The following is a 57,671-nucleotide window of genomic DNA, read 5'->3' as shown; positions in this document are numbered from 1 at the left end:
CCGCCGGCCGATCTGCTGGTTGATCCCGACGGGCTTGCCGGCCTTGTCGTCGATGAAATTGACTTCGGGAAGCCGATAGAGGGTCGGCGTGTCGTCCTGCATCCTGAATTCGGTCTTGATCGACGAGCCGATAACCTGCTCGGGCGGGACGCCGTAGACTTTTTCCGCCCATGGCCGCATGAACTCTATACCTCCGCCTGAAACGATGAAGGTCTTGAAACCGTTGGCGCGGAAATAGGCGAGAAGCTCGACCATCGGCTGGTAGACGAGTTCGGTGTAGGGCCGCTTGAACTTGGGGTCACGTGCCGAAGCGAGCCAATCGGTCACGATCTTTTGGAAATCGCTGCTGGTCATTCCGGCATGCGTGGTCATGATGAGCTCGACGAGGCCCTTTTCCCCCGAGGCCGCGAGCGCCTTCATGTCGCCTTCGAGCGCGGCCTTGAACGGCTGCGTCTCCTTCCATTCCGGATGCTGTGGAGCGAGCACCTTGACCCGGTCCAGGGCAAAGGCGAGCTGGACATAGATGGGATGCTCGACCCACAAGGTGCCGTCGTTGTCGAAAACGGCCACGCGTTCCGGCTCCGGGATGAAGTCGGGCGATCCTTGCCCGGTTACCTTCTCGACGAAAGAAACGATGGCTGCCTTCGAGGCCGTGTCATTCCATGAGGGCAGTGGATCGCTCTGGGCGTACGCCGAAGCAACAAAGAGAAGAACCGCAGCAACAGCCAGCGTTCCGTCGCGGGCCGATTTGATGAAATCTTGAAACGCGAACATTGGATGGCCTCCAAATTGCTGGTGCGAAAGTCAGATAGCCCAAGCTTGGAAGACGGCGGCTCTGGCAGATCCAGGCCGCCGTGCGAAAATCAGTTGCCGGTCGGCATAGGAATGCTCACACCTTCCTTTGCCAAGGATTCTCGGATCCATTGAAAACGGCTGTAATCCGATAGCGTGATGGGACCGTTGTAGGTCAGGCTCTGGGGCTTGCGAGGTGGGTACTCCACGTAGGTGGCCATGATCTTCTTCAATTCTTCGCCCATGACGACGCCCATCCAGGTCCGCTCCGTGAAGTTGTTCATGAAAATGTCGTAGCGTTCCTGCGGGTCCTGCCACAGATCGAATACCTGGGGCACCGTGGCGACATACTTCTCCTCACCCTTCCAGCCGAGGTTGGTGTCGACCGCCAGCCCACCCGTCGTGGCGCCGTTATCCCCGCGGATATTAAACGCGAACTTGTAGTTGTTGACTCGTATCGCACCGGGCGAGAGCTCGTTTTCGGTAAAGTAGAACCATGACTTACGTTCGGATTTACCGGTTCCGAGTAGGATCGGCGACATGTCGTAGCTATCGAAGATGATCGGCTTATCTTCGCGATCCTTGTCGGGCAGCGGAACCGCGCCGACTGCGGCGAATGTCGCCATCAGATCGAGACCGCCGACGATGTCGTGGTTCTTGGCGCGGGGTTTGATCTTTCCCGGCCAGACTGCAATCGCAGGAACACGGTTGCCGCCCTCACGCAGGGTGCCTTTGGTGCCCCGGAACGGGGTGTATCCGGCGTCGGGATAGACGTCCTGCCACGCCCCGTTATCGGTGGTGTAGAAAACCAGCGTGTTGCGGTCCATTCCCGTTTCACGCAATTTGTCCATGATTCGGCCGATGCGGGTGTCGAGCTCCACGATGGAATCCGCATATTTCGACTTTGACATCGACTTATGCTCGAACTCCGGGGCCGGCATGTTCGGTTGATGGACCTTCATGAAGTTCACATTGATGAAGAACGGTTCATCCGGCGTTTTGGATGCCTCGTCAAGGAAGCCCAATGCAGCCTTTTCGACGTAGCTGTCAAAGAATGGAATGCCGACAACGCCTTCCTTGCCGTCGATCACCGGTGTGTCGACATATTGACCATTGACCTTGAATTCTTCGGTCACCGGTCCTCCTGCCTTGCCGGACAACGCCCCCTTGGTCACCTTCTGGAACATCTCGCGCAGCTTCGGATCCATGTCCGGAAACCAGGTGGGGTCGGCATAGGTATAGGCATTCAAATGGTAGAGGCCGGCGTACCGCATCTCGTCATAGCCTTGCGCAATCGGCAGGGCGTAATCCGCTTCGCCGAGATGCCATTTGCCGGTGAAGTAGGTGTGATAGCCACCACGTTTCAGCACGGATGCTAGCGTCCATTCGGCCGCGGGCAAGCCACCTCCCTGGCCTTGAAAGGCAACTGTCGTCATGCCGCTGCGGTTGGGTATTCGCCCCGTCTGCATGGCCGCACGGCCGGGTGTGCAGCTCGGCTGGGCGTAGAAGGAGAAGAAGGTCATGCCGTCTTCAGCCAGTTTGTCGATGTTCGGGGTCGGCATCCCACGACCTTCACCCCCGCCATAGGGGCCGAGATCGCCGTAGCCGGTATCATCCGAAACGATGAACAGGATGTTGGGTTTTCGTTGGGAGTCCTGCGCTTGCAGGGGCGAGGCCGCACACCAGAGAATGGTGGAAGAAGCCAGTGCTCCGATGCAGCGGATAAGGATTCTGCCGTTCATTTCAAATCCCTCCGTTGACGTTCTTGAACGACGGAGCCGCTCGCGGCACAGGCTGCGATTGCATGCGTCGATTCAACTAGACTGCTTTGAAAATGAAGAACCTGCTGGAGCTGCCTCCGGCAGGGTTGCGAAGCCGGCCACATCTCTGCCCCGGCCCGCTGAAGTTTAGCGAATGCTGCCTTCGCCCGATATTGTACTTTAGGGAATCTCCTCATGTGGTGGCAATCGACAGTAGTAATGCGCAGATGACGCCGCAGCGAGAAGCTGTTATTATCGCCCGGCTTTGGGGGAAAAGCGGATGGGCTTGGGCGGATGGTCAGGTCGATTGTGCTGCACTGCCTTTTTGTTGGCGGTTGTCGCAATAAGTCTGTCCAGTCGCCATGCCTCAGCCTCCCACACCTCGATTGCCAACCGGGTTCCCCGGGTCCTCGTTCTTTATCCTTATGATGAGAGGATCGCGGCGACGACTGCTGCCGGAGAGGCGCTGCGGAGCCGACTGCTGGAGGCGACAAACGGCAAGATCGACCTGTTTTCAGAGTTCCTGGATCTTTCGCGGTTTCCGGAAGGCGACCATGTCGCGCGCATGGCACGATATCTCGGCGAGAAATACGCGCCGCGCCGCCCGGATGTGGTCGTCGCCCTCGGCAAGGAATCGGCGAGCTTCGTAACCGCGAACCGCGGCACGATCGCGCCTGGCGCAAAGATCGTCGCCGCAGGTTTCGGCACAGCCACCGCCGAGAAGATCGATTTGCCGGATGACGTGATCGGAGCCTTCACGACATTCGACATTCTGAAGACGGCCGAGATGGCCCGCAGCCTGCAACCCGATGCCCGCCACCTCTACATTCTCGGCGGTTCGTCCGACTTCGACCGCGGATGGCTGGCGACGGCCCGCGCGGCTCTCGAGCAGTTCTCGAAATCCTACGAGACGGCCTATCTGGAAGATCTGACGATCGACGAGTTCGTTGAGCGGGCATCCCGTGTGCCGTCCGACAGCATCATTTTGGCATTGACGGTCTTCAAGGATCGGGCAGGGCGCAACTTCATTCCGCGCGACGCGATCGGGCAGATCGCAGCGACCGCCAGCGCGCCCGTCTACGGACCCTACCAGACCTACATCGACCACGGTGTCGTCGGCGGCAACACCGTCACATTCGAAGCGCTGGGCCGGACCGTCGGCGACCTCGTCATCGATGCGATTGCCGGTAAGCAGGTTTCGGATCTCGAAGCGCCGCAGACCTATGTCGCCGATGCCCGGCAACTCCAGCGCTGGGGGCTTGCCGAAAAGGATCTGCCGCCGGGCACGATCCAGATGCATAAGGAGAGGAGCCTCTGGGAGGAGCACTGGGTCGTGGTGGTGGCGGGAGGTGGCCTCGTGCTGGCGCAGGCCAGCATCATCTCGGTGCTCCTGCTCGAGCGGCGGCGCCGTCTCCGCGCCGAGCGCAGCTCGCGTTTGCACCTGCTTGAAGCCGTCCATCTCAACCAGTCCGCGACAGCCGGAGCATTGTCCTCGTCGATCGCTCACGAACTGAACCAGCCCCTATCGGCCATCAGAAACAATGCCGAGGCGGCCTCGGTGCTGCTTCGAAGCGAGAAGCCGGACCACGAACTGATCCAGCAGATTCTCCTCGACATCCAGGAAGACGATCAGCGCGCAGGCGATATCATCAGCCGGATGAGAGGAATGCTCAAGAAACGAAGCGAGATCGATTGGCAGGAGTTCGACCTCAACGATGTCACGTCGAGCGCAATCCATATCATTCACGGCGAGGCGGAACGCCGCGGAATCAAGCTGACATCAACCCAGCCGCCCGGCGAGTTGCCGGTACGTGCCGACAAAGTTCATGTGCAGCAGGTTATCCTCAATCTGGCAACCAATGCTATGGACGCCATGCTGGACGCCGTCCCGGCCGGGAGAACGCTTACGTTTACAACGGGACTGGCGAACGAGAAGGCGGAGCTGCTGGTCTCCGACACCGGAGACGGCATTCCCGAGGAGAGGCTGATCCGCATCTTCGAACCGTTCTATACCACCAAGCAGGCGGGCACGGGGCTGGGTCTGTCCATAGCCCGCTCCATTCTCGAGACCTATGGCGGCACCATCTGCGCCGACAACCGCCCCGAAGGAGGCGCGGTCTTTCGCGTGGCCCTGCCTCTCGCCCACAGGGAGGGGCAATCGAGATGAAACCGGTTGTCCATATCGTCGATGACGACAAATCCTACCGGACGGCGACCGCAAGGCTGCTTTCCGCACATGGTCTCAGGGTCGAAACCTATGAATCCGGGGACCAATTTCTTGCCCTCCTTTCCACTTGCGAACCGGGATGCGTTCTCCTCGACCTCAAGATGCCCGGCCAGTCCGGGCTGCAAATCCAACGCCGATTGTGCGAGCAGGCACCGCTATTGCCGGTCGTGTTCCTCACGGGGGAGGGAGACATAAAGGCAAGCGTCGAGGCGATGAAGGCGGGTGCCAAGGATTTTCTGGAGAAGAATTCGACGGCGGCGGCATTGATGGAGGCGATCAATCGCGCCCTCATCCAATGCGAACGACAGCAGGCCCGTCACGATCGTCTTCAAGCCCAGCGGGCATTAGTCGCGAGTCTCAGCCCGCGCGAAGGGGAAGTGTTCCGGCTCGTTATACGTGGCCATCTCAACAAGCAGATCGCTTATGCGCTCGGCATCTCGGAGCGGACGGTGAAGGTGCATCGCCATCAGGTCATGGAAAAGCTCGACGTACGCTCGCTGGCCGAGGTGGTTTCGATCGCTGCATATATTGGTCTCATCGACCAGGATACAACGGCGCCTTCCCCTTAGGACAATATCAATCGACGTCCCGCCGGCCTAATTTGATCGGGAACCATTATCTCTCATATCGTCAAAAGAGGTGTATGAGGTGGAGAACCCTCGCCGCACGGTCGCCGTCGTCGATGATGACGCAAGCCTAAGGCGCAGTCTCGGGCGACTGCTTAACGCTTACGGTTTTCAGGCCAACGAGTATGCATCGGCCGAGGCCTTTCTGAGTCGCGATCCCAAAACGACGATCGACTGCCTCGTCCTTGATATCGACCTCGGTGGCATGTCCGGCATCGATTTGCAACGCAGGCTGAAAGCCGAGGGAACAAACCTTCCCGTGATTTTCATCACGGCACTGGAAACCGGCTCCGCAAAAGCGCAGGCGGAAAAGGCGGGATGTGTTGCTTATCTGCAGAAGCAATTTTCCGGTGCTACATTGATTGCGGCCATCAACAAGGCGTTGGGATTGTGAACCGATAAGGGCGGAGGCCATGTACTCTCGAAGGGTGCAACGCACATTCGAGCCGCCGAGGGGCTGGATTCGTCGTCATCACATTCCATCGTGGTACTGCGACCAGATCAAAGCGGTTCACTCACTGGTGCCGTTGATGAACGCCTAGAAGGCGACCTCAGCGGCCATAAAACCTCTGTCGGGAACGCCCTTGAATGCCGCAAGGCCTTGAATCCTGGCTTTGCATTGCCAATCTGGCGAGGACCGACATGATGTAAGGGGAGTTCTACGGCAGGCATGAGTGAGGTTCAACGACGGGGACTCTTGGCGAGGCTCAATGCATACGAGCCGCTAACATTGATCGTGGTGGCATCGATCGCCGGTGGACTGTTCATGCTCCAGCGACTGACGAGCGAAGTCCTGGAGGGTGAGACATTCCGCTTTGACGAGGCAATCCTGCTGGCGTTGCGACGGCCGGGAGAACTTGCCGTGCCGATCGGTCCCGGCTGGCTGACGCATGCCGTCGACGATATCACTGCCCTCGGCGGCATCACCGTTCTCTCTCTGATGACGGTTCTCGTCACCGTCCATCTTCTGCTCGACCGGCGCTGGCCGATCGCGATCTTCGTCTTTTCCTCGGTACTAACAGGCTGGCTGGCAAGCACGCTCTTGAAGATCCTCGTCGCGCGGCCGCGCCCCGACATCGTGCCGCATCTGGTCGAAGTGAGCGATCTCAGCTTTCCCTCCGGACACGCGATGGTCTCGGCGGTGACCTATCTGACGCTTGGGGCGCTGCTGGCCCGGACACAGCGTTACCGGTCAACACGGATCTTCGTCATGGGCACCGGCGTCTTCCTCGCCGTCCTCATCGGCTTGAGCCGAATCTATCTCGGCGTCCATTATCCCACGGACGTCTTGGCCGGATGGTGCGCCGGTGCGCTCTGGGCGCTTGGCTGCTGGCTGATCTCGAAGCGGTTTATTCCGAGCCGTGCCCCAGATGATGTTGCAGAATCCGGAACACGCTAAGAAAAGATAGCAGTTCAGCCCGATACATGATCTCCGCCGGCATAACGGACAAGAACCATGACAACTCTGACAACGATCACTTCGACGATCACGGCCGCATTTCTCGGCTCTTTCGTCGAGGTCGTTGAAGCCTTCACCATCATCCTCGCCGTCGGCGTCACGCAGAGCTGGCGTCCAGCCTTCATCGGCACCGGTCTTGCGCTCGCCCTTCTCGCTCTTCTCATGCTGGCGCTTGGTCCGCTGCTCGGGCTCATTCCGATCGAGCTGATGCAGTTCGTCATCGGGACGCTGCTCGTTCTCTTCGGCCTGCGCTGGCTGCGCAAGGCGATCCTGCGGGCCTCGGGCTTCATCGCGCTGCACGACGAGGAGAAGGCCTTTGCGGCCGAGACCGACAGCCTCCGGCGCCAATCCGCCGAGCGCCGTGCCAATTTCCTGGCGGGCACCACAGCCTTCAAGGCGGTGTTGCTCGAGGGGATCGAAGTGGTGTTCATCGTCATCGCTACCGGCGCCGGACACGGCATGATCGGCTATGCCAGCCTTGGAGCGGCTGCGGCCTGCCTGCTGGTGCTGATCATCGGCATCTTCGTGCACAAGCCGCTCTCGGCGGTTCCGGAGAACAGCCTCAAATTCGTCGTCGGGCTGCTGCTCAGCGCCTTCGGCATATTCTGGGTCGGCGAGGGCCTCGGCGCCGACTGGCCGGGCGCTGATCTTTCGCTTCTGGCCATCCTTGCCGTGCTCGCAGTCTTTTCCTTCGCGGCTGTCCGGATGCTGCGCTACTATTTCAACGCCCATGCCGAGGTGGCCGCATGATGAATATTCTTAAGGTCGCGTTGAAGGAATTCTTCGGCATGTTCATCGACGACGGCGCGCTAGCGCTGGCGGCGCTGCTGCTGATCGCCGCCGTCGGCGTTCTGGTGAAATTCGCCCATGTCGACGCGCTGCTTGCCGCCGCTCTACTTCTCCTCGGCTGCCTGCTGATCCTCGCCGAGAGCGTGGCGCGCGCGGCGCGGCAGAAATTTCAGCGGAAATAGCCTCAGACCGCTATTGCGGCACCTTGAACAAGTGGCGGATGCGCGTCACCAGCGAGGTCATCGAACCGCCGTTCAGCGTGGCGCCTTCGGTCGCGAAGGAATGCTGGCCGGTCTCGATGCGGCGCGACAAAGTGGCGGCAAGCTCTTCGGCGATGCCGGGCCGGTCGTGCAGCAGCGGCGTTAGGCTTGCTTGGGCAATCTCGTAGACGACGACGAATGTCAGCGCCCGCAGGCTGGCGGCCTCGCCGACCCCGATCAGCAGCCCGCTTTCGCCGAAATAATCGCCCGGCGCCAGCCGGCCGAGTTCGACTTCCTGATGGCCTTCCCGCCGCGTGGCGACGAGGGCGCCGCTGCGCACAATCATCAGCGATGCAACCGTATCGCCCTGCTCGATGAGGATGGAATCCTTCTTGTAGGTCCGCCGGGTCATGGAGGCTGCGAGCGTTTCTTTCTCGTCCTCGGTCAGCGAGGAAAACAGCGAGATGGCGTCGAGAAGCTTGAGCGGCGTCGGCCGGTGCGGCTTCATCACCTCTTCCGACTGCAACTGGTCGGGTGGCGGGCCGGCCGCATCGATCGGCCGCGCCAAGGTGAGGCCTGCGGCCTTGATATGACGGTAGATGAGATCGAATATCTCGTTCTTCGCCGGCCCCGCCTGGCCGATATCCCTGACGCGGAAGGAGAGTTCCAGCTCCACTGCATCTGATGCCAGCGATTTGATCTGCACGCCGGGTTTCGGTTCGGTCAGGATCGAGCCGCTGCTCAAAAGTACCGTACGCATGACCTCGATGATCGCCGACGGCCCGATCGTCGGCACGACACGGACAGTCAGTGAGGCGCCGTGACTGCGGTCGGGGCTGCTGAGATTGGTCAGCCCGACCTTGGCCAGAAAGCTGTTGGGCAGGACGACGAGGTCGTTCGAGCCGTTCAGCAGATGGGTGGAGCGCCAGTTGGTTTCGACGACCCGGCCTTCGACGCCGTCATTCAGCACGATCCAGTCCCCGATCGTATAGGGCCGGCCGAGATTGAGCGCGATGCCGGAAAAGACGTCGCTCAAGGTGCTTTGCAGCGCAAGGCCGAGGATAATGGCAAAGACACCCGAGGTGGCGATCAGCGTGCCGACGGGGAAGCTGAAGACATAGGCGACCACCGAGAGGATCGCGCCGAGATAGATCAGGCCGATGACCAGATCCTGTACGAGGCGACCTTCTCTCGGTTGGCGTTCGAAGATCAGGAAGACGCGGACGAAGGCGATCAGCGCCCATGCGGCATTGATCCACCAGACCACCTTGGCAAGGGCGATGAAGACGCGTTCGAAGGTCGAAGCCGGCGCGGGCCCGACTTCGTAGGGCACGATGTCATGATAGAGCAGCAGGACGGTGAGCGCGGCGAAGAAAAACACCTGGCCAGCGAGCTTCCAGCTCGGGAAGGGCCGAAGCGCTATGCGCGTGACGATCGCACCGACGACGGCCAGCGTCCCGGCCTGGACGACAGGATCGGCAAGCACTCCGGACCATGTGAAATTATCAAGCATCGACTGTCCATTCGCCAGAGCATGATGCCGAAACGTGTGAGCGGTTTTCGGTCAACATCGTGCCTCCCTCTTGAATTCTAATGGTGGCTTCGCCGCATCCTGACTTCCAATCCGACCGCGAGGCAACCGTAAAATAGCGCCAGCGCCCAGAGCGTCAGAAACGGCGTGCGGACGTCGCTCAACGGTGCGCCCAGTTGCGATACCGATACGATTCCGTTGATGGCGGAACTGCTGGGAACCAGCAGCGCCAGATAATGCAGCGCCTTCGGCATCGCCTCGGTCGGCCAGGAAAAGCCCGCGAGAAACAGGAAGGGAATGCCGATCGCCGCGAACACCAGCTGGACGGTGAGGGGGCTTCGGAAGAGTGCGGCGACCACCATGCCGAGCGCGCTGACGGAAAGCACGAAGGGCAGCGAGACGGCGAAGATGGTAAGCGGTCCCCCGAGCCTTGGAATGTCGTAGAGATAAGGCAGGACGATCAGATAGAAGGGCAGCACCACTGCCTCCAGGATGAGGTAGGCGAGCAGTTTGCCGAGCACGGTTGCGAGAGCCCCGGCCGGCGAGTCGGCGAGCCGGTCGTTTCGCAGCGTTCCGAGCAGGCCGACGCCGATCAGGAGCATCTGCTGCAGGAGGAGAACGAAGGCGGCGGGGAGGAGATAGGTGGCATAACCCCCCTGAGGGTTGAAGAGCGGTACCGTCGTCAGTGGCATCGGGTCGGAGGCTGCAGCGGCGACGGCAGGGTCGACATGCATGGCTACCAGTCTTGCGGTCTCGACCTCGGCGCCGAAAGTCTTGGCGACGGCCGAGACTCCGCCGGAGATGCGCGAATAAATCAGAAAATAGCTGGCATCGGCATAGAGCGCCACGGGCGAGGGTCGTCCATGCAGCAGGTCGCGCTCGAAATACTTCGGGATGACCAGGATGCCGTAGAGCTGGCGGCTGAAGACCTCGCGCTCGGCGCTTGGCTCGTCGGGCAATTCGGCGCCGATGAATACATCGGCCGAGGCATCGACGCGGCGGGCGAACTGGCGACTGCTGTCGGTGCCGTCGAGATCGACGAGTGCGATTGGCACGTCGCGCAGGGCCTCGCCCCGGTAGGGCTGGGGATAGAGGGCGGCATAGATGCAGGCTGCCAGAATGAGCACGGAGAATGCCGGCCGCAACGACAGGATGCGCTGCAATTCGATGCGGCAGGTCATCAGCACGCCGTTCATCGGGTGGCCTCCCGCAATGCCAATGGCTCGCGTCTGTTCCTCGATCTTATCGCCTCCAGCCGGAGCACGGTGACGGATGCAAGCAGGACGACGAGGAAGAGCAGCACCAGGATCGGCTTCCACGATAGATCGAGCGGTGTGCCGCGGATCGTCTGGTCGATCCTTGCCATTAGGTACCATGTGCCGGGGATCATCTGGCCGTAATAATAGGCGAAGTCGTTCATGCCTATCCTCGGGAAACCGATGCCCATGAAGCCGAAGGCGGGCGCGGCGAGCAGCGAGCCGATGCTGATGGCGCTTGCCATCGGCCGCAGGAACAGCGCCAGCAGCACGCCGATGAACTGGCTTGCCAGGATGAACAGGGTGCCGGCCATCAGCAGCAGCCAGCGATTGCCGCGCAGCGGCATGTCGAGAAAGTCGAAGAGGACCAGATCGGCGATGCCGAGCACGGCGAGAAAGATTAGCGTATAAGGCAGGATCTTTCCCGCCAGCGCCGGCCCCAACCCGCCGCCCAGCCGCCGGAGGATACGCAGTCGGTGGCGGCTCTCGACGTCAAGGCCGAGCGAATAGGCCATCGTCGTGATGATCACCACCTGCAGCACGCTGGGCATAAGAGCAGCAAGAAGGAAATGCGCATAGTTGAGGGTGGGGTTGAAGAGCGGGTTCACCTGTACCGGAACGGGAGCGAGAGCGGCCTGTGCGGCGTCGACCGGCTCTCCCTGAGCCGTGCGCAACGACAATCTGATGCCTGCAGCCACTGTCGGCACGGCGGCGTTGACGCCACGCACCACCAGATTGCCGGTCGTCATCGTCTGGGTGTTGTAGAAGAACACCACCTCCGGCCGGCGGCCGGACAACACGTCGCGCTCGAGATTGCGCGGCAGCATCAGCAGGCCGTGAACCTCGCCGGAGAGGATGAGCTGCCGGCCTTCGGCGAGGTCGCTGACGGCAAGCGCGACAGACGTATCCTGGGTGGCATCGACCATGCGGATGATCTGGCGCGAAAGATCGGTGCCGTCCTGATCGAGCACGGCGATCGGCAGGCGGGTTGCCAGACCCGCGCTGAAAACAGCGGCCAGGAGCCCCATCAGTAGCAGCGGCAGGACCGTCGTCAGGAACAAGAGGAAGGGCCGGCGGCGAAACCAGTGGAACTCCCGTGTGAAGACGAGAATAAAACCCGGGTGCATGCGCCCGCGCGGCGTCATTTCAACGCTCCGACCAGGCGGCAATGACGCTCATGCCGGGCCGCAGTCCGTCCACGGCTTTTACCGGAACGGCGCGCACCTCGAATGTCCTGAGATCGAAATCGCCGGTCGCCCGCGTCGCTCGCCAGGTCGCGTACTGTCCCTGTGCATTGATCATGGTCACCTTGACCGGGATCTTATCGGGGCCGATTGCCGGCACGACGACATCGAAATTGTCCCCGACCTTCAGGCCCTTCAGCAGATCCTCGCGGAGGTTGAACGTGAACCAGGGGTTCTGGAGATCGATAATCGAAAAGAGCGGCGCACCGGCGCTGAAATTCTCACCGAGTTCGGCAACCCTCGTCGTGACTTGCCCGGAGATCGGCGCATGGATCGTCAGCTCGGAAACGTTGACCTGCTGCTGATCCAGCGAGGCGCGCGTCTGTTCCACCTTCGCGGCGGCAAGCGCCTTCTCTTCCTTGCTGGAGCCGGCGACCGCCAGGCGCACATTGGCCTCGGCGGATTCACGCTTGCGGATCGCTGCTTCAAGATTGCGGGCCGCCTGGTCCGCCTGAGCCTGGGTCGAGGCGCCGGTGGTGATCAGCCTGGCCTGACGCGCAGACTCTTCCTGGTAGAGGGTCACATCCGCCGCTGCCGCAGCAAGTTCGGCGTTGGCAGCATCGATCGTCTCGGGACGCGTGCTATTGACGCGGGCAAGATCGGCTTGCGAAACGGAAAGGGCGGCTTGCGACATATGAAGGGCGGCCGTTAGCTCAGGACTTTCAAGCTCGGCGATGACAGCGCCGGTCTCGACGTTATCCCCGACATCGACATTCAGCTTGGCGATGCGGCCGGAGACACGCGGGCTGATATCGACCCGATTGGCGGAGACCTCGCCTTGGACGATCAGTGGTGGCGGGCGTGTTGCAAACCAGAGCAGGACTCCGAGTGCTGCCAGAACCGCCAAGGCGATAACCGGCCGAAGAATTCTGGAAGCTGTCATGACCCACTTTCCCTTGCCGAATGACGTCGCCCGGATGCCTTTGGAAGACTGGTAGGTCAACATTGCCGGTCGCTAGAGAGATGTCAAATGACTGTTTCCATGTAACAACCGGCCTGTTTGGTGACAGTCTTGCAACCTTTACCCGCGGGAGAGCGTGGGCCTCGCCCTTACGTCTTTGTCTTGTTCGAACGGGTGACGTGCACTCTCCGCGCACAACGGAGTGGCACGAACTGCGAGATTTCTCGTTGTTTCTGGGCAAGCGGCTCAACCTGATGTTTGTGGCGTCCCCGTGCTTGCGGCGCCACAAGCGCTTAGGTGCTTACAGCGCCCCCCCGTGTTTTAAGACGGGCAAAGGACGCTGCAACACTTTCAACCCTCGCATCGTGCTTTCCGAAAACCGATGGGGCCGATGCGTTTAGGTGCGCGGCTTCAGATTTTCTGGGTCATAGATCGGCTTGTACCCGACGCTGACTACCTCCACCGGATAACTCTCGGCGAAATACTCGACATTCAACCTGCGTCCAACCTGGCAATACGACCAGGGAAGGTAGGCCAGGGCGATGTTTTTTCCGACCGTCGGTCCATAGGCCACCGAGGTCGTGTATGACCGACGGCCAAGCTCATCGACAAGAACCTCTCCCGTGGCGGGATCGACAACCGGCAGGTTTCCGACGGGATAACGCTTGACGCCCGACTTGTCGGTGTTGTCGGTCATCACCAGCGTGCAAAGCATGGCCGGCTGGTGCTCGCGTGCCTTGTATTCCAGATGTTTCGCCTTGCCGCGGAAATCGGCCTCCTTGACCTTCGGACGGGCGAGATCGGCTTCGATCAGGTTGTACTGGGTCAGGAGGTCGGCGTTCTGCAGGCGCAGGCTCTTTTCCATGCGGCGCGAATTCGCGTAGGTTTCGACGCCGAAGGCCATCACACCGGTCGAGCGTAGCCCATCCCAGACGGCGAGGCCGTCTTCGTACTTCATGTGCAGTTCCCAGCCCTGCTCGCCGACATACGAGATGCGGAAGGCGGTGACAGGCTTGCCTGCAATTTCGATCGGTTTGATTGCCGCAAAAGCGAAGTTTTCCTGATCGAGCCCGGCCGGATCGGCGACACTCTTCTTCAGCGTCTCTCGCGCGTTCGGACCCCAGATGCCGATCGTCACGAATTTTTCCGAGACGTCTGTAATGATCACGTCAAGGCCGCGGTCTTCGGCGACGCGCTTCATATAGTACAGGTCGCGCGGGCCGGCATCGGCGCCGTTGACGAGACGGCACCGGTCGGCCATGCGGAAGACGGTGAAGTCGGCGCGCACCATGCCTTCGTCGTCGAGGAAGTGGGTGTAAATGCCCTTGCCAATGTTTGCATCGCCGCCGACCTTGGCGGCGCACAGCCATTCCATCAGCTCGACATGGTCGGGACCCTCGATATCGACCATGTGGAAGTGGCTGAGATTGACGATGCCGCAATCCTCGCTCATCGCCAGATGCTCGGCATTCGACACGCGCCAGAAATGGCGGCTGTCCCATTCGTTCTCGCGAACCGGGACGCGGTCGGCGTATTTCTCCAGAAGGTGCTCGTTGGCGGCGTAGCCGTGCGCACGCTCCCAGCCGCCAAGTTCCATGAAGTAGCCGCCAAGCTCCTTTTCGCGCTCGTAGAAGGGCGAGCGCTTGGCGTTGCGGCCGGATGCATAGGGTTCGCGGGTGTGAACGGCCGGGAAATAGATCTTCTGGGCGGCTTCATAGCAGCGGCCCTCGATGAACTCTTCCGTCAACTGATGCGGATAGAAGCGGGCGTAGTCGATGCTGTTGTGATCGATTTCAGTCCGGCCATCGGTCATCCAGTCGGCGATCAGCTTGCCATAGCCTGGGCCGTCCTTGACCCAGATGGCAACGCAATACCAGAGACCGCGCACCTTCTGGCTCTCGCCGCAGGATGCGCCGCCGGCGGCGGAAACTTGCAGCAGGCCGTTGAAGGAGTGACCTTCGTTATAGCCGAGTTCGCCGAGGATCGGCGTCAGTTCCATGGCGCGCTCGAGCGGCTCGATGATCTGTTCCATCTCGAGATCACGCTGCGAGGGCGACAGGCGCGCTTCGTGTTTTTCGAGAAGATCGCGCGGGTGGCACATGCGCGGATTGGTGGCTTCGTAATAGCCCCACTCGAGCTGACCGCCCTCCGTCGTCGCCGGGTCGCCGGTATCGCGCATATAGGCGGAGTTGCCCTGGTCGCGCAGCAGCGGGAAGCCAATTTCCTTGCCGGTGCCTTCAAACTCGTTATACGGACCGAAGAAGGTGAGCGGATGGTCGACCGGCATGACCGGCAGGTCTTCGCCGACCATCTCCGCGATCAGGCGTCCCCAGAGGCCGGCACAGACGATGACGTGGTCGGCCATGATCGTGCCGCGATGGGTGACGACCCCCTTGATGCGACCGCCTTCGACGATCAGCGACTTCGCCGGCGTATTGCCGAACACCTGTAGCTTGCCAGCCTTTTCGGCGGCATCGACCAGCTTGCCGGCAACGGTCTGCGAGCGCGGGACCACGAGGCCGGCATCCGGATCGTAAAGGCCGCCCATCACCTGATCTTCCTCGATCAGCGGGAACTTCTCCTTGATCTCGGAAGGGCTGACATAGTGGGCGCGCGTGCCGAAAGCGCGTGCCGAGGATAGCTTGCGCTTGATTTCCTCCATCCAGGCATCATCGCCGGTACGCGCCACTTCGAGGCCGCCGATGCGGGCGTAATGGCCCATCTTCTCGTAGAAATCGATCGAATATTGCGTGGTCCAGACCGACAGATAGTCATGGCTCGTGGTGTAACAGAAGTCCGAGGCATGGGCTGTCGAACCGATATCGGTCGGTATGCCCGACTTATCGATGCCGACGATATCGTCCCATCCCCGCTCGACGAGATGATGCGCGATGGAGGCGCCGACGATACCGCCGAGCCCGATGATGACGACCTTTGCCTTATCCGGAAATGCTGCCACGTGCTGTTCCTTCTACTTATCGCACGAATAAAAATTACCTAGCCGCGCGTGACGTACGCTTCGCGCGCGCGCGATGCAGGAGCCATGTCAGCCGCGTAAGGAGTGTCACATTTGCCGAAGCTGCGGAACCCCCAGACCGCTCCGCATGGAAGCTGCGATGAGGGTATTATGCATAAGGCTCATGATCGTCATTGGTCCTACGCCGCCTAGTACCGGCGTAATTGCGCCAGTCCGGATCGAGGCGGCGAGGCAACCGCAAAACCGCGCCGGCACTGCTGCGATCCATCCCGCATCGAATGGTCAGGCAATGCGTGGCTAAGATCGGATATGGGCGAGCCCTCGCAGCTGGCCCCTCCGCTCGCAAACTCCGGGATCAAGGCGCTGAAATCGCCGCAAGCCGGTCGATGTCCACGAGCATGATGTCTTCGGAAACAGGCTCGCGATTGTGCAAGCGGAACCATTCTGCGGCTTCCCGCACGCGGTCACCATGGGGCGGCGGATATGCGCCGAGCCCGAGAACCCATTCCCGCACGGTTTCGCGTTCCATCCGCCCAGCCCGGTATCGATCGCAGACGGTTTTCGCGGATGCGACGAGATCATTGATGCTTTTCACGGGATACCCTCAATGCACGGAAGGTTCTTCATCTTCGAGAAACGACCGAATGCCGTCGCGGGCGACGACGGCCAGGAATTCGTCGAAGGCATCCCGGTCAGTCGCAAATGGCTCGTCCCAGCGGATCAGATCCTCCGCCTGCGTGACCACCTCCATCGTCCAGTCTTCATTGCTGCCCGATGTACGGAAAATATCGACGAGCACGGTGATCCCGTCGTCGGTGAATTCTCCCGCCAGTTCGGAGTGTTCGAGCTTCTCTTTCTTTGCCATCATTCAGCCGCCTGCACCGGGTGGTGCGTCGTTTTCGAGATATTCTTCATATTGAACCGTCTCGGTTTCATTCGTGTCGATAGAGGCATCCGCGCGTTTTGCCAGACGAACACCCGCACCCCCACCATTTTCCGGGATGAACATGACGCCTCCGGCTTCCAGGGCGTGCTTCATATCCTGAAGGGTTCGTTCGTAGGGAGAGCGCTTCCCCGCCTCGAAATTAGCAATCGTCGCTTTGGCGACCTTCGAGGCTGATGAGAGATCGTCCTGAGACCATGCCAAAAGGGCACGAGCAGCGCGGCATTGAGCGGAAGATAGACACAAAACGATAACCTTGCATCAAAAGCGTGATTCTGTCTCAGATAGATTATATAAAAGATGTAATCTCGAGGCAAGAGACGACGAGAAAACGCATGACGGAATAGGCGTTTTGGACCATGACGTTCGCCTTTCCGAAAATTGCGATCTCCCTGGAATAGTTTGCCTATTCCATTCTTTAGACCATTAAACTCGATGCTCATCTGGCGAAGGGGAAGATTGATTGACTGAATATCATTACAGTCTAATTTAGACTCTCATCATCATGCACCCCGGAGGCAGCAATGCGTGAGCCAGATATGCAAAAACTCGATGCGCTTGTCGGTCGTCTTGTTGGCGACGTCGGCGCCGCCATGTCAGGTGCCTTGGTCGTGCTTGGCGAGCAGGTCGGGATCTACAAGGCAATGGCCGACGGAACGCCGATGAGCGTCCAGGATCTAGCCGCGAAAACCGGAGTAAAGGAGCGCTACCTCAGGGAGTGGCTGAGCGCCCAGGCGGCTGCGGACTATGTCGCTTATGATGAAAAGACGGATCGTTTCAGCCTGACACCGGAGCAGGCGATGGTATTTGCCGAGGAAAACAGCCCCGCCTTTTTCGTCGGCGCCTTCGAGGTCGTCCAATCCATGTGGATGGACGAACCCAAGATCGCCGATGCCTTCCGCACCGGCAAGGGTCTCGGCTGGCATGAGCACAGCACCTGCCTCTTTCGGGGCACCGAGCGGTTCTTTCGCCCGGGCTATAACAGCCATCTCGTCAACGAATGGATACCGGCTCTTGCCGGGGTCGAGGCAAAGCTCAAGGCCGGTGCCAGTGTCGCCGACGTTGGCTGCGGTCATGGGGCCTCGACCGTTCTGATGGCGCAGGCCTATCCCGCTTCCCATTTTACCGGCTTCGACTATCACGGCCCGTCGATCGAAAGAGCAAAGGCTGCTGCCCAGGATGCCGGTGTCGCCGACCGCGTGACCTTCCAGCAGGGGTCGGCCGCGGAATTTCCGGGGCGCGGCTATGATATGGTTGCCATGTTCGACTGCCTTCACGACATGGGCGATCCGGTCGGCGCCGGCCGGCATGTCAAGGAAACGCTTGGGCCGAACGGGACGTGGCTGATCGTCGAGCCCTTTGCCAATGACCATCTCAAGGACAATCTCAACCCGGTCGGCCGCGTTTATTATGGCGCGTCGACGATGATCTGCACGCCGGCATCGCTCTCCCAGGAGGTGGGGCTCGGGCTCGGCGCACAGGCGGGAGAAATGAAGCTTCGCAAGGTCGCGCTCGACGCCGGCTTCACGCATTTCCGTCGCGCCACGGAAACGCCGTTCAACATGGTGTTCGAGGTGCGGGCCTGAAGGGTTTTAGGTTGTCAGGTGGCAAGCTATCTCAGCTTGCCGATGCTGGCATACATGCCCGTCGTGCGGAATTCGGTGGGGTTGGTGCCATAGACGCGGCGAAAGACCTTGGAGAAATAGTTGGGGTCTTCGAAGCCGCACATGATGGCGACTTCCTTGACCGGCAGGAAGTCTGCCTTGGTCAGAAGCTTGACGGCGCGCTGCAGGCGTTGCTGCAACACGAATTCGGCCGGCGGCATGCCCTCGCTCTCTGCAAAGCTGCGCGAGAAATGCGCGCGGCTGAGGCCGACGATGCCGGCAAGCTCGCTGACCGGCAGCGGTTTTTCGAGATTGGCATTGATATGGTCGATCACCGGCTGCATGACACTGAGCTCGGCGGCAAAGGCAGGCGAGCCGAAAACATCGTCGTAAAGTGCCATCGCCGCTTCATAGGCAATCGCCGAGGCAGCACCCGGCGACGTTGCGCCCTTGACGAGGCGCAGGCTGCAGTCGGCGAGATGATCGATGGTCGAAGGCTGCAGTTTCAGCACCGGGCCGGCGGTCGAAAGCACCATCTGGTGGATGCGCAGCGTTTCCTCGCCATTCATCGAAATCCAGAAGTATTCCCAGCGGTCGCCCTTCTCCAGCCAGTAGCGATGATTGTGCGGCACCAGAACGAGCAGCGTGTCGCCGCCCTGAAGGCGATAGTTGCGGTTTTGATAGCGCAGCTTGCCGCTGCCGCTGATCGTGTGCTGCAGCACGGTGAAGGGGGTCTGGCCGCGCCGGCGGCCATCCCAGTCATAGGTCTCGTTCTCGCGCACTTCGTATCCGGCGCTGGTCGGCATGGCGTGTAGCCGCTGGCGGCCCCGGGGCAGCGAAACCGTCCTCATCGACTGTCCGTTGGCGATCAAATCCTGCAGCACAAAATTACCCCTGAAAGCATAATCCTTCTCTGGTCGCCCTGCCGATTTCGGGCATAATCCCGCTCGACAAGAGGAAGAGACCACGGCCGACAGAGCGGCCGGGAGGAAAAAGGCAGATTTTACGGCGTTTTCAGCCACATGCGTCAGCATGCGGCCCGATCCTCCATGGCCTTCTTTTCCTTAGCATTCGATTGGGTTGAGGTGAAGATCATGAGTTTCAAAATCGCTATCATCGGTGCGGGCAGCGTCGGGTTCACCAAGAAGCTGTTCACCGATATATTGTGCGTTCCGGAGTTTCGCGACATCGAATTCGCGCTGACGGATATCAGCGAACATAATCTCGAGATGATCAAGGCGATCCTCGACCGCGTCGTCGAGGCGAACGGGCTGCCGACGAAAGTGACGGCGACGACCGACAGGCGCAAGGCACTGGAAGGCGCGCGCTACATCATCAGCTGCGTTCGGGTCGGCGGTCTCGAGGCCTATGCGGATGATATCCGTATTCCGCTGAAATACGGCATTGACCAGTGCGTCGGCGATACGATCTGCGCCGGCGGCATTCTCTACGGCCAGCGCAACATCCCCGTCATCCTCGACTTCTGCAAGGATATCCGCGAGGTGGCCGAGCCCGGCGCCAAATTCCTGAACTATGCCAACCCGATGGCGATGAACACCTGGGCGGCGATCGAATACGGCAAGGTCGACACCGTCGGTCTCTGCCACGGCGTCCAGCATGGCGCCGAACAGATCGCCGAGGTGCTCGGCGCGAAGTCTGTGAGCGAGCTCGACTACATCTGCTCCGGCATCAACCACCAGACCTGGTTCATCGATCTTCGCCTCAACGGCCGCAAGATAGGCAAGGACGAGCTGATCGCCGGCTTCGAGGCGCATCCCGTTTTTTCGCAGCAGGAGAAACTGCGCATCGACGTGCTGAAGCGTTTCGGCGTCTATTCCACCGAAAGCAACGGCCATCTCTCGGAATACCTGCCCTGGTACCGCAAGCGGCCGGATGAGATCACCCGCTGGATCGACATGTCCGACTGGATCCACGGCGAGACCGGCGGCTATCTCCGCCATTCCACCGAAACGCGCAACTGGTTCGAGACGGAATATCCGCAATTCCTCGAATCGGCCTCGAAGCCGATCGATCCTGCCAAGCGCTCGAACGAGCATGCCAGCCATATCCTTGAGGCACTGGAAACGAACCGGGTCTATCGCGGCCATTTCAACGTCAAGAATAACGGCGTCATCACCAATCTGCCGTCCGATGCGATCATCGAATCCCCCGGCTTCGTCGACCGCTTCGGCATCAATATGGTCTCCGGCGTCACCTTACCGGAAGCCTGCGCCGCCACCTGCATTTCCTCCATCAACGTCCAGCGCATGTCGGTGCATGCCGCCATATCAGGCGACATCGACCTTCTGAAGCTTGCCGTTTTGCACGATCCGCTGGTCGGCGCCGTCTCGACGCCGGAAGAGGTCTGGCAGATGGTCGACGAAATGGTCGTTGCCCAGGCCCGCTGGCTGCCGCAATATGCCGACGCCGTGCCGGCCGCCAAGGAACGGTTGTCGAAATCGAAGGTGCAGACCCGCGACTGGGCGGGGGCCGCACGCCGCAACGTTCGCTCGATCGAGGAGCTGCGCGCGGAAAAGGCGGCACTGAAACAGGCCGTCTAAGTTTTATGAAGGATGGGTTGCCATGGGTTTCCGGGAGGGAAGGCCATGGCGTCCGGCCCGCTTTCATGTCGTTCGAGGAAAAGGAGCCGCGTGATCGCGCTCCGGAACAAGAGGGAGAAACGATGATGAATTTCCGCAACGCAGGCATTTTGGCCGGACTGGCGCTCAGCGTCTCAGCCGCGGCGCTGAGTGCTTATGCCTCCGAGCCAACCGTCCCACCCGCCCCGGCGGACTTTCCCGCCGAAGGCAAGATCAACTATGTCGCGCGCGACTCCATCCTGGAGTTCAAGGCGCTGCCCGAATATCACGAGCCCGACTGGGTCACGAAGAATTTCGTCGCCACCGGCAAGCTGCCGCCAGTCAAGGACCGCCTGCCGAAGGAGCCGCTGGTCTTCAAGACAGGCAATATGCCCGACGGCATCGGCGTCTACGGCGATACGATGCGCCACGTGATCGGCGGCCGGCCGGAAGGCTGGAACTACGGCGCCGGCCAGACGCAGGGCTGGGGCGGTATCGATATCGGCCTCTCCGAATGCCTGACACGCACCGCGCCGCTGTTCCAGGTGCAGGCCTCAGACACCGAGCCGCTGCCGAACCTCGCCAAGAGCTGGGACTGGTCCGAAGACGGCCATAAGCTGACCATGCACCTGATCGAAGGCGCCAAATGGTCAGACGGCGCGCCGTTCAATGCCGACGACATCATGTTCTACTGGGACGACGAAGTCATCGACCCGAACGTCTCGCCGCTCGGCGGCGGCGCATCGCCGGAAGCCTTCGGCGCCGGGACGACGCTGAAGAAGGTCGACGATTACACCGTCGAATGGACCTTCAAGGAGGCCTTCCCGAAGCAATATCTCTACACGATGTCCTACCCGAATTTCTGCCCGGGTCCCTCGCACATCCTGAAGTCGAAGCATCCGAAATATTCGAAGAACACCTACGACCAGTTCAAGAACGCCTTCCCGCCCGAGTTCATGAACATGCCGGTCATGGGCGCCTGGGTACCGGTCGAATATCGCCCGGACGACATCATCGTCATGCGCCGCAACCCCTATTACTGGAAGGTCGACGAGAAGGGCGATCAGCTGCCTTATCTGAACGAGCTGCACTACAAGCTCTCGACCTGGGCCGACCGTGACGTCCAGGCCGTGGCAGGATCCGCCGACTTCTCGAACCTCGAGCAGCCGGAAAACTTCGTCGCTTCGCTGAAGCGTGCCGCAGAGAAGACGGCGCCCGCCCGCCTTGCCTTCGGCCCGCGTCTCATCGGCTACAATCTGCGCATGAACTTCTCTGCCAACGGCTGGGGCAACCCGGACGAGCGCGGTGAGGCGATCCGCGAGCTGAACCGCAACGAGGACTTCCGCAAGGCCGTCACCATGGCGCTCGACCGCAAGGCGATCGGCGACTCGCTGGTCAAGGGACCGTTCACCGCGATCTATCCCGGTGGGCTCTCCTCCGGCACCAGCTTCTACGATCGCAACTCGACGGTTTACTACCCGTACGATCTTGAGGGCGCAAAGGCCGAACTCGCCAAAGCCGGTCTCAAGGACACCGACGGCAACGGCATCGTAAACTTCCCGGCCGGGACGCTCGGTGGCAAGGATGTCGAAATCGTCATGCTGATCAACAATCAGTACACGACCGACAAGAGCCTTGCCGAAGGTGTGGTCGGCCAGATGGAGAAACTCGGGCTGAAGATCGTCATCAACGCGCTCGATGGTGCCAAGCGTGACGACGCCCATTATGCCGGCCGCTTCGACTGGCTGATTCAGCGCAACACGACTGAACTGTCGTCGGTGGTGCAGAACACCGAACAGCTTGCCCCGGTCGGCCCGCGCACAAGCTGGCACCATCGCGCCGGCAAGGATGACCAGCTCGATCTGATGCCCTTCGAAAAGGAGCTTGTCGACGTCGTCAACAAGTTCAGGACGAGCCAGAACAATGACGAGCGCGTCGATCTGATGAAGCAGTATCAGAAGATCTCGACGGAGCACGTCAACACCGTCGGCCTGACGGAATATCCCGGCGCACTGATCGTCAACAAGCGGTTCTCCAACGTGCCCCAGGGTACTCCGATCATGATGTTCAACTGGGCTGAAGATTCGGTGATCCGCGAACGCCTGTGGGTGGCTGCGGACAAGCAGGGCAAATACGAGCTGTTCCCCGAACAGCTGCCCGGCAAGCCCGGCGAAAAGGGCCCGATTAACTGATGCCTGTCATCAAGACACAAAGAGCTAAAGCGCGTCGCATGTGATGCGACGCTGGAGAGTTCCCTCCCAGCTGAAGTGAGATTCAGGCCGCGCGTGGCGCGCGGCCTGATATGACCAACAAGCCGGCCGCGCTGACAAGGAGCGACTGGCGGCAAGGAGAAGCGAACCGTTTGATGTTACGATTCCTGCTCGTGCGCATAGCCTCTGCGATCCCCATTCTCTTCATCCTGAGTGTGGTGACCTTCGCGATCATTCAGGCACCGCCCGGTGACTACGCCGATTATATAAGATCCCAGCTGATCAACCAGGGCGGTGCATCCTATGCCCAGGCCGAAGCGCAGGCGCAGCTCTACCGGGTCGAACATGGCCTCGATAAGCCGCTGGTCGTCCAATACGTCAACTGGATCGGCGGGATCGTGACGCGCGGCGATTTCGGTTACAGCATGTTTTACAACAAGCCGGTCGCCGATGTCGTCGGTGAACGCCTGCCGCGGACATTGCTTCTGGCGCTCGTCTGCCATCTCTTCGCCTCGGTGCTCGGCATCGGCTTCGGCATCTGGGCGGCGACGCGGCAGTACAGCTGGATCGACAGCCTGCTTTCGGGGATTTCCTTCCTCGGCATGACGGTGCCGCGCTTCCTGATGGCGCTGATTATCGTCTATCTCCTGGTTTTCCAGCTGAACGTCTCCGAAATCGGCAGCTTCTTCTCGCCGCAATATGGCGGGGCGCCCTGGTCATGGGCGAAATTTGTCGATCTGGTTCACCATGTCTGGCCGGTCGTGGCGATCGCCACCTTCGGTGGGCTCGCCTACAATATGCGCGTCATGCGCGGCAATCTGCTCGATACGCTGAATGCCCAATATGTCGAGACGGCAAAGGCCAAGGGGCTTTCCGGCGCAGCCGTGGTGATGCGCCATGCGGTGCCGAACGCGCTGCACCCGCTGGTGATGTATCAGGGCGTGGTGCTGCCCTACATGCTGACCGGCGAGATCGAAACCGCGATCATTTTCGCATTGCCGACCGTCGGTCCGGCGATCGTCGGCTCGATGGCGGTCGGCGACGTCTACGTCACCGCCACCTTCATGATGGTGCTATCGGCGACGCTGATCGTCGGCAACATCATCGCCGACATGCTGCTCGCCCTGCTCGATCCCCGTGTCCGCCAATATGGAGGAGCCTGAGATGCTGGCTTTCGACTCCGCGCCGCCTCCGCCGACGCCAGAACTTGCCATCAACAAGCCATCGCGTGGGCATGAAAGCTATATCGCCCTTGTCTGGCGCCGGCTGAGGCGCTCCTGGACCGGCATGGCAGGGCTGGTGCTTGTCGTGCTCTTGATTGTCATGGCGATCTTTGCCGATTTCTTTGCGCCGATGGACCCGAAGGCGACCGATGTCGGCTTCGCACCGCCGCAGGTAATGAGCTTCCACGACAAGGACGGCAATTTCGTCTTCCAGCCGCGTGTGTATGCGCTTTCCGATTCCGAAGAGCTCGACCCCGTCACCTTCCAGCCGATCGTTGGCATCGACTACGACAATCCGCGGCTGCTCGGCTTCTTCGTCAAGGGCGCTGAATATCGGCTTTTCGGCCTGATCCCGGCCAGCCGGCACTTCTTCGGCTCGACCGATGGCCAGCCGGTGCATTTCCTCGGCACCGACAAGTTCGGCCGCGATGTGTTGTCACGCGCCATCATCGGCTCGCGCATTTCGTTGACGATTGCCCTGACGGTGGTCTTCATCGTCACCATCATCGGCACGACCGTCGGAATGGTGTCGGGCTATTTCGGCGGCACATTCGATATCTGGTTGCAGCGTTTCGTCGAACTGGTGCTTGCCTTCCCACAATTGCCGCTCTATCTGGCGCTGACCTCGCTGATCCCGGTGACGGCGCCGACCAATGTCTTCCTTGCCTTCGTCATCGCCGTGATGTCGGCGCTCGGCTGGGCGCAGATGTCGCGCGAGGTGCGCGGCAAGACGCTTGCGCTTGCCCGCATCGATTATGTAAGGGCGGCAATGGCTGTCGGCGCCACCGACACGCGCATCATCATGCAGCACATCTTCCCGAACGTGATGAGCCACGTCATCGTCGCGGTGACGCTGCATATACCGAGCGTCGTGCTGCTGGAATCCTTCCTCGGTTTCCTCGGCTTTGCGGTCAAGCCGCCGCTGATTTCCTGGGGGCTGATGCTGCAGGATACGGCGACCTATTCGGTCATCGGCTCCTATCCCTGGATTCTCTCCCCCGTCGGCTTCGTGCTCGTCACCGTCTTCGCATTCAATGCGCTCGGCGACGGATTGCGCGACGCGGTCGATCCTTATTGAGGTGATTGATATGGCTCTTGCACTGGTCAATTCCTTCGCCCCGCCCGTCCGCCACGATCATGATGGCCGCTCGGACACGCCGATCATCGACGCCCGCAATGTGGCGGTGAATTTCAAGGTCGAAGACGGTATGGTCGAAGCCGTCAAGGATGTCTCCTTCCAGCTCTATCGTGGCGAGACCATCGCTATCGTCGGCGAATCCGGTTCGGGCAAATCGGTAACGGCACGAACGGTGATGGGATTGTTGTCGAAGCGCGCCGTTGTCTCGGAGAAATCGACGGTCGCCTATGACGGCAGCAACATCCTGAAATTTTCCGAGCGGGCGCGCCGCAAGCTGCGCGGTGACCGCATCTCGATGATCTTCCAGGAGCCGATGAGTTCGCTGAACCCGATCTATACGATCGGCAGCCAGATCGTCGAAGCGATCCGCGTTCATCGCCGGATAAGCAAAAGGGATGCGCAAAAGCGCGCGCTCGAACTGCTCGAACATGTGCAGATCCCCGATCCCGCCGCGCGGCTCATGCAATATCCCCATCAGCTTTCCGGCGGCCAGCGCCAGCGCGTGATGATCGCAATGGCGCTTGCCAACGATCCTGATGTGCTGATTGCCGACGAGCCGACGACGGCGCTCGACGTGACCGTGCAGGCGCAGATCCTGAACCTGATCCGCAACCTGCAGAAGGAACTGGGGATGGCCGTCATCCTCATCACCCACGACCTGACCGTGGTGCGGCAGTTCTCGGATTACGTCTATGTGATGCAGTACGGTGAAGTGCGCGAGCACAACACCACCGAAGCGCTGTTTGCCAATCCGCAGGACACCTATACCAAGCATCTGCTTGCCTCCGAGCCGCGTGGCCAGGCCAATCCGCTGCCGGAGGGATCGGATGTCATCCTCGATGCCAAGGGCGTGCGTGTCTCCTTCATGCTGCGTCACGGTACCTTTCTCAAGCCGGCGATGCGCGAGCTTGTCGCCGTCGACAGCCTCGACCTGACGCTTCGCCGTCACGAGACGCTCGGTCTCGTCGGCGAATCCGGCTCCGGCAAGACGACATTCGGCCAGGCGATCCTGCGGTTGAATACGCCCGATAGCGGCGAGATCCATTTCGACCATCAGCCGATCCACGGCCTCTCCCGGGCCGAGATGCGGCCACTGCGCGCCCGCATGCAGGTGGTGTTCCAGGACCCGTTTTCATCGCTCAACCCGCGCATGACGATCGGCCAGATCATCGAGGAAGGGCTCGTCGTCAACAGGCTGGGCGCGACCAAGGCCGAACGGCAGGACCGGGTGCGCGAAGCGCTGATTGCCGCCGGCATGCCGGGCAATATCCTGTCGCGCTTCCCGCATGAATTTTCCGGCGGCCAGCGCCAGCGCATCGCGATCGCCCGCGCCATCGCGCTGGAGCCGGAATTCATTCTGCTCGACGAGCCGACATCGGCGCTCGACCTTTCCGTCCAGGCGCAGATCATCGAACTCCTGCGCAAGCTGCAGGACGAGCGCGGCCTGAGTTACCTGTTCATTTCCCACGATCTTAAGGTCGTCAGGGCCCTTTGCCATCGCGTCATCGTCATGCAGCATGGCAAGATCGTCGAAGAAGGCCCTGTCAACGAAGTTCTATCCCATCCCAAGACCGCCTACACCGAACGGCTCGTCAAAGCCGCTTTCGAGGTAGCATGATTGCCGAATGCCGGAGGTTATAATGGCAAGAAATCCCAAAATCACTTTCATTGGAGCTGGCTCCACCGTCTTCATGAAGAACATCGTTGGCGATGTGCTTCAGCGTCCGGCTCTGTCGGGCGCGACGATCGCCTTGATGGATCTCAATGCGCAGCGGCTGGAAGAAAGCGCCGTCGTCGTCAACAAGCTGATTTCGACGCTCGGCGTGAAGGCGAAGGCCGAGACTTATTCCGACCAGCGCAAGGCGCTTTCGGGCGCCGATTTCGTCGTCGTCGCCTTCCAGATCGGCGGCTACGAGCCCTGCACGGTCACCGATTTCGAGGTGCCGAAGAAATACGGGCTGCGCCAGACGATCGCCGATACGCTCGGCGTCGGCGGCATCATGCGCGGGCTTCGCACCGTGCCGCACCTCTGGAAGGTCTGCGAGGACATGCTCGCCGTCTGCCCCGAGGCGATCATGCTGCAATATGTCAACCCGATGGCGATCAACACCTGGGCGATATCAGAGAAATATCCGACCATCCGCCAGGTCGGCCTTTGCCATTCGGTCCAGGGCACGGCGATGGAACTGGCCCATGACCTCGACATCCCCTACGAGGAAATCCGCTACCGGGCGGCCGGCATCAACCACATGGCCTTCTATCTCAAATTCGAGCATCGCCAGGCCGACGGTTCCTACCGAAACCTCTATCCCGACTTGCTGCGCGCCTATCGCGAGGGCAGGGCGCCGAAGCCCGGCTGGAACCCGCGCTGCCCGAACAAGGTGCGCTACGAGATGCTGACGCGGCTCGGCTATTTCGTCACCGAAAGCTCGGAGCATTTCGCCGAATACACGCCCTATTTCATCAAGGAGGGCCGCGACGACCTGATCGAGAAATTCGGCATCCCGCTCGATGAATATCCGAAACGCTGCATCGAGCAGATCGAGCGCTGGAAAGGGCAGGCGGAGGCCTATCGTTCAGCCGACAAGATTGAGGTCGCGCCGTCGAAGGAATATGCCTCCTCGATCATCAATTCGGTCTGGACGGGCGAGCCCTCGGTCATCTACGGCAATGTGCGCAACAATGGCTGCATCACATCGCTGCCGACCAATTGCGCCGCCGAAGTGCCCTGCCTCGTCGATGCCTCCGGCATCCAGCCGACCTTCATCGGCGACCTGCCGCCGCAGCTGACGGCGCTGATCCGCACCAATATCAACGTGCAGGAACTGACGGTGCAGGCACTGATGACGGAAAATCGCGAGCACATCTATCACGCCGCGATGATGGACCCGCATACGGCAGCCGAACTCGATCTCGACCAGATCTGGTCGCTGGTCGACGATCTGCTCGCCACCCACGGCGACTGGCTGCCCGAATGGGCACGCACGACCCGGAAAGTACAGGCCGCCTGACACCCCCTCTCCCGGGTGAGGCGTCAAGAAGCCCCGCGGTCGCAACAACCGCGGGGCTTTTTTTGCGACAGGAATGGACGGTCGCGTCGACAGCCTATCGCCATTTCATTAAACGCAACTGCCATAGCGATGATTGCGCCGCGAGGCCCAGTCGTCGATGCCAATCACTGAGGGCGGAATCGACGGCGGCAATCCTTGCCCGCGTATGACGCGGAGCAAGGTGTCGTTGCTGACGAGAAGGATGAGCCGCTGAGCAAAAACGCGCCGCCGGGCGTCCTCCAAGCGCGAGGGCCAGATGGTGGACGAGATGCTCGAGACGCCCGGTTCGTCTGGCGTAGGGAGGTAGCACATCGCCGAACCGCCCGGCGAATATCTGCCTGCCGCCGAGCACCGCATCACAGGTGAACCTCCGCGTGCGCACGAGAAGCCTGACCGCGCCTTCCCGACAGGGGGAGGTCTGCGACCTGGCGGCAATAGCAGCTTCGAACCGTTCGCGACATTTGTCCGCATGCCGAACATGACGCGGTAGCGCCGGAGGAAAGCAAGATGCAGGTCTCGTCGTCAATGTGGGTAATGCGTTCGGCGATGAATCCAGCCGGTACCAAATCAGAAAGGCGAAACTTAGTGCTCATCAGGCTGACTCCTTGGTGGAAACCAGCAAAGCAGCATCGTTACAACTGCATCAAAACCCCAATATTCGGCGCTGAAACACGCCGAAAAGACTTCCCAATCAATTGCGTGCTGCGTTTCCGCCCGTTATTCCGACGGCTCGGAGAAGCCGCGGTAAAAGCTCGTCGGCTGCAGCAGCGAACTGGCGATGTTGGCGATGATCGGCCCATCCGCCTCGCTCTTTGCCCTCGCTTCCTGCCACTCGCGATCGGCCACGAACTCGGCCCACTTCTGCTCGCGCTCCGCCAGCGACCGCCATTCGAGCAGGTAGGTCAGATCGTTGCTGGAAGAACCGATCATCGTCGTCCAGAAGCCGAGTGAGCGGATGCCGAGTCGCTCCCAGATCGCCAGCGTCGCGGTCTCGAAACGCTGCTGCAGTGCCGGCAGCCTCCCCGGCAGACATGTATAGATGCGCAATTCGTGGATCATCGGATGCTCCTCATGTTGGTCAGGCTAGATCGTGGATATCGTTCAGCGCTGGAAAAAGCGAGGGGCCGCTTATCCGCTTGTCGGACGCTTGTCCTTAATCCTGCGGCAGACTGCGAAATCGGTCACTGTGCCCGATGACTACCGCCATTTCTCCGTGAGAAATCCTGACGATCCTTGGACGGGGTCGGTCTGCGGCAGGGGGACTGACGAGATTTTCGCCAGCATTTCGCTTGAGGGAGCGGACGTCTGAATGTCGGCATGCTGTCCCTTAGGATAAGCGCCTACCACCTGGAAGTCCGACGTGCAGCCGAGATTTCGGTGCCCTGTTCCGGCTGGAAGTACCAGGCAGTCTCCCGCTACCACATCAAGCTCTTGACCTTCGGGACCGCCGATCAACAGCTTGGCGCTGCCAAGTGCAATTCCCAGGACTTCATGGGCACCGGAATGGTAGTGCTGATAATCGAAGACACCGTTTATCCAGATGCCTGTCCAACCGTTTGCAGCGAAACGACGGTCGAAATCAGTAGGTTCAGCGTCAGCAAAGAGCCCTCTGTAAAGCAATACAGGAAGATGCGGATTGTTCGGGACCCAGTCGCTCGGCTTGAAAAATATCGTCTCGATGTTCATGTTGAAATTCCCAAGCGAGTTGTCGATCGCGAGCCGACGGCCATCGAGCCGTCGACGTTGTCCCCCCAACCTCTTACGCAGCGTTTTCCATTGAACTCATCTGCGATGATGTTCTCCAAAGCTAAACTTTGGCAATCACCAGCGGTTCCTTGGCATGCCGCAGGTTCGAAGAGGGCGCATTCCGACTGATGCGCAAGGGCCCCCTATGCCGCGCCCTCATTGGTCTCTGATTGTCAATCTGATAAGTCACAACAAGATGCATTTGTCATGGGGCGGGAACGTGATCTGGTGAAATGCCTTCGTCTTGGTGTTAGCGTCGTCTATTGCACTTTCACCATACAGCCATGCTGCGGCAGGCAGTTTAGACATGCAGCTTCGACCACCACGTCGTCATTACCAAAGGGAGCGATGGCCAGGATAGCCTGAAAATCGACGACCGAGAGGTCCTGAAGAATTACTATGTCGACATCGATGAGATGCATGTTGTCAATGGGGTCGGGGTGGCTGTCGGAACCTCGTCGGTAGCTGATATGCGTGTGAGGGATCGCCGTTAGTGGTTTCCTTCCCTAAAGGACAAAATCCACGAATTGATGGTCCGCTCGATATTGCTTCATCGTGACGGTCAGCCCTTCGGACGACAAGCTCATACCTTGCACTCCGGCAACACCAAATCAAGTGGGACAGAAATGGGAGTGGACAGCCAGCGCCGGATTCAAAGAAATCCAGGGCGAAGCCTTCGTTGCTGACACCTCTAAAGGCTGGGACCAACTGCGGGAGCGTTCGGTGACCCACCCTGCAGGATTGCTGGATTGTGCGGAGGTGGGAGCAGAGATCAACCGTTTGGTCGAGCAGATAAAGCGCTTCTCAACGACGTCCTGCTTGGCGTGAGCTCTGGCGAATTAAAGGGCGATCTTTTTGTCGGCACATCTTGCTCTCGTCATATGTGTATGGATCAAGAAGCCGTTGTCGCTGCGGACCTTTCTTCGAGGATGGTCTATCTTGCCTGGAAACCGTCCGGCCAGAAAATCAAGGTCAAACCGCCCGTGAAGACATGGCCTGAAAAGGCGAAGGCGGACTTCGTCAGTGGTCAGCGAAGTGGAAATGACGGGACAGTTCGGTCAAGCGATATTCGATCACTGCTGGACGATCACCCGGGTCCCCGGCTGAACCATATCGTAAAGCTCCTCGACGTCCTCGCGGTACATCCGAAAGCAACCGCTCGATGCATTGGTGCCGATGGAGGAGGGGTCGTTGGTGCCGTGGATGCGCAGCAGTCCGTCGGCAAGGTAGATCGCGCGAGTTCCGAGCGGGTTTGCCGGGCCGGGTTTCACGACGGCCGGAAGCCGTGGGTTCTTCTGCCGCATGCTGGCCGTGGGTCGCCATTCGGGATGCAATCGCTTCGACACCACCCGCGTTGTTCCGTACCATTGCTTGCCTTCGCGGCCGACTGCGATGGGGTAGGCGAACTGCTCGCCCTGTGCGGTCGTGTAAATCAGAGTGTGCTCACGCGTGGCGATGACGACGGTTCCCCTTCTAATTCGCGTCGATGGCTCCCCACGTTCTTGCAAAGGTTCCCGATAGCCAGGTTCTGGCTCGTAGTAGGGAGGAGGGGGATACGGGCTGTAGGGATCATCATAGTCGTAGCCCCCATAATCGTCGTATCCATCATGCGGGTCATAAACTTGGGCCTGGGCATGAATGGGCGTCAGCAAAAGGGCCGCAACAAGGAGAGCCATCAATCTCATTTTACGCAGTCCGTCTGTTATACAACCTGATTGGGCGGAATTGTGTGGCGGTACTATGGCGGGTTCAGTCTGGATTCCACGGTGATCTCTCGTCGCTCCCATCAACCGCTGAGTTCCTCTCTGCTTCAAGAAACGGAATGGTGACGAAGCGATCTAGGGGAGGCGATTCGCGGGCTAGACCGGGAGGTAGACCTTTACCAAATTTCAAAATGCATCGCGGCCTAAGTTCACCGGTGGAACTCAATGGTCACATGCAGCGCGTCGTCAGCCTCCTCCCGATGGCGCGCTACCATTCGTCCTCTGATCAAAACCGGACTTCCATACCAACGACTGTCATTAGAAAGATGACGAGGGAACCACACCGATAGTTGGGACAGGTGGTTCCTGTTGCCGCATTTTGTTTTGTTGCTCGTCACCGGGGCTAAGTGCGTCGCGCACTTCATCGTCTTCCCAACCCGCCTCGATGGCGGAAGCCACAAGCGTCTCGATTTTCTCGGTTTCCGACGCATGCGAAGTCTCATCCAGGCGGCGTCTGGCGGTCTCCAGGCACTGACGGAGGTTCGAAGCGCGACTGGGGTCGTTACGGTCGTAGCTTGGTGATGCGACGTATGTCATTGGAAGCTCCCTGCTGATTGAGAGGAACACCTGAACAGAATTCCGGTTCCACACTACGCATCTGCGGTAGGCGCCGCCATTTGCAGCCGGCGCTTACGTCACGCATTGGCGCTGATCCACCTGCATCCCCTTCGCCTTAGGCGTTCATCAAGCGTCATGCTGGCGAATGGCCGGTGGCTGTGCCGCAGATGGACCATATGCTCTGGCCACGGCAGTCTGTCGGTCTCGGAACTTTCGATCTCGCAAGTCGGTTCGTACCGTTATGGAGGAACTGGCCAAGTCCAAAAGGAATGATGCCCCGGGTAAAGGGGGGCGATCCTAAAGAACCCCCGGTCAATCGCCCTCCCGTGAGGAAGTGCCACCGGAGCCTGACGATCACAAACACCCGGCTCGAGATACAAGAGAGGCACCGGTGCCCAACCCAAACGGCGAGCCTGGCGACAAACCTTAGCAACTGCCAGACCGTCGTGAACCGACTTTAGGATCGGGTTCGCTGTCGCCTGGAACAAGGAAGATCCAAACGTCTCGCGATGACATCATCGATGTCTTTGATTCATCGAGCGCCGGCCATCCTAGCGTCGCAATCAAACTATTCCTCGGCGTCGGAACAGTTCTTATATTGCAGCTTCTGAAGTGGCGCATCCAGCCTCAGGATGAGCCCGGTCGGGGCGTAATCAAGAGAGACCTCCCCGAAAGCGGACAGGCTGGAGCTGACGAGCCGAGTGCCGAACCCCTTCTTGCTCGGAGTTTCCACCGCCGGACCTCCAGCCTCTTACCAAGGAGCACGTCGCCGCATGATCAGCGCCGCCGGCGCGCTGTCCGACGGGTAGAGGGGGGCGCTTTGTTCTGGCTTCGCAGCAACTGCCAACTAGGTTGCCCGCGCTACCAATGGGCGCCAATATCGACTATACTTTCGTCCACTGAATATCTTGGCTTGTTCGTCGGTCGCTCCTTTCGGAGAAGGGGGGCGTCGAAATGTGAGTTTGCAGCAATTAGCCGGATCTCATCATCCCACCGTTATGTGCCGTGGGTCAGCGAGGGGTGTTCGGATGAAACCGAAACGACGTCCCTTCCTCAAACTTGCAGTCGCGCTGGCGATGAGCCTTCCTGCCATCGCCGCCGCGCAGCAGACGTCGGCCAAGACGCCACGAATCGGCCTTCTCGCCTGGTGGCCTTGCGGTATGCCCTATGCGAGCGAAACCAGCGAGTTCGGAATGTTCATGCAAGGGCTTCACGACCTGGGCTACACGCTGCACGAACTCAGCTTCGAGTGCCGGAGCGCGAGTAAGCAAGACAATCGCCTTGCAGCCGCGGCGGGGGACCTGGCGCAGCTCCCCGTGGATGTGATCGTGACTTCGTCTCAGCCGGCTGCGCATGCTGCCCAAGCAGCGACCGATGCGATTCCAATCGTGACCATCATCAGCGGTGACCCAGTTGCGGCAGGCTTAGCGAGCAGCCTCGCAAAACCTAGGGGCAATCTCACGGGTGTCACTTATTACGCCACTGAACTAGCGGCCAAACGGCTGCAGCTTTTGATGGAGGCCATACCGGGGCTTGCCACTGTCGGCGTGCTGGCAAACCCGGTGGTGTCATATCTCCCCTTCGAAACGGACACCAGGCAAGCTGCCCGCCACCTCGGAGTGGCTTTGAGCCTCCAGCAAGTCAGCGAGCCGGGCGAACTCGATGTTGCGTTCTCGCGCATGAAGGCCGACGGGGCTCAAGCTGCCTTGGTGCTTCCCGACCTCATGCTGGCCGACCAGTCGTCGCGAATCGCCGCCTTGGCGATCGAGCATCACCTGCCGATCATGGCTTGGGGCTCGTGGTACGTCGCAGACGGCTGCCTGATGGCCTATTCGGCGGACTATGGTGTAATGCAACATCGGCTCGCCTATTATGTCGATCGCATTTTGAAAGGAACCAAGCCTGGGGAGTTGCCGATCGAGCAGCCGACGAAGTTCGACTTGTCGGTCAATCTGAAGACGGCAAATGCACTCGGGATCGAGCTGCCGCAGACGGTTTTGCTGATGGCTGATGAAGTCATCGAGTGAGGATGGTGTGCGGCGTTCGGTCCAGCTTCAAGCCGCCCCGATGCGCCGATCGCTGTTCCGGAAGTACTTCCTCGCCTTCTTCGCTGCGGTCATTGTTCCGCTGGCTATTAGCGGCATCGGCGACGCCTGGTTCGGCTATCGCGACCAGCGTGCAATGCTCAGCGCTCTATTGCGGGTGGAGGCCACATCGGCGGCCGGCAAAATTCAGAGCTTTCTCGACGGCATCAAGGATCAACTGGGTTGGACGGTCCAGCAAGCCTGGACCGCTGATGCCGAGGCATACCATCGGCTCGATGCACTGCGGGTGATGCGCCTAGCCCCGGCGATCGCCAGCATCACCCTTGTTGACGATGTCGGCGTCGAACGGCTGCATGTCTCCCGTATCGACTTGAATAGGATCGAAGGCGGATCGGATCGCTCTGGCGATCCTGCTGTCTTGGGAGTTCGTTCGAACGGCACATGGTTTGGGCCAGTCACTTTTCGCGACGGCTCCGAACCGTTCATGACCATGGCCATGGCCGGAAACCGTAAGGCAGGTGGCATCGTCGTCGCCGAAATCAACCTGAAGCTTGTCTGGACGGTTGTTTCGGAAATTCGCGTCGGGAATCGTGGCCGGGCGTTTGTTCTCGATCGGACCGGCCGGCTCATCGCCCACCCCGACATCAGCAAGGTGTTGCAGGGCACGGACGAGAAGACAGCGGCGGCCCTCACCAGATTGCGGGACGAGATCGCCGCCGCAGGGGGAGAGGCGACCACGGCCCGCAACGCCGAGAACGAACCGGTTGTGACCGCCATGGCGGCGATCCCCAATCTCGGTTGGACCGTGTTCGTGGAGCAGGCGCAGGCCGAGGCTTTCGCACCGCTGTATGCGTCATTGTGGCGGACGGGTGGCCTGCTGCTCGCCGCCGCCATCTTCGCATCGGCGCTTGCCTACTGGCTTGCCAGGCGGATGACCGGACTAATCCGCCTGCTGCAGGAAGGCACCGAAAAAATCGGTGCTGGACAGTTCGAGCACCGTATCGACATCGCCACAGGAGACGAATTCGAACGACTGGCGGACCGGTTCAATGAAATGGCGCAAGAACTCGCCGTATCGCGGGATCGTTCAGAGCGAATTGCACGGCTGAAGCGTTTTCTCGCGCCGCAGGTCGCGGAACTCGTCGAAAAGTCCGGCGACGAGAGCGTGCTCGCCGGACAGCGCGCAGAAGTCGTCGCTGTATTCTGCGACTTACGTGGCTTCACCGCTTTTTCGGCGCACGCCGAACCCGAGGAGATCATGCAGGTCTTGCGCGAGTACTATGAGGCGCTCGGCACGATCATCACACGCTACGAGGCCACGCTGACCAACTTCGCGGCAGACGGTTTGATGGTGCTCGTCAACGCGCCGGTACCGTGCGCAGACCCGGCACTTCGTGCTGTTGAGATGGCGATCGACATGCAGGACGCCATCCAGCGCCTGATCGCCGAATGGCGTCTGCTCGGTCATGCGATTGGCTTCGGCATCGGACTGGCGATGGGATGGGCGACAGTCGGCCGAATTGGTTACGAAGCCCGTGTTGACTACACCGCGATCGGACATGTCGTGAACCTGGCATCGCGACTCTGTTCGTCCGCCGCCGATCAGCAAATCCTCGTCGATCACGCTGTAGCGCAATCCGTGCGTGGAGAAATTTTATTGGTCGCTCTCGGCCCGCGACAGCTCAAAGGTTTCGACGAGCAAATACCTGCTTGGAAGGTCGGAACGAGAAGCGGAAGATCAAATGGCGTGCAAGGACCGAAGGGGTTGAACGGGTAGGTGGACCTCACACAGTTGAGAAGAGATCAGCCTTCTGAAATCTTGCTCGGTTCGCCAACTGCACCTGTCGGGGAGCCAGTCTTCATCGACCAGCGCGTGGATTTCGCTCTTCCGGCGTAGTTACGCACATCGACATCGACGTGTTCCGCCGCCAGTTCACTGAGATGGGGCCGAAGCGGCCGCACTTTGTGATCCTGACATCAACACGCGACAATGCGCTGCAGATGTCGAGCTGGCTATCGGGTGGCGTCAACCGCGTCACGGCCTTGAGGCGCCCTCTTAGACAACGGCTGCGTGCAAATCCTACCGTATCGTCTAGCCAGGATCGACGGTCACGATCCCTCGTCCGGGATGTTCAAGACGTCTCCGCACGCCTTGCAATGAACGGCGTCGGCGTCATGGCGCTGAAGGCCGCATCGGTGACAGGGATAGGTCACTTTGTGAGGGCGGACGACTGCCTGAGCAAGCCTGACGAACAACGAGATGCCGACGATCATCGTCACAACGGAAGTGAGCTTGCCCAGCGTTCCGGGAAGCGTGATGTCCCCGAATCCCGTCGTCGTTACCGTCGCGACCGTGAAGTATAGCGCATCGACGAATCCTTCGCCTCCCTCCCTGTTGTAGAAGAAGGACGTATAGACGAACCCGGTTGCCATGAAGAGGAACACAAGGAGATTGATCACCGCCCGGACGACGTCGAGAAGGTATAAGTAGCCGGCCTTGCGCAGCAAGTCCTTGAGCAGCGGACTCGTGCCGATCGCCCAGAACCGCATGATCCGTAGGAAAGCGAAATTGAAGAGCAGGTCCGGCAGCAACAGCGTGGCCAGCACCACGAAGTCGATCCAGGTCATCGGCCGCCGAATCCACTCACGCACAGAGAATGCGGCGACCGCCCGGCCGACCATCTCGGCGGCGATCCACACTGCTATCGCATAGTCGATAATTAGATAGGACGGACCGGATCGCAGGTACGGGCCGAGCAGGAAGAAGGCGAGAATAGCAACGTCAATGGCAGCAAATACCAGCCGAAAGGCGATCGCCTGTCTGCCGTCGGCCCTGTCGAGGCTTCGCAGCACCTCACGAAGCGAATTCCGCTGAGAGCCGTCGCCGGATTCGAAGATTTTCATCTGGGGAATGTAGATCCCTCGTCGGCGTCCGCAAGTCGCCGAAGACACGGAACTCCCTCGGTGACAGTCTTAACTGTCACGTCCTCCTCGCGAAGGAGATATTCCGCAAGGCTGTATTGCAGCATGCCGATGGAGGGGTGGAGGCCTCCATGTCTGTAATGCCGACCCGATCTTCAAGTTCGCCGAAATGCCTTCGGCGACCATGGGAAGGGATCGAAAACTGCGTTGCAGAGGTTCCGCCGCCTTAGCGGAGCAACCCATCGCGACTGAACTCTTCCCAGCCGAGAGGTTTCGAACGTGACGCATCGTCGGGGTCGGCATCAGGTTTCGAAGGGGTCTTGGCCTTGGTCTTCAGCGAACGCGTCGTTTCTCGACCGTAGCTTCAGCATCCTATTCGCGCCAGACTGTCACCAGGTGTCGGTCGAGGATGTCCTCCACCACGCGCGGGTCTAATACGTGGAAGGTAATTTTCCTCGCCCGCCCACGCAGCTTCACCGTGCGGGTTCCAGCGCTGCGCAAGCGCCCGTCGCTGAGCCAGCGATGTCTCTCGGTAGTAGAGCTCGTCAGGATATCCTGGATTTCAGGAGGGATCACAGGCAAGGTTTCGATGTCTTCGAGCACGTCGGAAACAACTGAGAAGCAGCACGGAACGCACTCTTAGCCGTTTCAGCCATCGCCAATGTCAGAGCACCCGCCTCGATTTCGAGCGACTTTCTCACCGCCAAAGGCAGACGTGCGCGAATTTCCATCAGAATCCCCGTCGCGCGAACGGATGATCCGAGCGTGGCTGCGGTCGATAGGGGCCACTCCTTGATCAGCTCCGCATCGTCGGTGGTCAAAGTGAGCTGATTTGCGAAGTTTAGCAACCGGTGGGCTTGTCGCACGGTCGTAGGCTTTACTGCTTCGGGAACTGCCCACGATTTGCTCACTATTGTTAGCTTGGTCTTACCGACTGACTGGGCGCATCTTATGGCGGCCTGACCGCCCCTTGGACACCTAAATCCCGGAGCGCGCGGCGGCTATGCCTGTATTCGAGGACCGCCTGGTACGGATCTTGCGCGCGGGCGTCACCAATGATGGTGGTGCATCTGCGAGTGCCTCGCGGGCAGCCGAGGTCAAGGTTGTGGCAACGAAATCCGCCTCCCCAAGCGCGGGCGGCTGCCTTTCCTCCTGGTTTTCCACCCAAAGGACCGCGCCGACGCGAATGGTTGGGTATATGCGCTTGAACCGACGAACAAGTATGGTGGCATGCCTTGCCGAGTCCTCGTTGAGGAAGCAAACTACGATGGCGTTCGATTGTTTCGGAACGAGGCTCATGGCACGGCGATTGGGGATGTCAGAATGCCTCGCTGCGACCACTTCGGCGCCCTGTACCTGAAGAATCTGGGCAAGCATCGCAGCCGACGCGTCGTCGAGGGGGCCTCTGCCTCCGACGCAAAAGACAGTCTTGCCCCGTCCGTCAGGTAGTTCGCTTTCATCCCGAATCCCTTCCTTGGGAGGGGTGCTGGGCCGACCTGCCGCTTCCTTCTCCTTCTCCTTCTGTTCCTCTTCTTCTTCCTCTTCCTGCTCTTCTTCCTCCGCGATTTCCGCAAGGTTCGAGACCAGTGTGATGGCGGTCCCAAACACCTGTTCCATCTGCTCCGGGGTCAAGACGCCTCGACGCCTATCCTTCTCCGCGAGTAGAAGGGCGGGAATGGCAACCTTGCCATAGTAATCCTCCAGATAATCCTCCTCGAGGAATTCCTCAGCGAAATCGGTCGCCTCATCGGGATCGCCGGCAAGAAGCCGCTGGTACAGCCGCTCCTTGGGATCGAGCACCGGGTCACTACCAAAAACGACCTCAAGGAACTCGAATTGCGGGACATACCGGCCCAACACTGCAAGACACACGGTCAGCGGCGTGGACAGCACAAGACCGACTGGTCCCCACAGCCATGCCCAAAAAATCGCCGCGACGATGATTGCCAGCGGAGAGAGGCCGGTACGAGAACCATAGAGCCAGGGCTCGATGACGTTGTTGCTGGTCAATTCCAGCACGAGGAAAATGGCCCCAACCCACAGAACAAGGCTCCAGCCAGGGTCAACTGCAAAGGCCAGGAACATCGGCAGAACCGTCGCGATTACAGGCCCGATATAAGGGACAAATCGAAGGACGATGGCTAGCATCCCCCAAAGCGCTGGATTTGGAATGCCAACCGCCCATAGTCCGAGCGCCAAGGGGACGCCATAGGCGCAGTTCACCACCAGCTGCATAAGAAGATACCGCGCGACGCGGCTACCTGCCTCCTGGATGGCTTCTGTTGTGCGATGCAGATCACCATAGCCAACAAGCCGGATAAAGCGATCGCGAAGCTCTTCCCGCTCTAAGAGCATGAATATTACGACGACGATGATCAAACCCAATGAGGCGATGGGGCCGAGCAGCGGACCAATCAGGCTAGTAAGCGTTTCAATTGGTCTAGTCGGCGCGAATATCTCAACGAGCACAGGCTCCCTTGGTCGTGATGCGGTACCGGGAGCAACTGGGCGCTCCTCGGCGTTGCTGAGCTCACGACCGACGCTCTCAACGACTGATGTCAGGCGCCGTACAATACCGCTATCCGTTCCACTTTCCTGGAGAGACCGAATTTTTGCTATGATGTTGCCTTGGTAGGCCGGAAGGTTCTGGGCGACTTCGGCTACGTGTCCTGCTACGACAAGCCCGAACAGGACGAGGACAAGAAAAGCGATCACGACAGTGACTATGACTGCCGCAATACGCGGCATGCCAAGCTTTCGAAGACGAGAGGAGATGGGAGCCAATGCGAACGTCAACAGCACTGCGATTGCTAGAGGAAGAAGCACTTCCTTGCCGAAATACAGAATGGCAATAACAGCGAGAACACTCGCGAAGGCAGGCATGCGTGAAGGGGAGGATGGCGAGGTCGAATAGACGCGGCGGGAGCCGAGGTCATTTTCCAATTCCGCCTCCGTGATCTTGGCGTCGCTCGAAGACATCGAGGTGTCGGTCGTTCTCACCAAGTCTTTTGAAATTAGGGCGCAGATTGGCCGCGGCAATGGTTGCGACGTACCTCCCTCGACGGGCTTTAGGGCATACGGTCCGAAAAACAGCGGCGCCGAGCCGGGGCGGGTCACGGTAGTTCGGGATCGCACAGGAGAATGCAAAACGAATGAGATCCTCTTTGCAGAGCTACTTGTGCGATCGTGCCTTCCTAAACCCGGTCAACCGCAAAAAGGCGTAGATCCCACCGCCTACCAGTCGGAACAATCGACTGAAAAGTACGTTGGGCGCGTATGAAGCATCCTTGTGCAAACGTCCCTCGCGTCGGCGAGCTTCTGCAAGTCCACGATCATAAAATCCATATGTTGAGAAGAAGTCGGGCGAACCGCCCAGAGGTCGTTTTCTTACACGGCTGCGGAAGCCTTGCCGAGGAGGTTGTCGCTCCTTTCGAAGTCCACGAGAACATCGGGATCATTGCACCTGATCGCCCAGGCTACGGCTTCAGTTCTCCACTACCTTCCGGAAGTCAGGGACCTCTCGGGCAGTCCTTCTGGCTCGAAACCTTCCTTGAGCATATAGGAGGCGGGCCGCGCGTGCTGGTCGGCCATTCTATCGGTTGCGCACCGCCACTTCTTCTCGCGCAGCGCAGGCCGGACCTCGTTAGGGCTATGTTGCTGATCGCACCTTGCTGCAGGCCAGTTCCTTTCAAGCCTTTCGTGCTGTTGCGTACGGCGATGATGCCGATGATCGGATCCACCGTCCGCCGCCAGATGACCACTCGCTGGCCGGAGGTGATTTTCCGCTCCGCGCTGCGAACCTCGGCCGCTCCAAATCCCGTACCGGAATACTTGGCAGCCTTGCCCGCGCGCCACATCGTGTCGTCGCCCACAATCGAGACCATGGTCGCGGAACTGTCCGCCTTCAACGCCGACATGGCCGCATTCGGGCGCCTCTCGTCCGACCTGCCTATAACCGTTGTCTTCGGCGACCGGGACGGGGTGATCGACTATCGGTGGCACTCGGCGTGGATCCAACGGAACCACGACCAGGCGGTCTTCAAAACGCTCAGGGGCGTGGGCCATTTGCCGCATCATGTCCGGACTGAGGTGTGTGTGGAACTGCTGGAGCTGCTCGTCGACACCGTGTCCATCGTGGAGAATAAGAGGACACTGGTGGCAGGAGGATGATCTTCTTCAAGCTGCTTTTTCCAAGTCCCACAGGCGCATCGATCTATCTGCGCCGCATCGATCATCTGACAGATGGAAAGCCGCTTCGATGTGGTCATCCAGACCTACGAGCGGAACTATGTGCCCCCCGCGACATCAGGTGCTGCTCGTTGTCAATGGTGGATGATGCGAGCTTTTGGAAGGCTATACGAACAGATAGCGTGCCTGATTCCAACGCATCTCTTCATTAGCGCGTACAAAAATGCTCTACTGTGAGCGCCTTCCTAAAGGCAACGAGCGGCCTGACTCTCTGTGGTGCAAGAGTTCCCTTACCACCCGCTGAATGCGAGCCCTCTGCCGAGCTGCCGCCTGACGTCACGAGCCTCGCGGATGTCCAAGAGCCGCCAGGCAGTCATGTCTGATAGATCGCTCACAACTGACCAAAGTCGTTACCATACGGAGGCCGTTCACGATGGCATCGCAAAGATATAGCCGTTGCAAGAACCTCAATATTTACTGGACGGTGTTCGATAAAGTCAGCGGACAGGCGGCCATCATCGATGGGTTTGTCATGGACATGCTCACCGCCGAGGAGGCCGACAACTTGGTCAATCTACTAAATCGTGGCAACCAAGTGAGCCTCTGGTGTTTTGTCGAACAGCTTTAAAAGCAACCGGCCATCCGCGCAGGCTCGCGGCTGTTTCGAGGCTATTGGCTCTGGGCCGTTTCGGAATAAGCTCTTGTCTTACACGCCCCTGGGAACGCGAACAGGTGGTCGTCGTCGGGAAACGGATTGGATTGCCAGATTGACCAGACTGAGGCTTGTTGTACCACTTCCTTGAGGTCAAATTGGACGTGCTGGCGGGCCTGCGTTGTTTCGATCACCCCGTGACCGAGCCGCCGCGGAAGCTAGAAGCTCCGCTTGAACGCCTGTGTCGCACAGCCCGTTGAATTCCACGAATTCCTTGATCTCAGGAACTAGACATCGTCTCGGCGATCGTCAAAGAGCGCGCCGGGCAGCGTTGGGCAGCCATGGCGACATCTTCTTCCAAAATTCAATTGCTTGAGGACGTTTCCATTGACGCAGACTTCGTTGATCGTGCTGCTGGATATCCCCGTTGGATCAATTCCCTTGGAACTTCGCGTAGACTGCCATTTCATTCAGCCGTTTGGCCGTGCATCGATATGCTTGGACTTGAATTCGCTCGGCAAAGAATATTGAGCGCGTCTTGCAATCTAAGGGCAGCCAGCGCCCTCGTTGCTTCCTCGGCTGGCCATCCGGCGGCCATTGCCGCCGAAAGCAAGGTGGATTCGGTGTGAAGCTCCAGTCTTTCGTAGAGGGGCTCAAGCGCCTCGCGGGCTGTCACAACGTGCTCGTCTGGGGGCGTGATCGGAGTCGGAGATACCGTCGGCATTCTGCGTCCTTCCCTAACGGTTTTGGAACCTGAAAACTCCCCATGGCTCCAACACACTAATGGCCAGCGAAGCCGGTGCGAGGATGAGCAGCTTGGCGAAGCCGGCACTTATGAGCAAACGTTAAAACAAAGTGTACAGGTCCACCATCATACTTGTGTATGCGGAAATTATACGACCGCAGCAAACAGGCGGGCGCTAGGGAGCCATACCAGGCTCGGCCACTCGTTTTCGAGCATGAAGCCCTCGGAAAACGAGCGCGATATCGGCGTCATGGTCGTCCATTCCAGCCGAGGGCATCTTATCGCGACGCGGGTGATGGTCGACTTTCCAGCGGAGACATCACGCGGCTTGCCGACTTCGATCAAGGACTCGTAAACCTCCGTATAAGTCATCCCCTCCTGTTCGCTACCCCGATCCTTCCTCCAGATCAATGGCGGGTCGGGCAGCGTCCTGCTACGGTCAGGGTACATTTCTTCCGCGCGGGATCAGACTCACTCGGGAGTTCATCACGCAGCGGGGGTAGTACCTGCATCAAGATCAGTCGGGACGACGGTTTCACCACACAAGGTGGCCGGGGAGCCTACGGGTCGCACCGTTTGCCTCTTCGTTCTTTCGCGTTCCTTCCAAGGATTGACGCCATGACACATGAACTCAACCGAATCGAAATCGATCTGGTCCCGTTGACCTTGTTTCCCAGCGCACATGGGAAAGCTTGGCCCTGGGCTCCGGGCTCTCCGCTCCACATGCCGCCAGATGGTTCATCATGGCCGAATACGGCCTTTGGGGCTCATTTGATGATGTTTTCCGTCATGCCATGCGAAACAATCACGCCTCCCTGGGGACAAGCTTTGCGCGCCGGGAGATCTGCTTTTACCCTGTTTGTGACCGGGACGCGGTTCGGTCTCTTGTGCTACTCCTTCGGGCTTTTCCGTCTTGTGGAGGACTTCGAGGATCTTTGCCCTTCAGTGAGTTCCGTGATTATGCATTAAGCCAAACGATCTGCGTCTTCGATAGGGCTTCTTGGTCCGCACCTGGATCATCGAACTTGGGGCGAAGCACCGTTTAGCTGGTGCGGACATGGTAGTGCTGCTCATCGCGTCCAGCTTCCCGTGGCACGATTTCGCCCCTTGCGATGCGCTTGTTGCTTTCTCCACTGCTGCCTCCATTCGCCCGCTGACCGCGTCATGAAGGTGAATTCAGTTTCACCGGCACCTCGGTCGTCTCGCGATGGAGAAGAGAGGCCCGCCGACGCCTTCACACTTCGCCGAGAGCAGCACTGGCTGCGAAAGCTTCAGCCAGTTGTTGGTCCTATTTTCCCGGCATTGTGATTTGGTCGGCATGCGTTGTGTGGATTTCGTCTCGTTCTAGAGGCAGGGTGAACAGAAACACTGCCCCACGAGGGTCATTAGCGGTGGCCCACATCTGGCCCCCGTGAGCCTCGATGATCGAACGGGAGATCGCCAGGCCCATACCCATGCCACTGGATTTGGTCGTGTAGAAAGCCTCGAAAATGCGGTCCATGCTTTGCGGGTCCAGGCCTGGACCCGAGTCGCGCACCCTGACGACCACGCCTCCCGAGCCTGTCCCGGTGCTGATCAGCAACTCGCGCTCTTCCTCATTAACGCCGTTCATCGCCTCGATGGCGTTCATGATGAGGTTTAGGATCACCTGTTGCAACTGGACACGATCCCCTTCCACCGACGGGAGGCTCCTCGCGAATTGGGTCCGCAGCGTGACGCCTTGCCGGAGCACTTCACTGCCGGTCAAGGCAATCACGTGACGAATGGCCTCGTTGAGGTCGAATTGCCCCTTGCGAGGGGGTTCTTTCTTGATCAAGGCACGGATCCGGCCAATGACATCGCCGGCTCGATTGGCGTTCTCGACAATCCGGCCGAGCGCCTGAGTCACCTCCTCCAGATTCGGCGGACGGTTACCGAGCCAGCGCAAGGCCGCCTGGGCGTTGGTGAGCGACGCGGCGAGCGGCTGATTGACTTCATGGGCGATGGAGGCTGTGAGCTGCCCCATCGTGGCGACGCGGTTTGCGTGGGCAAGTTGCCCCAGCGCTTCGCGCAAGGCCTCCTCGCTCTCCCGTAACGCCTCTTCGGCCTGACGGCGCTCCGTCAAATCGAGGACGAAAGAAACACCTTCGTTCCTGCTTTCTTCTAGGAGAGCACCGCCCATCAGCACGGGCAGACGGCTGCCATCTTTCCGAAAGTACTCCTTCTCGAAGGGTTGGACCGACCCGATCATCTTCAACTCCGCGACGGTCCGTTCATCGCGGTCGCGCCATTCGGCCGGTGTCAGGTCCGTCCAGCAAAGCCGACCCGAGGCAAGATCCTCTCGGTCGTATCCCACCATGCGGAGGAACGCGTCGTTGGCCTCCAGAATGCGACCTTCGATATTCCAGATGACGATCCCGATGATGTTGGCCTTGACGAGGCGACGGATCTTGGCTTCGCGTTCAGCGAGATCGCGGTACAACCGGGTATTCTCCAGTGAGATCGCTGCCTGAGATGCGAGCAGCTTCAGCACCACGATCCGGGCCGGCGCGAAGACCCTGGGGGCGAGGTTGTTCTCAAGATAGAGTACCCCGGCAGGTTGGCCCTGATTGAGCAACGGAACACAGAGAATGGAACGAGCCCGGTGCCGACAAATGTAGGGGTCCGTGGAAAATGGATTCTGAGCCATGGCGTCGTCGAGAACAACGCTTTCGTTTGTGCGCAAGACATAATGAAGGAGGGATTGCGGCAGGGTTGTCCCAGTCACGATCTCGTCACTCATCCGCACCACGACCGTTTCGCCGCCCGTCGTGGCCTCCGCCGTGATCCGTGACTCACCCCCACGCGGCAGGATCAACAGGCCGCGCTCGGCGCCCGCCTGCTCAACGGCGGTCCGCAAGATCGTGTCGATCAGCTTTTGAAGAACAATCTCTCCCGACACGGCTTGCGAGATTTTGATAACGGTAGCGAGATCGAGTTGTTCGACCGGTGCACCAATGGTACTCGTTGGAGGGGGAGCACGTTCTTCCCCTCTCAGGTCGGGATAGAGTTGGTCGAGTTGTCGCACCTTGCCGTCGGCACCCCAGCGCAGATAGCAGCCACGCGCGTTGCGGAGATAAAGACGAGCGAAGTCCTCGAAACCTCCCCGCGCATAAAAGCGGGCGGCGAGTTCATATGCGAGGGCTTCATGATGAACGAAGCCGTTTGCGCGCGCCGAGCGGATCGCATGTTCGTAAAGGCGCGCCGCGTCGATTTCGCGGCCTTCAAGGCGCGCTATCTCGGCGCCGACGAGCGCTGCTCGGTTCTCGAAGTTCTCCGGGCAATTCTTCGCATAGATTTCAAGCTGTCGGTGGTGGGCGACCAGAGCCTCCGTATGCCGCGCCCGCTGGTCGGCCGCGGTCGAGTCGCAGCATGCGGCGCGGGCCAAGGCGCCGTAGAAATGATGCTCCGGCGTTTCCTCAAAATGCGCCACCGATGTCCACGGCAGTCTCTGCGCCCGTAACGAGGCATCCACGGCCGCCTCATGGTCGCCCGCAAAGAACCGCGCCTGCAGTTTTCTGACAAAGTAGCAGATTTCCGCGAGATTCGGATTTTCGGAAAACCGGCGCTCGATCTCAACTTCGTCAAAACCGTCGTCATCAAAGGAGCCGAATTTCCGGGTCAACCCCCGCAGTGTCCGGACGAGTCCGAGCTGCGCGCTGGCGAGGTCCACAACGAACTGGAACCGCACCTCCCGCGCGAACGCGAGGCCAACCTCCGCTTGGCGGTGCACGTCGATAAGCGGATCGCCAGCCGCCAGCAGATTCGAGTTCAAGCTGACATGGCTGTATCCGGCAAACGTGAGGTCGCCGCTCTGGTTGGCGATGTCAAGCGCTCGCAGCAAGATGTCGCGGCCGATTCGGACATGTCTCGTCCACGGTATGACGTGGGCCCCGAAGTCTTTGTAAGTCCTGGCCTGAAAGCGATTCAGGTCGTGCGTTTCGACCAGTTGGCAGCCTAGCTGACCAAACCGGAATCCGGCCTCATAGTCGCCGAAGCGCGGCCCGGCAATATAGCCAAGCGACACATAATGGTAGCAGGAGCCGTCACTGTTGCCTCGCTCGAGGCTCACGTTCACAGCCAGGCAGATTGCCATGCATGCCAGATTCGCATCCGTGTGCCATACCGCCCCAACGAGCCGCGTGAGAATATCCAGTGTCGCGGAGGACGCTGGGTCGCTCATCAGCGGCAGGTCAATGAGCTCCTCGATCGCGTGGCTCCCGAGCCCCGACCATATCCGGTCGTATTCTCGTTGCACCTCCTCGTCGGCCGGATGCGGCGACCAGTCAACGCCGAGATGCTGCCTCAGGTAGTCGAGACCGACCGCGGCGGAGCGACTGGTCTGACCGAGCGCGGCATAGAGATCGATGCGCAGGCAGGCGACAGCAGCCTGGTCGTCGGAGCAGACAGCACGATTGGAAAGCCGTGCCAACCGTTCCTCCGCGTCCGGCAGCGCGCCCAGGTGGAACTCGCATTCGGCTCGGTTCAGCTCAAGCGCGAAGGTCAGCTGGCGCTGGCGCTCCCACGCGTCTTCCGGCAGCAGCGTCGTGCCGGCGACAAAGTAGTTGAGCGCCGAGGCGTATGCCGTCGACGCCTCGGCGCGCTTGCCAGCCAGCAGATTGAACTCGGCCAGTTGCTCGCGCTCCTCGGTCGACGTGATCAGCGTGGCTCCCCGATTGAGCTGGCTGACAATCTCGAAGACATAATCGTCAATCAACTCCGGCGCGGTGTTCGCCGCAAGCAGTCTCCCTATGCGAAGGTGCAACTCGCCGCGTCGCTCCTCCGGGATCAGCGAATAGGCCGCTTCCTGAACGCGATCGTGGACGAACCGGTAGGCGTCTGGCAGCCGCTCGAGCAGCTCGTGAGCGACGGCGGGCCATAAGGCCCCGGCGACTTGCTCCTCCGGGATCCCGAGGACGAGTGAAAGCATCGTGGTATCAGCGATGTTTCCAAGACAAGCGAACTGCTGCAACGCCTCCCGCGTTTCGAGCGGCTGGCGCGCGAGCTTGCCGACCATGAGGTGCACGACGTTGTCGGTGTATCCCTTGGCGTGAATGCGACCGAGATCCCAGGACCAGCATGCCGCGTCATGATCGAAGGTGAGCATTCCCTCCTCGGCGAGCGAAAATAGAAACTGACGGACGAAGAACGGATTGCCGCCAGTCTTGTCGTGCATCATTTGTGCGAGCGGGGCCGCACGATCGGGCTGACAGTGGAGCGCATCCGCGATCAACTGCCGGAGATGGCCTTTTGTAAGCGGCGCAAGCGTGATCTCCGCGACATTGCCGCCGGCGCTTTCGATCGCGCGAAGTGTCCGCATCAGCGGATGGGTGGCGCTTACTTCGTTGTCGCGATAGGCACCAACCAGCATCAGGTGTCGCAGATCCGACCGCGTCAGGAGGTCTTCCAGCAGATCGAGTGTCGCCGTGTCAAGCCACTGCAGGTCATCCAGGAACAGTGCCAGCGGATGCTCGGGCTGGGCGAAGACACCAATGAAACGGCGGAATACCAGCTCGAACCGCCGTTGCGCGTCCGGTGCCGGAAGTTCAGCCACCGGCGGCTGGTCGCCGATGATGAGCTTCAGTTCGGGGACGAGATCGACCATCAGCCGTCCGTTCGGCCCCAGCGTCTCTCTCAGGGTCTCGCGCCAGAGTGCCAAATCAGCGTCGCTCTTCGCGAGAAGCCCCCGGATAAGACTCTGAAAAGCCTGTGCCAGGGTCGCATACGGAATGTCGCGCTTGTACTGATCGAACTTGCCGGACGCAAACAGGCCGCGCGGCGGCACCAGAACTTTGTGGAGTTCATTGACCACCGCCGACTTGCCGATGCCGGAATAGCCAGAGATCAAGACCAACTCCGGCGCCCCGCTCAACACCACGCGGTCGAAGGTAGTGAGCAAGGTCTCGACCTCGTGGTCCCGCCCGTACAGCTTCTCGGGAATCCGCAGGCGGTCCGGGATATCGCGTTCGCCGAGCGGGAATGCGTCGGTCGGGCACCGCATTTCCCATTGGCTGAGACAGCGCCTCAGATCGTGCTCGACGCCGGCTGCCGTCTGGTATCGTTCCTCGGCCGTCTTGGCGAGCAGCTTCATGACGATGGCCGATACCGCCGGTGAAACATCCACCGCCCGCTCGTTGGGCGGCGTCGGTTGGCGTGCGATGTGGCAATGCACCCATTCCATTGGGTCGGAGGCGGAAAAGGGCAGGCTCCCGGTAAGCATTTCGTAAAGGGTCACGCCGAGCGCATAAAGGTCGCTGCGGGAATCGATCGAGCGGTTCATGCGCCCGGTCTGTTCGGGGGCCATGTAGGCAAGCGTTCCGGCGACCACTTCGGGCGGCTCGAGGGCCTGGCGCTCGCGGGAGAGGCGCGAGGCGATCCCGAAGCCGGTTAGCCGCACCTCGGCGCCCGTGCCCGTTACCAGGATATTGGCCGGTTTGATGTCCTTGTGGACGAGACCGCGCTGGTGGACCTTGCCCAGCGCGGCGGCGATGCCGATCGCGAGGCGCAAGAAAAGCTCCGGTTCCATCGCCGTTCCGAGCCGCCGGGCGAGCGGCTCGCCGCCCGGATCTTCAAGCACCAGCATCGTCTGGCCGCCTTCGCGCACCAACTCAAGCGGTCGCACCGCCCATGCAGAATCAAGCTCGTCCTTCAAGCCATATTCATGGTCGAGGCGGCCGAGGCTCGAAGGTGTCGGGTACTCGAGGGCCGAAAGCACGACCAGTACCGGGTTCCACTTGCCGTCGGCACCTAGGCGCCGTTCCCGCCGGAACACGCGATCACCGTCCTCCCAAAGAACCTCCAAACTCATCTCCACCAACGCCGAAGCAAGAGGATGTGCCTGCTTGCCGACTTCGGCATCTCGCCTGTCGGATCCGGCACTGCCATTTTCGTTTCGGAGATCCGTCCCGTCAAATTGGCCAAAGCGAGCACATATGACGACCGCGACCACTTCGCCATCTTCTTACCACATCTCGCCTGTTCGTCCCAACAACGAGCGGCCACCCGCCCGTTCGATGCGTGGTCCGCCTCTGCGAAAGACCGCCCAGCGGCTGCTGGGCGGTCGGGCGGGTCATGGACCCGCAGAGCTTCGGATGAAGGGAGCGCCGAAGCTTGGTGGGTAGCAACGGGGGGATTCGCTACCTGTCTCCGGAGGCAACGGATAGAGTCTAGCGACGGAAGGGACGACGGGAAATTATACTGTGGTTTCGCCTTCGCGATACTTTGGAATACCGGCACCGATACCCATCAGCGAACTTCTGCTCAGCGAGTCATGTCGGCGAAGTCGTCCTGGGCCTCAGTCGTGCCGTCGGTTGCGATTCGTTGGAGTCGAAAGTGTCTTGCCGGGCTGAGGCCAAAAAGAAGCCTCCCGCGGGGGTGGGAGGCCAAGGCGGGCCGATCGGTGGCGATCCGGCCTGGGAGGATGGGAGGAAAGGAACGCGCACCATAGAGCAGGGCTCCCGCCTGGGCTATTGGCCATCAGGAAGGATCGATAACCAATGAGGTGGGGGTGACCTATACGCGCGGCCAGGACCTTTATGAGTGCGTTTGCGGCTTTCCCGGAGCGAGCATCAGCTTATCAGCCATACGCGCGAGTTCGGGCAGGGATCTGGTGCCCATCTTCTGCATGACCTGGCTGCGGTGAACCTTCACTGTAATCTCGCTCACGCCTAGATCGCCGGCAATCTGCTTGTTTGGCCTTCCGGTCACGACCAAAGCCATCACCTCGCGCTCCCGCGGGGTCAGGCTATCGAAACGCGCGCGCACCGTCGCCAATGCCTTTTCATTTTCAAGCCACACGCGGTCGCGCGCCAAGCCGACGTTAACGGCGTCGAGCAAGTCCTGGTCTCGGAACGGTTTCGTCAGGAACTCGACCGCGCCCCCTTTCATCGCCTGGACGGACATGGGAATGTCGCCGTGCCCGGTGATGAAGACGATCGGCAGCTGAATATTTTCTCGCGACAGCTCGAGCTGAAAATCAAGACCGCTTTGCCCCGGAAGCCGGACATCGAGCACTAGACAGGTCGGTCCGTCGGGTCGCTCAGACCTGAGGAAGTCGCCCACCGAAGCAAGGAGATTGACGGCAAAGCCGACGGAACGCAGCAGACTGCCAAGCGCCTCGCGGATTTCCGGGTCATCATCGATGACAATGATGGTTGCTGGCGCCTCGGTCAATCGTCAGGGCCCTCAAGGTGAATCGACGTCTTGGGATTTATTCTGTCCACCCTCACCGCAGCAGCATCGGGCAAAGCCCAACCAGCGCAGCGCCAGTCACGCGATGAGAACACTCCTCCTCTCTCCTTCGCTAGTGCCGAAGCGGCTTTTCTTCGCACACCAGAATGCGCGATAATTACCTCGGCCACAAGGCTAGATGCGGGCGGTCTCCAAAAGCGCTTGCACGTCCTGGAGTCTGCCATGGCGTGCCGATGCCACAAGGTCGGCGCCTACCGTCACAAGGGACGCGTGCCGCAAGTATCGGGCGGCACGAGGCAAGAAAACCTCAAGCACTTTCGATGCTGTGTCGAGTGATCGAGCATGCATTGCGTAAAATCGAAAAGAAATCCTTTGCCGGAATATTCCAATCGGAGCGCCGGCGCTTTTTGGGCAGATACCCAGCTCGCTCCACAAGTCTTAGATAATATATACGATCGTATAGCTTGCGCTGCCTTTGTCGCCGTTCAATACTAAAATCTTCCAGTCGAGCGCGCCACAACGCTAATTCGGCATGATGCTGATCGGCGAAGTTGGGAGGCGGCAGTGCCAACCAAGAGACCTCTGATTGCGATCGTCGACGACGACGAGTCGATGCGGGAGGCTATCAAGGGGCTCTTGAGGTCGATGGGATTTGATGCCGAAGCCTTTTCATCCGCGGATGATTTCTTGAGATTCCCTCATATCCGCCGCACGGCCTGCCTCGTGACGGACATCAATATGCCCGGAATGAGCGGGCTCGATCTGCATCGCCGGCTCGTCGCGCTGGGCAAGAGCATTCCGACTGTTCTGATCACCGCCTTTCCGGAAAAGAACGTACGCGCGTCTGCGTTGGGCGCGGGCATCGTCGGCTGCCTGACAAAACCGTTTGGCGAACAGGTTTTGCTTGATTGCATCAGTTCCGCGCTGGCTCTCAATAGCGGGCAGGAAAGCGGTTCATGAGGTCGCACACCGGGTCCTGGACAGCCTCACATGCGTCGTGCCGTGATGTATAAGGGGCTCGCGGCCGGTCCGTCAAAGCCTCAATGCCGCCCTCAACGGATTGTCGCAATTGACGGCTTCGACGATACCACGACCTCTGGGCTTCGATCCGCCGCAGCAGTTGAAGGGAACTCAGGTGAGGGGACTGTACCCACTAGGCGGGCGCGGGCACGCTAGGATAGGGGTCGGGGCGCATCGAATCTAGAGCCACCCTCCTGAAAATCGGACGTGACGTAATCCCATCACCAGGGGCTTGCGTCGACGCATGGTATTCCAGGGCAAACCGGTCCGATAGTTTTCGATCATCAGCATCAATGACCTGTTGTCTTATGCGGCCTTCCGCGTGCATGTTTACCGCCCGCGTGACAAGGCCAGCATATCATCTGTAGTAACTGGCGCTCACCTTTAGAACGTCGATGCGCATTACTTTCGGGATGCCCGACCCTAGACGACTTCGAGCAGGACCAACAGTTGAACGGGAATGCCGTCGCCGGGAACGACGATGTCACCCTTGAGCACGATCGTCATAACGCCAGTCTTCCGGATGACCTGGCCTTTCGGCCTTTTGCCAAAAAGTTGCCACTTGGCGCCAGCAATCGGACGGAAGCAGCAATCAGATGGCGCCATGGGAGGTAGCGCTGAAACTCCCGTTGCTCATCCACGCATTGTCGATCACAGTTCACGGCGACGAGAACAACGTGGGAGCGGGATACGGTTACGATGCATCCATGGAAATCGCGGTGAGATCGGAGAAAGCGATGTGGAACTGTTTGGGCCTGCTGGCGGCAGGAGCCTTTCTCCTCCAGCCATGCTCCTTCGCCAACGCCCAGTCGCCGAATGCCTTGGAGAGGGCCATCGGAGACGCGCAGCCATGCAGGTCTTTGAAGGCCAAGGTGTCAAAATTCGGCATCAGTGTGGAGGTCGGCATCGACAAGCTCGATGCAGTGAAGATCGAGAACCTTGAATTGTCGGTGAATGGCGACACCGCGGAGGCGAGCGCCCGGGGCACTCTTGCTTGCAAGACCTCAGCCGAAGCGCTGGTCGAAGGAGGGTTTTCAGCGACAGCCGCGGTTCGTCTGAAGGTCGACCTGGCGACCTGCAAAATGACAGATACCTCCATCGAGATCGTGAAGACCGGTGGCCGGTTCGGCGACATCGTCAAAGGACTGGAGACTGAAATCTCTGGCGCCCTGCGGCGAAGTTTGGAGAAGAACTTGGCCAAACTTTGCGAGAAGTGATCAGCGGATCGGCGAAAATCGTCCCCAGTTGTCTCACAAGCGTTCGATTTCGCACAGAGGGCGACAGAACGGGAACTGGAGCGCAAGAGGCAGGTTCGTTTAGCGCTCGTATGTTGGATCGGGGCGGGGTTGATGGCCGTCCTTGGCGCTGCCGAGGAAATCAAACACATTCGGACAGGCCGGACTTCTCAATGACCACAGTCTTCACTGGAGCACGCGTTACGTCGGCCGTGGCGATGATCGCGGTACTGGTATTCGTATGACTATAGCGGCGACGGCAGTCTCGAACTTCGTCGATGACCGCGCGAATGAGAGCCGGCTTCGTTTCATACAGAAGCCTATGGGACCTTTTACGGTAGAACACTCGGCATCGCCCGGCTATAAAGTTCATGCCACGTTGGCCTTTTAGCGGTAACCGATGCCTAATCCTCCCGAATCCTCAGGCGAAAGCGTTGGCAACTCGAGCACGGGTCGCAATCAGACAACAGATTCAGCGACGCAAGCGGCCGCCTCGGATTCGCCAGGAATCAGCCAAGGCGACAACCCGCAACTTCCCCACGGAACCTTCGTGCAAACTCGAAAGGCTGCGAGCAATCTATTACGTGCGCTGCGCCACGATTTGAAGGCAAGTTCTGCTTTGGCGAAGACCAAGACGATGGCTTCGTTTTTGAGAACGAAGCTAAGGAGGTCGATGCGGCTGGTAACCATATCAGCTCCCGCCAAATGGATGACGACTGCTCTGGCCAAAGCCGGGCGCGGCATTCGTGATCGGGGTTCCAAGCCGCGCGAAAGTCGCCGACGCCGATGGCTTCCGGCGAACTGGTGGAAATTCGCTATGGGGTCGGCCTTGCTAGGCTGCCTCCTCGTATGCAGCGTGCTGGTGTGGGCACTAAAGGACGTACCCTGGAGCGAGATCCGTGACGGGACGTTAAAGCCTATCGTTGTGCTGGAAACCGCCGACGGTGCGCCGCTCGTACGGCAGGGACCTTATCAAGGGCCATATGCGCAATACCACCAATTCCCGCCGCGTCTAATCGATGCCGTCCTTTCAATTGAGGACCGCCGGTTCATGGATCATTTCGGCGTCGATCCAAGAGGGATCGGGAGGGCGTTTCTCCGGAATTTGGAGGCTGGCTCGGTGGTGGAGGGCGGCAGCACGATCACCCAGCAACTCATCAAGCTCCAATACCTCGACAGCGATCGAACAATAAAGCGAAAGATACAGGAGGTTGTGATCGCAGTCTGGCTGGAGTGGAAGCTCGGCAAGCGGGAAATCCTGACGCGCTATCTTAACAGCGTCTATCTTGGCGCGGGCGCTACAGGCATGCCTGCCGCCGCGCGGATTTATTTCAACAAGGATATCGACGCCCTTAATCTGCCCGAGTCGGCGATGCTGGCGGGGTTGCTGCGGGCGCCAAGTCAATGGAATCCCATCGACAATTTCGAAGGCGCCCGGCAGCGCACCATGGTCGTTCTCGACGCGATGGCGACGAACGACAAGATCACCATGCCAGAGGCAGCGGAGGCCAAGGCGAGCTTTGCCAAGCTGCATCCAACGACGCCGACGCCGCGCTCGGGAAGCTGGTTTGCCGACTGGATTTCGCCGCAAGCGAGCGAAGTCGCCGGCTCCTCGCCGGGTTCGACGACGGTGCGAACCACGCTGGTGCCGCAGTTGCAGCAAATCGCCGAAAGGGTCGTGAAAAGAGCCTTGGACGGTGAAGGAACATCTGTCGGAGCATCGCAGGCCGCGTTGGTTGCTATGACACCGGACGGCGCGGTCGTCGCCATGGTTGGCGGGCGCGACTACAAGGCGAGCCAGTTCAATCGCGCTGTCACTGCGATGCGCCAGCCGGGTTCCACCTTCAAGCTATTCGTCTATTACGCAGCATTGAAAGCTGGACTGACTTTGTCCGACCAGGTTCTGGACGCGCCAATTGACATAGACGGTTGGTCGCCAGAAAACTCCGGTGGCAACTATCGCGGTTGGGTTACGCTTGCCGAGGCGTTCGCGCGATCACTCAATGCCGCTTCGGTGGCGCTTGCCGAAGAGGTTGGCTTGGACAATGTGATTGCCGCAGCGCGTGAACTCGGCATCGATGCACCCCTCGCCAGCACGCCGTCGTTGGCGCTCGGGACGTCCGAAGTAAATCTGCTCAACCTCACCAGCGCCTATGCGTCTGTCCAACTCGGCAGGGCACCTGTTAAACCCTGGGGCATCATCGAGTTTCAAGCGGCAGGGCAGCCCAACGTGTTTCGAGTTGGCTCACAATCAAAGCCGAATGTCGATCTTTCGCCTTACCAGTCCGATCTCGTCGGGCTCCTGCAGTTGGTTGTCGAGCGCGGCACTGGGCGTGGAGCAGACCCCGGCTCGTTTGCAGCCGGCAAGACCGGCACCAGCCAGAACAATCGCGATGCCTGGTTCGTCGGCTTCACGGAATCGCTGGTCGTCGGTGCCTGGGTTGGCAATGATGACGACACGCCGATGAAGGGGGTGACGGGCGGCGCGCTGCCAGCGCATATTTGGCGGGACTTCATGCGCCAAGCGACGGCCGAACCTACGCCGAATGGAGTGCTATCGACAGGAGCGGCAAGCGATGGTCAAGGCGCAACACAGTCCTGCAATATCACCGCCTGCTCGCGCAGTTACCGCTCCTTCCGGCCGTCCGATTGTACCTATCAGCCATATTCCGGCGGCCGACGGCTCTGCGAAAAGTGACGTGGCGCGGTCGGGTTCGGCACGATCCCGGGCGACGAGGCGCCGTTCAGCGGATGAAAGTCAAATCCCCGCTCGTGGCCACGAGTGTAGTTGGTCGGCACCAGCACGGATTGCCGCGAGCGCCTTCGGATTCGTGACCGGATACCCCTGTATGAACGCTTCCCCATGCCGCTCACCTATCGGTGGTCCTCGTTCTTCATTTTTCCGGATGCCGAGGAAGCCCTACAGAAACTGGAACGCACCCGAATCTCGCATTGCTGGCGTACTTGGTGATGGTGCCGATGTTTTCGCCCGTCGGGTTCGCAAAATTATAGTACTTGAAAGTACCCAAAATTTCCCTATAGTTGAGTCCATTGGAGAAAAATCGGCCAATGGACTTCGCACTCCTTTTCAACCTGTTCCTGAAGCCCAAGCAGGCGAACGTCACTGACGTCACACTCTGGCACAAGCACGAGACACTCTTTCCGGTGCCACTCGTCGACGGCGCCGCCCGAAACCCATCGGGACAAATCTGGCGCCGGCTGAACGGTGTGCAATGGGAATATAAGCAGGACCCCGAAACGATTGAAGAATTCGATGCTCGACAATATTGAGGCTTAAAGCCCTACTGTCGCACGGAGCCTACGCCTCTCGACTTATCCCATTATCTTTAGAGGAGAATTCCATGTCTAGGATGGTGGTTATAGGCGTGAAGGCGAAAAAGGCCTGGAGCACTTCGAGACTAAAGACGAGGCCTTCTCCGGTCACGTCTGGAGGATCCGGCAATTGATCTCGCAGTTGGCTTCGACCCAAGGAAGCAGCCTGTCAGCGATAGTCGATGCCGCAGGAGCAACGACCCGACCGGTCGGTTTTCGGGTGGGCGAAGAATTCATCCGGCGCGCCGCTCTCGACGATGGCGCCGGCATCCATGAACACCACGCGTTGCGCGCCCTCGCGGGCAAAGCCCATTTCGTGGGTCACCACCATCACCGTCATGCGTTCTTCCGCGGACAGCGATCATGTCATCGGATCGAGCACCGAGGTTGGTTCGTCGTAAACAGCCAGGCTGTGTTTCTCAAGCGGTCGAAACACCTTGGATGGGCTAGTAACCGCCCATTTCCCCGCGAACCGGGCCTATCCCCTGCGGCTGTGCGTAGGTTGTGTTGTACGATCCACTAGTTGCGCATCCTGAGAGTGTCATGAAGACGATTGCTGCTGCGGCCAAAATGTTTTTCAGAGGCACGGCGTTCTCCGATCATGGCAGGCTGCCCAGGCCTCAAGGGCCACGCCGAGGATTTTCTGTTAAATCACGTACAATGGCAAGCGCGTGGTTAGCTGGCGGTAAGTAGCGATACGGCCTCTTCAAGCGTCTACCTGACTGGATAGTCGCGCGGCGAGGCATC

At 59.9% G+C, this 57,671-nt stretch carries 43 protein-coding genes and 5 pseudogenes (1 of these 48 running past the window's edge); 23 read left to right on the top strand and 25 right to left on the bottom strand.

Translation table 11 applies throughout. The features are described from left to right. Together U5G49_RS25670 and U5G49_RS25665 are read right to left on the bottom strand one after the other, a co-directional pair. On the bottom strand, window positions 1-774 hold the 5' portion of the coding sequence (locus U5G49_RS25670) for an HAD family hydrolase (RefSeq protein ID WP_115156868.1). 237 nt of this gene lie to the left of the window's left edge; the window shows 774 of its 1,011 coding nt (coding positions 1-774); it begins with the start codon at window positions 772-774; its stop codon lies beyond the left edge, outside the window. An 89-nt stretch (window positions 775-863) separates the two neighbouring features. Then, on the bottom strand, window positions 864-2,534 hold the full coding sequence (locus U5G49_RS25665; RefSeq protein WP_115156867.1) for an arylsulfatase: 1,671 nt from the start codon (window positions 2,532-2,534) through the stop codon (window positions 864-866). Window positions 2,535-2,832: 298 nt separating this feature from the next. Between U5G49_RS25665 and U5G49_RS25660 the strand changes: the two genes are divergently transcribed. The 6 genes from U5G49_RS25660 (at window position 2,833) to U5G49_RS25635 (ending at window position 7,835) form a co-directional block, all read left to right on the top strand. Continuing rightward, entirely contained in the window at window positions 2,833-4,719 is a 1,887-nt protein-coding gene (locus U5G49_RS25660; protein ID WP_115156866.1) for a sensor histidine kinase, read from the top strand. Further along, the gene (locus tag U5G49_RS25655) at window positions 4,716-5,348 is read left to right on the top strand and encodes a response regulator transcription factor (RefSeq protein WP_115156865.1); all 633 of its coding nucleotides are present in this window, start codon (window positions 4,716-4,718) and stop codon (window positions 5,346-5,348) included. The genes U5G49_RS25660 and U5G49_RS25655 overlap by 4 nt, the downstream gene beginning before the upstream one ends. A gap of 79 nt (window positions 5,349-5,427) precedes the next feature. Next, window positions 5,428-5,799 carry a response regulator transcription factor gene (locus tag U5G49_RS25650; protein WP_115156895.1) on the top strand — a complete coding sequence of 124 codons (372 nt, stop codon included), beginning with the start codon at window positions 5,428-5,430 and terminating at the stop codon, window positions 5,797-5,799. Window positions 5,800-6,075: 276 nt separating this feature from the next. Beyond that, window positions 6,076-6,804 (top strand): phosphatase PAP2 family protein, encoded by a 729-nt coding sequence (locus U5G49_RS25645; protein WP_193443713.1) that lies wholly within the window; start codon window positions 6,076-6,078, stop codon window positions 6,802-6,804. A gap of 57 nt (window positions 6,805-6,861) precedes the next feature. Continuing rightward, window positions 6,862-7,614 carry a COG4280 domain-containing protein gene (locus tag U5G49_RS25640; RefSeq protein WP_115156863.1) on the top strand — a complete coding sequence of 251 codons (753 nt, stop codon included), beginning with the start codon at window positions 6,862-6,864 and terminating at the stop codon, window positions 7,612-7,614. Next, the gene (locus U5G49_RS25635; protein WP_115156862.1) at window positions 7,611-7,835 is read left to right on the top strand and encodes a hypothetical protein; all 225 of its coding nucleotides are present in this window, start codon (window positions 7,611-7,613) and stop codon (window positions 7,833-7,835) included. Before U5G49_RS25640 ends, U5G49_RS25635 begins: the two co-directional genes overlap by 4 nt. Window positions 7,836-7,845: 10 nt before the next feature. On the opposite strand, the gene U5G49_RS25630 is transcribed toward U5G49_RS25635, so the two are convergent. The 9 genes and pseudogenes from U5G49_RS25630 to U5G49_RS25590 all read right to left on the bottom strand — a co-directional run bounded on the left by U5G49_RS25630 (window position 7,846) and on the right by U5G49_RS25590 (window position 16,951). Then, a complete protein-coding gene (locus tag U5G49_RS25630; protein ID WP_115156861.1) occupies window positions 7,846-9,366 on the bottom strand; it encodes a mechanosensitive ion channel family protein in 1,521 nt (506 codons plus the stop codon). Between the two features lie 77 nt (window positions 9,367-9,443). Further along, window positions 9,444-10,580, bottom strand: a complete 1,137-nt coding sequence (locus tag U5G49_RS25625) for an ABC transporter permease (RefSeq protein WP_193443711.1) — start codon at window positions 10,578-10,580, stop codon at window positions 9,444-9,446. Next, window positions 10,577-11,785, bottom strand: coding sequence for an ABC transporter permease (locus U5G49_RS25620; RefSeq protein ID WP_115156859.1), 1,209 nt, complete (start codon window positions 11,783-11,785; stop codon window positions 10,577-10,579). The genes U5G49_RS25625 and U5G49_RS25620 overlap by 4 nt, the downstream gene beginning before the upstream one ends. 1 nt (window position 11,786) lies before the next feature. Beyond that, entirely contained in the window at window positions 11,787-12,767 is a 981-nt protein-coding gene (locus tag U5G49_RS25615; protein ID WP_193443709.1) for an HlyD family secretion protein, read from the bottom strand. A gap of 415 nt (window positions 12,768-13,182) precedes the next feature. Then, window positions 13,183-15,744 carry a GcvT family protein gene (locus U5G49_RS25610; protein WP_193443706.1) on the bottom strand — a complete coding sequence of 854 codons (2,562 nt, stop codon included), beginning with the start codon at window positions 15,742-15,744 and terminating at the stop codon, window positions 13,183-13,185. A 105-nt stretch (window positions 15,745-15,849) separates the two neighbouring features. After that, window positions 15,850-15,990: pseudogene (locus U5G49_RS25605) on the bottom strand (bifunctional methylenetetrahydrofolate dehydrogenase/methenyltetrahydrofolate cyclohydrolase); the annotation flags it as partial. Window positions 15,991-16,117: 127 nt separating this feature from the next. Continuing rightward, complete coding sequence (locus tag U5G49_RS25600) at window positions 16,118-16,357, bottom strand: hypothetical protein (RefSeq protein WP_112908555.1); 240 nt, start codon at window positions 16,355-16,357, stop codon at window positions 16,118-16,120. Window positions 16,358-16,366: 9 nt separating this feature from the next. After that, complete coding sequence (locus U5G49_RS25595) at window positions 16,367-16,627, bottom strand: hypothetical protein (RefSeq protein WP_025397793.1); 261 nt, start codon at window positions 16,625-16,627, stop codon at window positions 16,367-16,369. 3 nt (window positions 16,628-16,630) lie between these two features. Beyond that, window positions 16,631-16,951, bottom strand: a complete 321-nt coding sequence (locus tag U5G49_RS25590) for a helix-turn-helix domain-containing protein (RefSeq protein WP_112908556.1) — start codon at window positions 16,949-16,951, stop codon at window positions 16,631-16,633. Between the two features lie 278 nt (window positions 16,952-17,229). Between U5G49_RS25590 and U5G49_RS25585 the strand changes: the two genes are divergently transcribed. Continuing rightward, on the top strand, window positions 17,230-18,291 hold the full coding sequence (locus U5G49_RS25585) for a class I SAM-dependent methyltransferase (RefSeq protein WP_193443704.1): 1,062 nt from the start codon (window positions 17,230-17,232) through the stop codon (window positions 18,289-18,291). 26 nt (window positions 18,292-18,317) lie between these two features. Here U5G49_RS25585 and U5G49_RS25580 read toward each other — a convergent pair whose 3' ends face one another. Next, window positions 18,318-19,343 (bottom strand): AraC family transcriptional regulator, encoded by a 1,026-nt coding sequence (locus U5G49_RS25580; RefSeq protein WP_193443702.1) that lies wholly within the window; start codon window positions 19,341-19,343, stop codon window positions 18,318-18,320. A 60-nt stretch (window positions 19,344-19,403) separates the two neighbouring features. On the opposite strand from U5G49_RS25580, the gene melA (U5G49_RS25575) reads away from it, so the two are divergent. The 6 genes from melA (U5G49_RS25575) to melA (U5G49_RS25550) all read left to right on the top strand — a co-directional run bounded on the left by melA (U5G49_RS25575) (window position 19,404) and on the right by melA (U5G49_RS25550) (window position 28,470). Then, complete coding sequence (gene melA / locus U5G49_RS25575) at window positions 19,404-20,870, top strand: alpha-glucosidase/alpha-galactosidase (RefSeq protein ID WP_115156893.1); 1,467 nt, start codon at window positions 19,404-19,406, stop codon at window positions 20,868-20,870. A gap of 122 nt (window positions 20,871-20,992) precedes the next feature. Next, complete coding sequence (locus U5G49_RS25570; protein ID WP_131704761.1) at window positions 20,993-23,080, top strand: ABC transporter substrate-binding protein; 2,088 nt, start codon at window positions 20,993-20,995, stop codon at window positions 23,078-23,080. Between the two features lie 173 nt (window positions 23,081-23,253). Then, window positions 23,254-24,261: an ABC transporter permease gene (locus U5G49_RS25565; RefSeq protein WP_026188757.1), complete on the top strand. Its 1,008-nt coding sequence runs from the start codon at window positions 23,254-23,256 to the stop codon at window positions 24,259-24,261. 1 nt (window position 24,262) lies between these two features. Beyond that, on the top strand, window positions 24,263-25,399 hold the full coding sequence (locus U5G49_RS25560) for an ABC transporter permease (protein ID WP_115156856.1): 1,137 nt from the start codon (window positions 24,263-24,265) through the stop codon (window positions 25,397-25,399). Between the two features lie 10 nt (window positions 25,400-25,409). After that, window positions 25,410-27,077: an ABC transporter ATP-binding protein gene (locus U5G49_RS25555; RefSeq protein WP_115156855.1), complete on the top strand. Its 1,668-nt coding sequence runs from the start codon at window positions 25,410-25,412 to the stop codon at window positions 27,075-27,077. A 22-nt stretch (window positions 27,078-27,099) separates the two neighbouring features. Next, the gene (melA, locus tag U5G49_RS25550) at window positions 27,100-28,470 is read left to right on the top strand and encodes an alpha-glucosidase/alpha-galactosidase (protein WP_193443699.1); all 1,371 of its coding nucleotides are present in this window, start codon (window positions 27,100-27,102) and stop codon (window positions 28,468-28,470) included. Between the two features lie 756 nt (window positions 28,471-29,226). Here the strand turns inward: melA (U5G49_RS25550) and U5G49_RS25545 are convergent. Together U5G49_RS25545 and U5G49_RS25540 are read right to left on the bottom strand one after the other, a co-directional pair. Continuing rightward, window positions 29,227-29,568: an NIPSNAP family protein gene (locus U5G49_RS25545; RefSeq protein WP_047618347.1), complete on the bottom strand. Its 342-nt coding sequence runs from the start codon at window positions 29,566-29,568 to the stop codon at window positions 29,227-29,229. A gap of 138 nt (window positions 29,569-29,706) precedes the next feature. Beyond that, a complete protein-coding gene (locus U5G49_RS25540; RefSeq protein ID WP_193443697.1) occupies window positions 29,707-30,195 on the bottom strand; it encodes a cupin in 489 nt (162 codons plus the stop codon). Between the two features lie 615 nt (window positions 30,196-30,810). Here U5G49_RS25540 and U5G49_RS25535 point away from each other — a divergent pair. Further along, window positions 30,811-31,083, top strand: coding sequence for a hypothetical protein (locus tag U5G49_RS25535; RefSeq protein ID WP_193443695.1), 273 nt, complete (start codon window positions 30,811-30,813; stop codon window positions 31,081-31,083). A gap of 245 nt (window positions 31,084-31,328) precedes the next feature. Here U5G49_RS25535 and U5G49_RS25530 read toward each other — a convergent pair whose 3' ends face one another. From U5G49_RS25530 to U5G49_RS25520, 3 genes and pseudogenes are all read right to left on the bottom strand, one after another. Beyond that, window positions 31,329-31,940 carry a L,D-transpeptidase gene (locus tag U5G49_RS25530; RefSeq protein ID WP_018246381.1) on the bottom strand — a complete coding sequence of 204 codons (612 nt, stop codon included), beginning with the start codon at window positions 31,938-31,940 and terminating at the stop codon, window positions 31,329-31,331. A 336-nt stretch (window positions 31,941-32,276) separates the two neighbouring features. Further along, complete coding sequence (locus U5G49_RS25525) at window positions 32,277-32,555, bottom strand: hypothetical protein (RefSeq protein WP_115156851.1); 279 nt, start codon at window positions 32,553-32,555, stop codon at window positions 32,277-32,279. A 589-nt stretch (window positions 32,556-33,144) separates the two neighbouring features. Then, a pseudogene (locus tag U5G49_RS25520) lies at window positions 33,145-33,327 on the bottom strand (regulator); the annotation flags it as partial. Window positions 33,328-33,604: 277 nt separating this feature from the next. On the opposite strand from U5G49_RS25520, the gene U5G49_RS25515 reads away from it, so the two are divergent. The 3 genes and pseudogenes from U5G49_RS25515 to U5G49_RS25505 all read left to right on the top strand — a co-directional run. After that, entirely contained in the window at window positions 33,605-34,603 is a 999-nt protein-coding gene (locus U5G49_RS25515) for an ABC transporter substrate-binding protein (protein WP_115156850.1), read from the top strand. 7 nt (window positions 34,604-34,610) lie between these two features. Then, complete coding sequence (locus U5G49_RS25510; protein ID WP_193443540.1) at window positions 34,611-36,398, top strand: adenylate/guanylate cyclase domain-containing protein; 1,788 nt, start codon at window positions 34,611-34,613, stop codon at window positions 36,396-36,398. A 128-nt stretch (window positions 36,399-36,526) separates the two neighbouring features. After that, window positions 36,527-36,658 (top strand): annotated as a pseudogene (locus U5G49_RS25505) (alpha/beta hydrolase); the annotation flags it as partial. 72 nt (window positions 36,659-36,730) lie between these two features. On the opposite strand, the gene U5G49_RS25500 reads toward U5G49_RS25505, so the two are convergent. The 3 genes and pseudogenes from U5G49_RS25500 to U5G49_RS25490 form a co-directional block, all read right to left on the bottom strand. Further along, complete coding sequence (locus U5G49_RS25500) at window positions 36,731-37,525, bottom strand: potassium channel family protein (RefSeq protein WP_018246385.1); 795 nt, start codon at window positions 37,523-37,525, stop codon at window positions 36,731-36,733. A gap of 244 nt (window positions 37,526-37,769) precedes the next feature. Then, window positions 37,770-38,364: pseudogene (locus tag U5G49_RS25495) on the bottom strand (hypothetical protein). 157 nt (window positions 38,365-38,521) lie between these two features. Then, window positions 38,522-40,522: an AI-2E family transporter gene (locus U5G49_RS25490; protein ID WP_193443572.1), complete on the bottom strand. Its 2,001-nt coding sequence runs from the start codon at window positions 40,520-40,522 to the stop codon at window positions 38,522-38,524. Window positions 40,523-40,819: 297 nt separating this feature from the next. Here U5G49_RS25490 and U5G49_RS25485 point away from each other — a divergent pair, with 297 nt between their 5' ends. Then, window positions 40,820-41,713: an alpha/beta fold hydrolase gene (locus U5G49_RS25485; protein WP_193443542.1), complete on the top strand. Its 894-nt coding sequence runs from the start codon at window positions 40,820-40,822 to the stop codon at window positions 41,711-41,713. Window positions 41,714-42,164: 451 nt separating this feature from the next. Beyond that, entirely contained in the window at window positions 42,165-42,359 is a 195-nt protein-coding gene (locus U5G49_RS25480; protein ID WP_018246390.1) for a hypothetical protein, read from the top strand. 490 nt (window positions 42,360-42,849) lie between these two features. Here the strand turns inward: U5G49_RS25480 and U5G49_RS25475 are convergent, their stop codons facing one another. From U5G49_RS25475 to U5G49_RS25460, 4 genes are all read right to left on the bottom strand, one after another. Beyond that, complete coding sequence (locus tag U5G49_RS25475; protein ID WP_112908566.1) at window positions 42,850-43,107, bottom strand: hypothetical protein; 258 nt, start codon at window positions 43,105-43,107, stop codon at window positions 42,850-42,852. A gap of 168 nt (window positions 43,108-43,275) precedes the next feature. Beyond that, window positions 43,276-43,500, bottom strand: coding sequence for a hypothetical protein (locus U5G49_RS25470; protein ID WP_246288832.1), 225 nt, complete (start codon window positions 43,498-43,500; stop codon window positions 43,276-43,278). 916 nt (window positions 43,501-44,416) lie between these two features. Beyond that, window positions 44,417-49,948 carry an AAA family ATPase gene (locus tag U5G49_RS25465; protein WP_193443574.1) on the bottom strand — a complete coding sequence of 1,844 codons (5,532 nt, stop codon included), beginning with the start codon at window positions 49,946-49,948 and terminating at the stop codon, window positions 44,417-44,419. 731 nt (window positions 49,949-50,679) lie between these two features. Beyond that, a complete protein-coding gene (locus U5G49_RS25460) occupies window positions 50,680-51,318 on the bottom strand; it encodes a response regulator transcription factor (RefSeq protein WP_018246394.1) in 639 nt (212 codons plus the stop codon). A gap of 582 nt (window positions 51,319-51,900) precedes the next feature. Here U5G49_RS25460 and U5G49_RS25455 point away from each other — a divergent pair. From U5G49_RS25455 to U5G49_RS25440, 4 genes are all read left to right on the top strand, one after another. Next, window positions 51,901-52,296: a response regulator transcription factor gene (locus U5G49_RS25455; protein ID WP_193443546.1), complete on the top strand. Its 396-nt coding sequence runs from the start codon at window positions 51,901-51,903 to the stop codon at window positions 52,294-52,296. A 797-nt stretch (window positions 52,297-53,093) separates the two neighbouring features. Beyond that, on the top strand, window positions 53,094-53,573 hold the full coding sequence (locus U5G49_RS25450) for a hypothetical protein (protein ID WP_193443577.1): 480 nt from the start codon (window positions 53,094-53,096) through the stop codon (window positions 53,571-53,573). A 418-nt stretch (window positions 53,574-53,991) separates the two neighbouring features. Beyond that, complete coding sequence (locus U5G49_RS25445) at window positions 53,992-56,289, top strand: PBP1A family penicillin-binding protein (RefSeq protein ID WP_193443548.1); 2,298 nt, start codon at window positions 53,992-53,994, stop codon at window positions 56,287-56,289. 371 nt (window positions 56,290-56,660) lie between these two features. Then, a complete protein-coding gene (locus U5G49_RS25440; protein ID WP_115156842.1) occupies window positions 56,661-56,882 on the top strand; it encodes a hypothetical protein in 222 nt (73 codons plus the stop codon). 211 nt (window positions 56,883-57,093) lie between these two features. Here the strand turns inward: U5G49_RS25440 and U5G49_RS25435 are convergent. Beyond that, window positions 57,094-57,333, bottom strand: a pseudogene (locus tag U5G49_RS25435) (amino acid ABC transporter ATP-binding protein); the annotation flags it as partial. Between the last annotated feature and the right edge of the window lie 338 nt (window positions 57,334-57,671).

Origin of the sequence: Rhizobium indigoferae, assembly GCF_034554815.1 — a bacterium.
Lineage (GTDB): Bacteria > Pseudomonadota > Alphaproteobacteria > Rhizobiales > Rhizobiaceae > Rhizobium > Rhizobium leguminosarum.
Note: the sequence above shows the minus strand (reverse complement) of the source record. Positions and strands in the feature narration are given on the sequence as shown.

Excerpts from the sequence above, each read along its gene's own strand:
- U5G49_RS25480 (WP_018246390.1), top strand. The coding sequence starts at position 42,165 with ATGGCATCGCAAAGATATAGCCGTTGCAAGAACCTCAATATTTACTGG.
- U5G49_RS25560 (WP_115156856.1), top strand. The coding sequence starts at position 24,263 with ATGCTGGCTTTCGACTCCGCGCCGCCTCCGCCGACGCCAGAACTTGCC.
- U5G49_RS25470 (WP_246288832.1), bottom strand. The coding sequence starts at position 43,500 with ATGACTTATACGGAGGTTTACGAGTCCTTGATCGAAGTCGGCAAGCCG.
- U5G49_RS25525 (WP_115156851.1), bottom strand. The coding sequence starts at position 32,555 with ATGACATACGTCGCATCACCAAGCTACGACCGTAACGACCCCAGTCGC.
- U5G49_RS25440 (WP_115156842.1), top strand. The coding sequence starts at position 56,661 with ATGGACTTCGCACTCCTTTTCAACCTGTTCCTGAAGCCCAAGCAGGCG.
- U5G49_RS25660 (WP_115156866.1), top strand. The coding sequence starts at position 2,833 with ATGGGCTTGGGCGGATGGTCAGGTCGATTGTGCTGCACTGCCTTTTTG.
- U5G49_RS25595 (WP_025397793.1), bottom strand. The coding sequence starts at position 16,627 with ATGGCAAAGAAAGAGAAGCTCGAACACTCCGAACTGGCGGGAGAATTC.
- U5G49_RS25645 (WP_193443713.1), top strand. The coding sequence starts at position 6,076 with ATGAGTGAGGTTCAACGACGGGGACTCTTGGCGAGGCTCAATGCATAC.
- U5G49_RS25545 (WP_047618347.1), bottom strand. The coding sequence starts at position 29,568 with ATGATCCACGAATTGCGCATCTATACATGTCTGCCGGGGAGGCTGCCG.
- U5G49_RS25580 (WP_193443702.1), bottom strand. The coding sequence starts at position 19,343 with ATGCTGACGCATGTGGCTGAAAACGCCGTAAAATCTGCCTTTTTCCTC.
- U5G49_RS25665 (WP_115156867.1), bottom strand. The coding sequence starts at position 2,534 with ATGAACGGCAGAATCCTTATCCGCTGCATCGGAGCACTGGCTTCTTCC.
- U5G49_RS25515 (WP_115156850.1), top strand. The coding sequence starts at position 33,605 with ATGAAACCGAAACGACGTCCCTTCCTCAAACTTGCAGTCGCGCTGGCG.
- U5G49_RS25630 (WP_115156861.1), bottom strand. The coding sequence starts at position 9,366 with ATGCTTGATAATTTCACATGGTCCGGAGTGCTTGCCGATCCTGTCGTC.
- U5G49_RS25555 (WP_115156855.1), top strand. The coding sequence starts at position 25,410 with ATGGCTCTTGCACTGGTCAATTCCTTCGCCCCGCCCGTCCGCCACGAT.
- U5G49_RS25485 (WP_193443542.1), top strand. The coding sequence starts at position 40,820 with ATGAAGCATCCTTGTGCAAACGTCCCTCGCGTCGGCGAGCTTCTGCAA.
- U5G49_RS25530 (WP_018246381.1), bottom strand. The coding sequence starts at position 31,940 with ATGAGATTGATGGCTCTCCTTGTTGCGGCCCTTTTGCTGACGCCCATT.
- U5G49_RS25450 (WP_193443577.1), top strand. The coding sequence starts at position 53,094 with ATGTGGAACTGTTTGGGCCTGCTGGCGGCAGGAGCCTTTCTCCTCCAG.
- U5G49_RS25565 (WP_026188757.1), top strand. The coding sequence starts at position 23,254 with ATGTTACGATTCCTGCTCGTGCGCATAGCCTCTGCGATCCCCATTCTC.
- U5G49_RS25640 (WP_115156863.1), top strand. The coding sequence starts at position 6,862 with ATGACAACTCTGACAACGATCACTTCGACGATCACGGCCGCATTTCTC.
- U5G49_RS25570 (WP_131704761.1), top strand. The coding sequence starts at position 20,993 with ATGATGAATTTCCGCAACGCAGGCATTTTGGCCGGACTGGCGCTCAGC.
- U5G49_RS25655 (WP_115156865.1), top strand. The coding sequence starts at position 4,716 with ATGAAACCGGTTGTCCATATCGTCGATGACGACAAATCCTACCGGACG.
- U5G49_RS25445 (WP_193443548.1), top strand. The coding sequence starts at position 53,992 with ATGCCTAATCCTCCCGAATCCTCAGGCGAAAGCGTTGGCAACTCGAGC.
- U5G49_RS25620 (WP_115156859.1), bottom strand. The coding sequence starts at position 11,785 with ATGACGCCGCGCGGGCGCATGCACCCGGGTTTTATTCTCGTCTTCACA.
- U5G49_RS25500 (WP_018246385.1), bottom strand. The coding sequence starts at position 37,525 with ATGAAAATCTTCGAATCCGGCGACGGCTCTCAGCGGAATTCGCTTCGT.
- melA (WP_115156893.1), top strand. The coding sequence starts at position 19,404 with ATGAGTTTCAAAATCGCTATCATCGGTGCGGGCAGCGTCGGGTTCACC.
- melA (WP_193443699.1), top strand. The coding sequence starts at position 27,100 with ATGGCAAGAAATCCCAAAATCACTTTCATTGGAGCTGGCTCCACCGTC.
- U5G49_RS25635 (WP_115156862.1), top strand. The coding sequence starts at position 7,611 with ATGATGAATATTCTTAAGGTCGCGTTGAAGGAATTCTTCGGCATGTTC.
- U5G49_RS25540 (WP_193443697.1), bottom strand. The coding sequence starts at position 30,195 with ATGAACATCGAGACGATATTTTTCAAGCCGAGCGACTGGGTCCCGAAC.
- U5G49_RS25585 (WP_193443704.1), top strand. The coding sequence starts at position 17,230 with ATGCGTGAGCCAGATATGCAAAAACTCGATGCGCTTGTCGGTCGTCTT.
- U5G49_RS25615 (WP_193443709.1), bottom strand. The coding sequence starts at position 12,767 with ATGACAGCTTCCAGAATTCTTCGGCCGGTTATCGCCTTGGCGGTTCTG.
- U5G49_RS25475 (WP_112908566.1), bottom strand. The coding sequence starts at position 43,107 with ATGCCGACGGTATCTCCGACTCCGATCACGCCCCCAGACGAGCACGTT.
- U5G49_RS25490 (WP_193443572.1), bottom strand. The coding sequence starts at position 40,522 with ATGTCTTCGAGCGACGCCAAGATCACGGAGGCGGAATTGGAAAATGAC.
- U5G49_RS25625 (WP_193443711.1), bottom strand. The coding sequence starts at position 10,580 with ATGAACGGCGTGCTGATGACCTGCCGCATCGAATTGCAGCGCATCCTG.